Below are 57,671 nucleotides of genomic sequence, written 5' to 3' on the forward strand. Positions count from 1 at the left end.
TAGAGGTGCTTTTGGGCTGATCTTGTCGAATGTTAGCAATGAGTAGTGAGATTGGTGAACATCGCGAATATTCAGAAAATTGGGTTGATTATTTGGCTGTTTCGCCATAACAATGAGGATGAGTCCACAAACTCAAAACTTTTGAGGAAATCGGAGGGTTGCAAATGAAGTCAAGGAGGAAGTCGATTATTTTACTCCTGGTTTCTGCACTCATGTTGACGCTTGTTCTTGGGGGTTGTACAGACAGCAGTCCTGCATCAACAACACCAGCGCCTGCGGCTACTGCTGAAGCAACGAAAGCGCCTGAACCAACCAAAGCGCCTGCCGGCGGAGGCGGAACGCAAGCTTTGCCGACGGAGTTTAAAGATTCACCGGTCTTGGCCTCCAAGGGTCTGCCTCCTGTCAAAGACCGTTTGCCTGGCGATTTCAAACTCACCAACGAAATTCCGGAAAGTCAAATGAAGTACGAAATCGGTACGTACGGCGGTGTTTTGAGAACGGTTACATCCGCGCCTAACTGGGATGCCGACGTGTTCGTCATGAACAACGAACCGCTGCTCAATACGCCGGGTATTCTCGGGGACCAAATTACGGGCAACGTACTGAAAGACTACAAAGTGAGCGACGACCAGAAAACGTTCACGTTCACGATGCGCAAAGGGATGAAATGGTCGGACGGCAAGCCGGTGACGACGGAAGATGTGCGCTTCACGGTAGAGGATATTTTGAACGATCCGGAATTGACACCGATCTTCCCGGTCTGGCTGCGTGGCGGCGGGGAAGCCGATGCGGCTCCGATGAAACTCGAAGTGGTCGACGAATATAACTTCAAGCTGATTTTTGACCGCCCGTACGGAGGTGTCTTGATTCGCTTCGCCATCCAAGGCTGGCGCGGTTATACGGAGCTCATTCGTCCCGCACATTACCTCAAGCAGTTCCACAAGAAATACACACCGCTGGATAAGCTTGAACCGCTGATCAAGGAAGCGGGCTTCCAGCCTGGCGAATGGTTCAACCTTTTCAACGACAAAGATATTACGAACTGGGAGCTGGCGAATAAGAAAGCCGTCGGATTCCCTGTCTTATACCCATGGATGATGACCAAGACGACCGAAACGTTAACGACTTACGAGCGCAACCCATACTACTTCAAAGTGGATTCCGCAGGCAACCAGCTGCCTTACATCGACAGCATCCAAAGCACACTCGTGCAGGATATCGAGATGGTTGGTCTGAAAACGATTTCCGGCGAAGTGGACTTCTCCCGGGAGTCGGCAGCTCTGATCAAAATGCCGCTTTACCGTGAAAACGAGAAAAACGGCTACAAAGCGCTGCTCGCCAACATGCACGTAACGCCGACCGATATTTTCATCAATCAAACGTTCAATGATCCGAACTGGCAAAAAGTCGTGCAGGATGTCCGCTTCCGCAAGGCGCTCAGCCTGGCGCTGAACCGCAAAGAGATCATCGATACCGTTTATTACGGCTTCGCGAAGCCGGGCGCCATCGAGGATCCGACTTTCGATCTCGCTGCAGCGAACAAACTGCTCGATGAGATGGGCCTTACCAAAGGGGCCGACGGCAAACGTCTCGGACCGGACGGCAAGGTGTTCACGATTCCGTTCGAGGTCGGTGCGCAAGCGCCGGATATCGTACCGCTGACACAGCTGATCGTTGAGATGTGGAAACAGCTCGGCCTGAACGTCACGATGAAAACGATCGACCAAACGCTCTGGACGACGCGAAATCAGAACAACGAGCTTCAAGCTACAATGATCTGGACGCATACGCCGCTCTGGTACATGGGCGACTGGGGTACGCAATACTGGGGAGCTCAATGGGATCTGTGGCGCACCTCCGGCGGGAAAAACGGTCAAGAGCCGCCGGCTAACGTGAAAGATCTGTACAAAATGATCAACGACGCCGCAGCTGCAAATCCGGAAGATGCCAAGAAGAAGGTTGCCGAAATCAAGCAAGTGATGAAAGACAATGTGTACTACTTCATTCCGATATCGGAAGTGAAGCAGCCTCTGATTGTCAACGCGAAGCTGCATAACATTCCGAATGACACGAGCTTCGCAATCGGCGCGAACTTCAGCGGCGAGCAGTTCTTCTTCGGGAAGTAAACAGGCGTGAATCAATGCGAGTCCGGAGGGCGGCATGCTGCTCGCTCCGGGCTCCATGGTTCGTTCGGAGACAGGGACCATTTTTGGAAGGAGGAATCACATGCTGAATTATATTTCCTACCGGCTTCTGCAGCTCATTCCGCTGCTAATTGCCATCAGCATTATCGTTTTCGTTATTATTCAGCTCCCCCCAGGGGATTTCCTGACGCAGTACATCGCTACACTGAAGCAATCAGGATCGGCGGTTTCCGAAAGTACGGTCATCAATTTGCAGCAGCTTTATGGGCTGGATAAGTCATTGATCGTTCAGTACATCATTTGGATGAAAAATATTTTGCTTCATGGCGACTTGGGGCGTTCCTTTCAGTGGAATCAACCGGTGACAGAGGTCATCGGTCCAAGATTGGCGTTGACAGTTATCATATCGCTCATTTGCCTGGTTTTCGTATGGCTGATTGCGATTCCGATCGGCATTTATTCGGCCACACACCAGTATTCGGCACTTGACTATGTGTTTACGTTTATAGGCTTCATCGGGCTCGCAATGCCCGGATTCCTGATTGCGCTTATCATTGTGTATTTCATCTTCGCACAGACCGGCGTATCCATTACCGGGTTATTCTCGGCACAGTACGTAGATGCCCCATGGAGTATGGACAAAGTATTGAATATGCTGCCAAGGCTTATTATTCCGGTTGTTGTGATCGGGATGTCCGGAACGGCATCACTCGTCAGAATAACGCGCGGTATGCTGCTGGATGAACTGTCGAAGCAGTATGTCATCACCGCCAGAGCCAAAGGGGTGCCGGAAGGCAAGCTGTTGTTCAAATATCCCGTCCGCCTGGCGATCAACCCATTGATCTCGACGATCGGCTGGACGCTGCCGGCGCTTATCTCAGGAGAAGCGATCGTCTCCATCGTGCTTAACTTGCAAACGACGGGCCCGATGCTGCTCAAGGCTTTGATGTTCCAGGATGTGTACTTGACGGGAAGCTTCCTGTTAATTCTTAGCGTGATGACGGTGATCGGGACGCTGCTGTCGGATATTCTGCTGGCGTTCGTCGACCCTAGAATTCGCTTCGGGGGTGTTGGGGAATGAGTGCCATAACGACGATTGCGAATCGGCTTCGCCGAACGAAAGCGAAGCGGGGAAGCAATATCGGAGCCGACAGCCAGTACGAGGTAGCTTCTCAGTGGCAGCTGATGTGGTGGAAATTCATCAAGCACAAAATGGCTGTTTTCTCAGCGATTGTGCTGATTCTGTTCTATTTGGTGGCGGTTTTCTGCGAGTTTCTGGCGCCGGCTCTTCAGGAGACGAGGTATTCCGATTATAAAAATGCCGCTCCGCAAAAAATTCATTTCGTCGATCCGAACACCGGCTTTCAGTTCAGGCCCTTCGTCTATGGCATGAGCGAGAAAGTCGATCCGAATACGTTTAAGCGGACGTTCTCCGAGGATCCGGCGAAGAAATTTGAGATTTTCTTTTTCAGTAAAGGCGAGCCGTATAAGCTGTGGGGACTTATTCCGATGGACCGTCACTTGTTTGGATTGAAGAATCCGAAGGATGCGCTCATCCTGATGGGAACGGATAAGCTGGGGCACGACCTGCTGTCCAGAATTATATACGGAGCTCGCATCTCGCTGTCGTTCGGACTTCTCGGCATCGTCGTGACGTTACTGCTGGGTCTGGTGCTTGGCGGCCTGTCCGGTTATTTGGGCGGCGTGACGGATACGGTTATCCAACGTACCATTGACCTTCTGATCTGTATTCCAACGATCCCGCTGTGGATGGCGCTGACAGCCGCCTTGCCGAGGGATTGGTCGGCGCTGCAAACGTACTTCGGTTTGATTCTCATCTTCTCCATCATCGGTTGGACGGGACTTGCTCGCGTCGTACGTGGGAAAATCCTCTCCCTGCGCGAGGAGGATTTCACCATGGCGGCGAGGCTCGCCGGAGCGAGCGATTTCCGCATCATTCGCAAGCATCTGCTGCCATCCTTCGCCAGCTACATCATTGTGAATGTGACGCTTTCGATTCCCGGTACGATTCTCGGCGAGACTGCCTTAAGCTTCCTCGGCATCGGCCTTCAGGCGCCAGTCGTCTCCTGGGGCGTGCTGCTGCAGGATGCCCAAAACCTGGAAACGCTGGCTCATCACCCATGGCTGCTATGGCCTGCGGCATTCATTATTGTAACCGTGTTAATGTTCAATTTCCTTGGGGACGGACTGCGCGATGCGGCGGATCCATACAAATAGGAGGCGGCGTGCATGCAGAAGCGGGATAACGTTATTTTGGAAATGAAGGATGTGAAAGTTCACTTCCATCTGGACGAAGGCGTGCTGAAGGCGGTGGACGGCGTCGATCTGCAGATCAAGCGCGGCATGACGCTCGGGATCGTCGGGGAAAGCGGCTGCGGCAAAAGCGTCACCTCGCAGGCGATGCTGCGCATTGTTCCTAAGCCCGGCGAAGTAGCGGGGGAAATCAATCTGCAGCGGAGCGGGGGGCAAGGCACGGTCGACTTGGTGAAGCTGGATCCGAGAGGCAAGGACATCCGGGATATCCGGGGCGACGAGATCGCGATGATTTTCCAGGAGCCGATGAAGGCGTTCTCTCCGATTCATACGATCGGCAATCAGATCATGGAAGCGATACTGCTGCATGTGACCGAAGATAAGCAAGAAGCGCACCGGTTAGCTTTGGACATTCTGCGGAAGGTGGGCATGTCCAATCCCGAGCAGCGCCTGAACGAATATCCGCACCAGCTCTCAGGCGGCATGCGCCAGCGGGCGATGATTGCCATGGCGCTGTCCTGCAACCCCTCGATTCTTATCGCGGACGAACCGACGACGGCGCTGGACGTGACCGTTCAGGCACAGGTGCTGCAGCTTATCAATGATTTGAAGGCGAATCACGATACGTCCGTCATATTCATTACGCATGACCTGGGAGTCATCGCGGAGATGTCGGACGAAGTGGCGGTGATGTACCTCGGCAAGGTCGTCGAGTATACAGACGTAGACTCTTTATTTCATAACCCGAAGCATCCGTATACGAAGGCGCTCCTGAATTCCATCCCTGCGGTCGGCAGGGAAAGCAAGAGGCTGGAATCGATCGAAGGTACCGTCCCGTTCCCGATGAATTTGCCGCAGGGCTGCGGCTTCTATACCCGCTGCAAAATGGCGGTGGACGGCGTATGCAACGTCGCCGACGTCCCGCTCGTCGAAGTGAGGAAGGATCATAAAGTACGTTGTTTATTGGTGGAAACGGAGCTTAAGGAAGCCGAGGTGGTCTCATGAGCATGCAATCTGTGCAGGCCGACGAACTCATACTTGACGTTCGCTATATGCGGAAGTATTTCCCGATTAAGAAAGGCTTTCTGCAAAAAACGGCCGGCTACGTCAAAGCTGTCGACGATGTCCAATTCTATATCCGTCCCGGCGAAACTTTCGGTCTGGTCGGTGAGTCCGGCTGCGGCAAAACGACACTCGGACGCTGCATCCTGCGGGCGATCGAGCCGACTTCCGGTTCGGTGCTTTTCCGGGACCGTCAGGGCCAGATGCAGGAGGTGCTGCAGCTCGGCAGTCAGGAATTAAGAGCGATCCGGCGGGATATGCAGCTTATTTTCCAAGATCCGTACTCCTCGCTCAACCCTCGGATGACGGTGTTGAACATTATTGCCGAGCCGCTCGTGTGCAATGGCATGGCCCACGGCGCGGAGCTGAAAGAGCGCGTAGCGGAGCTGATGGAGATGGTCGGCTTGAACAGCCGGCATCTCGAGCGGTATCCGCATGCATTCAGCGGCGGCCAGCGGCAGCGGATCGGGATTGCCCGGGCGCTCGCAACGAATCCGAAATTCATCGTCTGCGATGAAGCCGTATCGGCGCTCGACGTTTCCGTTCAAGCTCAAATCATCAACCTGCTGCAGGATCTGCAGGAGAAGCTGAACTTGTCCTATCTGTTTATTTCTCACGATTTGGGCGTTATTCAGCATATTTCGAACCGTGTCGGCGTGATGTATGTTGGCAAAATGGTCGAGACGGCCGCGACGCAGGATTTGTTCGCCAGTCCCAAGCATCCGTACACCGAAGCGCTGCTTTCGGCGAAGCCCGTACCGGATCCGCGCAAAAAGTCGAACCGGATTATTTTGCAGGGAGAGGTAGCCAATCCGGCGAACCCGCCCTCCGGCTGCTATTTCCATCCGAGATGCGCCTATGCCCAAGATATTTGCAAAAGCAAGGCGCCGGAGATGAAGCAGGTCGGGGACGGCCACTATGCAGCCTGCCATTTCGCCGGAGAGCTGGCGCTTAGGGGGGCAGCTTCGGTATGACGTATATTTTATTTCTGCTGCTCGTTTTCTTCGCAGCCTTAAGCCTCATTATGCTGGGCTCGCTCTGGTATATGCGCGTGCTGCTGGAGAAAATGGTCGGCGGCAAGCTGCGCGACCTGGAGACCCTGACGACAACGGGGACCGTTCCGGAAACGTGGTCGGCGAAGTATAACGAGCGCATGATTCATTATCAGAAGCTTGGCGATTTGGAGCAGGTGAACCGGATCAGCCGTATGGCGCAGAAGCGTTATTTGAACCGGATCGGCAAGCTGATCTCGTTCGTGAATAAATCGACGCTCGTCGAAAATGAGGAGTCGCGTAAAGCAACCTTGCGCATTCTGCAAAGAGTGGAAAGGGAATGGAGGGACGCTGACCCGTATGGATCCTTTTCTTGAAATAAAGCAGCCGGACGCTACGGCGGGCTACAAATCCGTCGGAATTACCGTCATCACAGCGGCGATTGGCGTTATCAATTGGTTTGAGCTGAGAGGCTTGCTGCTTGTTCTGCTTACTTTTTTCGGAGTGAAGCGCTCCTCCTGGCAGGGCATCGATAATTTCTCGTTTTTGTTCATGGGGGTCGTCTGGCTCGCGTATGTTTTCTACTGTCAGCATTATCTGAAGAAGAAAGCGGAAGCGAAGCAAGTGCTGCAAGCGTCGGCTATGCTGCTGGCCATCCAGCTCGGGCTATTGTTCGTCTGCAATCTGTTCTCCCATGTGCTGTTGAGCGTTCCGTTCGAGTCGTATATGCTGCTGTTTCTCATAGTGGAAGGGATTATGACGCTCCTGCTGGGTTGGTATTCCTTGCATGCGGCACGCCGCAGAGCCGTACGCTAAAAAAGAAGAGGAAGGTAGGTTTCGCGTATGGATATAGGTGTTGTTTCGCGCAGCTTCCCGCAATTAACGAACGAGGAGGTAGCGGCGCTGCTGGCCGAGCGCGGCTTCAAGTGGACGGAGCTGTGCTTCTCCCAGACGGATTCGAATTATTGGCGGTACAATGGAAGAAGCGATATTAGCGAGCTCTCGGATGCAAGAAGCCGGGACATCATAGAGACGTACCGCAAGCACGGTATCGAGGTCGCCTCGATCGGCGTGTTCACCAATTTGCTGGAAACGGATGAACGGGAAATGGAGGAGAATCTGCACTACTTCGAGCGGCATATGCAAATTGCGGCGAATAGCGGCGTGCCGGTTGTCGCGACGGAATGCGGCTTCATACCCGGGAAGCGGGGGATCCAAGCGGACTCGTATGAGCAGGACTTCGACCGTCTGAAGCAGCAGGTCGCCTGGCTTGGCGAGCGCGCCGGACATTATGGCATCAAGCTGGCGCTTGAGCCTTGTGTCCTCGACGTGGTGCCGAGCGCCAAGCGTACGGCCGATTTCCTTGCGCAGGTGGGATCCCCGCATGTGCAAGTGCTTCTCGATCCGGCGAACCTGATCGCCAACAGCTCGGAAGAGGAGATGTTCCGGTATTTGGGGCCGCATATCGCCTACTTCCACGGCAAGGATCGCAAAGTCAACGATACGTACGGTCGCTGTGTCGGCGACGGGGACATTGACTGGGGCAAGCTGCTGAATTTGTACCATGAGCAGACTGAAGGAATTCCATTTATTTTGGAGTATGTGAATATAAACAATTTCTGTGAAATCCGTGATCGGGTGATCGCGTTTGATCAAGCCCGCTAATTGCGTTTCGATTCGCCCGATCGGAATACTGAGGCTCAGGGGGGTGTTTGATGATGCTGGTCGCGGAAAGGGTTCAACACATTCTACGGCTGGTTAACGAGCGGGGAAGCATGCGCGTCACTGAACTCAGCCAAATATGCCGGGTTACCGAAGAGACGATCCGCCGGGATTTGGACCGGCTGGAGAGCGAGGGGAGATTGCTGCGCAGCTATGGCGGAGCGATCCGCCTGACGCCGCAGACGTCCGAAACGTCGTACCAGCTGCGCGAGACGGTGCATGTGACAGAGAAGCAGCGCATCTCGGGAGAGGCGGCCAAATATGTGGAGCCGAACGATCGCATCGTGCTGGACGCCAGTTCCACGACTTGGCATCTGGCGGCACAGCTGCCCGATATTCCACTCACCGTCATCACCAACTCCTTGAAGGTCGCTCTGGTTCTCAGCGAGAAGAAGAATGTGAGCGTCATCAGCACGGGGGGCATCCTTGTGCCTAATTCGCTTTCCTTCGTAGGACCGCTCACGGAGCAGGCTTTGGAGGAATATCACGTGAATAAAGCGTTCGTATCCTGCAAAGGTGTTCATATGGAACGCGGCATCTCCGAGTCGAACGAAATGCAGGCCAGAGTGAAGCGGAAAATGGTCGGCATGGCGGAGCAGGTCTACGTGCTCGCCGATTACAGCAAGTTCGATATGCAGGCTTTCACGATGATCGGCGCTTGGAGTCAAATCCATCATCTGATTACGGATGAGTTGACGCCGGCCGATCATGTCGCGCAGCTGCAGCGCAAGCTCATCAATGTCATCCAGGTTTGAGATGGCGCAATCCCCATGCAAAATGGCTGAAACCGCAATGAAAGCTGAAGCTGCAAGCCTTATGATGAAGGCAGAGGCAGAGAAAGGAATGGACTAATGGTGAACCTGCTGAGACAAAGTCAATTTATGAAGGATACGCAAATCCCATTCACGATTAACCGCTGCTTTCATCATGAGCATAATACGCCGACGGTTCATTCGCATGATTTTATCGAGCTTGTCTATGTCGTAGCCGGTCAAGCCGAGCATGTGTTTGAGGGAGAATGCTACCGGATTCAAGCGGGGGACGTGTTTATCATCAATCCCGGAGAAGTGCATACATACCGTACCGAACCTGGGGAACGCATCGAGATCATCAATTGTCTGTTTACGCCGGAGCTGATTCACGAATCGCTGCTGAAGGAATTGGGCGTTTCGCAATCCATGGATTACTATTACGTGCATCCTTTCTTAAACCCTCGAGAGCGCTTTCATCATCGATTGAACTTGGTTGGCGCATCAGCCGGCCTAGTGCTCTCCATCCTGGAGATGATGATCTCGGAGTGGGACCAACATCGCCCGGGATACCTAACGATCATTAAGCTGCAAATGCTTCAGCTCCTTGTGCAGCTGTCGCGCTGTTATGCGGACTCCGCCGGCAAGGAGAAAAGGAGCTCACGCTCAACCAATCATACGATTCTCGTTCGCCGGATCACCGGATTTCTGGAGCGTCATTTCGATAAAAGGCTGACCATCCCCGACTTGTGCGAGCTGTTTAACGTGAGCAGCCGCCAGTTAAACCGGGTGTTCAAGCAGGAGACGAATCAGACCGTGACGGAGCGCATTCATGAGATCCGGATCGAACGAGCGAAGCAGTATTTGGCCGAAGGTGACGATAAAGTGATTCATGTCGCCCATCGCGTCGGCTATGAGGATCCTGCCTTCTTCAGTCAGCTGTTTCGGCGTAAGGTCGGTTGTTCACCCGGTCAGTACAGGGAAATTCAAGCGGAAGAATTGGAGAACGTACACGAAGTGTAGGAAACGAATGGGAGGGAATAGAGATGACATTAAAGGTTGGCGTCGTTGGCGTCGGTAATATCGGATCGATACATGCAAATGTATACCATGAACATCCCAAAACGGAGCTTGTGGCCGTGTGCGACATTCTTAAGGAGAAAGCGGATGCGGCTGCGGCTAAATACGGGTGCAGAGCCTTCTATAGCGTTCAAGACATGATAGCGAGCGGCATTCACTTGGATGCATGCTCGATGGCGACCAAAGGCGAGGAGAACGGCGGCGAGCATTATCAGCCGACGATGGAGCTGCTCGCAGCGGGCATTCCCGTGCTCGGCGAGAAGCCGATATCCAACCGGATCGACGAGGGCGAACGGATGGTTGCGCTGGCGAAGGAGAAGGGCTTGCCTTTTGCCGTTAACCTCAATCATCGCTTCACGCCGGCGGCGCTGCGCGCCAAAGAATGGGTGGAAGAAGGACGCTTAGGGCAGCTGCACATGATTAATATGAAAATGTGGATTAACAACCCGGTTGAGACATCGCCTTGGTTCCATTTGAGAGCGCTTCACCCGCATTCATTCGATGTCATTCGTTATTTCTGCGGCGATGTGAAGCGAGTGGCGGCCTTCATGATGAAAGGCGAGAACCGGAAAATATGGTCCAATGCCCAAGTAATGCTGGAATTCGAGAACGGCGCGATCGGCAACCTGGTCGGAAGCTACGACGCCGGGGCCAGCTACGGTTTGGAACGCTGTGAAGTCGTCGGCTCCAAAGGGCGGTTCGTGCTCGACGATGCCTGTGAGCATCTGACGTTCTATCCCCGTTACAGCATTGCTACCGAGAGCTATAGCTATTTAGGCGGCATGCGCCATTTCAATGAAACGTTCAAAAGCCGTATCAGCGACTGGATCGAGCAGCTGGATACCAAAGTAACTCATGACCAGATTAACGGTTCGGGTGAGGAAGCGCTGAAAGCACAGACCATTATCGAAGCCGCCATTCGCTCATTTGAAACTTCGACGATCGTTGAACTTTAATTCAGGGAGCTGATAGACATGATCAAATTAGGGATTAATTCCGTCTTGTTTAAAGATTTCGACTTCGCCACGGCGGCTCAGCATATTAAGCTGTGCGGCTATGATGGCGTGGAGCTGTCGGCGATCAAAGGGATGTGCGAGCATCTGGAGCTGGACCGTTGGCGCGATCAGGCTCCTGAGATTAAGCGGATCGCCGAGGAAACCGGCCTGAAGCTGCTGTCCATGGAGGTAGCGGAACTGAACGAGACGCGGCTGCCGCTGGCTTTCGAAGCGGCGAGGGAGCTGGGCATTCCGGTCGTCAATGTAGGTCCTGGCGGCAAATCGGATGTGGAGGAAGATGTGCAGTTCACGATCGAGAAGCTGACGCGGATGTCGAAGCTGGCCGGCGAATATGGCGTGACGCTATGCGTCAAAGCGCATGTAGGCGGTTCGATATATAATACGCCGACTTCGCTCAGAGCGATGGAAGCGATTGCCGATCCGGCCTTCGGCATCGATATGGATCCGAGCCATATCTACCGTGCCGGCGAGAATCCGGAGGATGCGCTGCCGGCCGTCATTTCGCGCGTGAAGCATATTCATATCCGCGATTGCAAAGGACGTCAGGCGGGCCCGGGCACCATCGATAATCAAGCTTGCGGCCGGGGAGATATCGATTTGATCGGCTATTGCAAGGTGTTGGCGGATAGCGGCTACGACGGTCCTGTCTGTCTCGAGGTGATTGGCGCCAGGGATCATTCCCTCGCTCAGGTTAGTATCGTAGCTGCCGAGAGCTACGGTTACTTGAATGCGGTACTGAAATCATTCGGTGCAAGATAAGCCATTCCAATCCCAGAAGGAGTTGATCTCATGACATCGAAACTGCCCAACTTACTGCTACTTGGCATAGACAGCTTGCGCCGCGATCATATGAGCTGCTATGGCTACGACCGGCTGACGACGCCGCATATCGATAAATACAGTCAGGGAGGCGTTCTGTTCGAGCAGCACTTCTCGCCGAGCATCCCGACGACTCCGGGATATGCCTCCATGCTGACGGGAATGGACTGCTTCGGTACGGATGTCGTGGCGCTGCGGCATGGCGGACCTGTCGGCGAGCATGTGAAGATGCTGTCCGAGCTGCTGGAGGAGAACGGCTACAATACGACCTGCATCGGGTTCACCGGCAATCCTTCCGCCCGCGGATTTCAGAAATATATCGATTTCGAAGGTTGGGGACCTGACGATACAGGTCGCAGTCCGAAAGCGGACAATTTGAACCGGGTGGCCATCCCGGAGCTGAAGCGTCTGAAAGAGGAAGGGAAGCCGTTCTTCCTGTTCCTGCGTCATATGGACCCGCATTCCCCGTACTTGCCGCCTAAGCCTTTCGAAAGGATGTTCTATGACGGCGACGAGTGCGATCCCGCCAACCATTCCTTGGATGAGTTGTATGCCTTCAAGCCGTTTGCGGATTATTTCAGTTCCTGGTTCCCGGAAGGTTGTACGGACAGCAAATATATTGACGCACAGTACGATGGGGCTATTGCCTATATGGATGCCGGCATCCAGTCGATATTCACGGCGCTTGAAGCGCTCGGCATCGAAGATGAGACGCTTGTCGTCATTACCTCGGATCACGGCGAAACGTTGAACGAACACGACTGCTACTACGATCATCACGGGTTATATGAGACGAATCTGCGGATTCCGCTGATTTTGCGGTTCCCGGGCAAGCTGCCGGAAGGCAAACGCGTCGCCTCGAATTCGCAGATCAAAGATGTGATGCCGACGATCGTAGAGCTGCTGGGCGTACCTTGCGATATAGAGTTCGACGGCCGCAGCTTGATTCCGCTGGCGAATGGAGAAGAGCGGGTGCCGGAAAGCGAAATGTACATTACGGAGTGCACCTGGATGCGCAAGCACGGCTGGCGGACACCGGAGTGGAAGCTGATCGTGGCGCTGGAGCCGGACCTGCATTTCAAGCCTCCGGTGGAGCTGTACAATCTGGTGCGCGATCCTGAGGAGCTGCACAATCTGGTGGATGAAGAGCCGGAGGTTGTCGCTCATCTAATGAACCGTTTAAACGCGCATATCGCCAAGCGTGAGCAGGAGACCGGGCGCGAGAATCCGATGTATACGAATTTGAACTGGCATGGACTCGGCTGCGGTCCGTTCAAGACATCACAGCAAGCTTTCGATTCCATGCATATCGGCTCTCCGCGTACGGCTAAGTCACTGCAGACGAAGGAGCAAGAGTCTGAAATTGCCGCTGCGGCAGAAGAACAGTCCGAAGAAGTGGAAGCGGATTCGGCATGTTGAGGGTAGCGGTCGTCGGCGTCAATCACATCGGACGCATTCACTGCCGGTGCTATAAGGAGCATAAGGACGCGGAGCTCGTGGCCGTCTGCGATTTGAACGCGCCGCTTGCGGATTCCGTCGCTGCCCAGTTCGGCGTGAAGGCATACTATGATTTGGATACGATGCTGGAAGCGGAGCAGCTGGATATCATCTCTGTCGCCACAGGCGGTGTTGAGAACGGTTCGCATCATATGGAGCCGGTCATGAAGGCGATTGCCGCGGGCAAAGACGTGCTCGTTGAGAAGCCGATCTCCAACTCTTTGGAGGAGGCGCGCGAAATGGTGCGGTTCGCGAAAGAGCGAGGCGTCCGTCTCGCCTGCAATCTCAACCATCGTTTCACACCTGCCGCTAAGAAAGCGAAGCAATGGATGGATCAAGGGGATATCGGTCATCCCCTTTTTATCAACATGAAGCTTACCATCGGGAATCCGAACGAAACGAGCCCATGGCTTCATTTGCGGGCGCTTCATCCTCATTCGCTGGATGTGATGCGCTACTACGCCGGTGATGTTCGGCGGGTTCAGGCGTTCCTGACGAAGGCGCCGGGCCGCAGCGTGTGGTCGACGGCCTCCATGAATCTGGAGTTCGCCTCGGGTGCGGTCGGCCATCTGTTGGGCAGCTACGATATGTTCGGCCCGCATCCGATCGAAGCCTGCGAGGTCGCCGGCGACCGGGGGCGGTTCGTGATCGATAACGTCTACGAATCGTTGACGTACTATCCTCATCGCCAGGAGGACTTGCGCGTGTTCCGCAATTCCATCATGGGCGGCATGCGGGGCTTCGACGATACGTTCCGCTTGCGGCTCGACAGCTTCATCCAGGAAGTGAAGGAGGGCGTGCCTCCGGATCAAATCGCCGCTTCCGGCGAGGATGCGCTGGCCGTTCAAGTGATTATCGAGGCGGCGATTGCATCTCATCATGCGAACGGCGCGGTGATGACGATTTCTGAATGACCCAAGTGAGCGCAGCGGAACGCTCCGTCATTCTTGAGGAACACTCGTTCCAAATCGTTCCGCTGCGCTGTTTGATGCCTCGACCGATATAGACCGATCCGAAGGAGGAAGGTTATGAGTAAACATGGAGAGGTACTTTGGTTCACCGGTCTCTCGGGCTCCGGCAAATCGACGACGGCTCGTGCCTTGGTTGAGCCGCTGCGGGCAAGCGGCAGAAGAGTGGAGCTGCTCGACGGCGATGAGCTGAGGCAAACGATTTCGCAGGGGCTTGGCTTCAGCCGCGAGGACCGGATCGCCAATATCAAGCGGATCGTCTTTCTGTGCAAGCTGTTGTCACGCAACGGTGTGACGGTAATCGTATCGGCGATCACGCCATACGAAGAGATGAGAGAACATGCCCGCGCCGAACTGCCGGGTTATGTGGAAATATTCGTTGACTGCCCATTGGAGGAGTGCGAGCGCAGGGATGTCAAAGGGCTGTACGCCAAAGCGAGGAAAGAGGAAATCGCTCATTTTACGGGCATTGGCGACCCGTATGAAATACCGGAGCAGCCGGACATTGTCATTCGCACGCATATGGATGAGGTTGAGAGCAACGTTGCGTTCATTTTGGATTATTTGATGACGGATGCGGGACGGGGGGAGGCGGTATGAACATCGTATTCGTCTCCATGGATACCATGCGCGCTTCCAGGCTCGGCTGTTACGGCTACGAGAAGCCGACATCGCCTTATATGGACCAGATCGCGGCTCAAGGCGTCTTGTTCGAGAGAGCTTATGCGGCGGACATTCCGACGGAGGTGGCCCACACCGGTATTTTTACCGGGAAAGTGGGTCTCCGTACGGGCGTCGTCTCCCACGGCTCGCCGCTGACACAGCTGCCCAAGAAGGAGGCCTGGCTGCCGTCCTTGCTGCAGCAGCATGGCTTCACGACGGCCGCCGTCGACAATCTGTATCAGTTGAAGGAATGGTTCGCCAGAGGCTACCGGCACTATATTAATTCGGTCCAAAAAACGCGCAGCATCGACGGGAAAAGTGTCAATGAACTTGCTTTCAAATGGATTCGCGATCATAAAGAGGAGGATTTCTTCCTGTTCCTGCATTATTGGGATCCGCACACGCCCTATCAGCCGCCGGCCGATTATGTGTCTGAATTTTATGAAGCGGGGCGCGATCCTTACGATCCTTCGAATCGCAGTATGCAGGCCGCATATAATCATGCGGCTTATCCGTTTTTCAAGCACCATCATTACGACCTGCTTGGTCCTGTGACGGACAGCGACTATGTGAACGCGCTCTACGATGCGGAGGTTCGCTATCTCGACGACCGCCTGCGCGAGCTGGATGAGCTGCTGATCGCTGAAGGTTTATACGAGGACACCTTGCTTATTCTGTTCGGGGACCACGGAGAAAGTTTGACGGAACATGATATCTATTGGGATCATTGCGGGTTATACGAGGCATCCGTACAAGTACCGATGATCATGAGATGGCCGGGGCGCATTCCGGCCGGGCGCAGGGTCGAGGGCTTGGTGCAGCAGGTCGATATGATGCCGACGATGCTGGAAGCGGCGGGAATTGCAGTGCCGGCTTCGCTGGATGGCCGCAGCTTGTGGCCGTGTATTCGCGGGGAAGAGAACGGCACGCATGACGTTGTCTTCCTAAGCGAGTGTGCGTGGCAGGCGAGCCGCGGTGTCGTGACGAAAGATTACAAATTCATTCGCACGCTTGACGCAGGCCCTTTCGTTCGTCCGCCAAGGGAGCTGTACGATCTGCGTACGGATCCGAACGAGACGGTGAACATTGCGGAGAGTTCGCCGGGTATCGCAGGTGAGCTCGCCAGGAAGCTGGATGAGTGGACCGCCGGGATGCTGAACGGGCGCGAGGATCCGATGCTGATCCAAATCGCAGCGGGACTTCCTTTTCGCAACCGCATCCATGAGATCTTGCTGCAGTATGGACTCACGTGGGATGAATGGATGCAGGATCCGCGGCGCGACCGGTTCGATGAGGCGTCCGCTGCCCGGCATGCGGGGAGGTAACGAGGGTGACGGAACCGGTCAAACAACCGAATCTGCTAGTGATTATGGCCGATCAGCTGCGCTATGATTGTCTTGGCTACAGCAGACTTGCGCCTGTGCAGACACCACACCTCGACAGTCTTGCCGCCGGGGGAATGTGGTTTGAGAATGCGTATAATCATATCCCCATCTGCGGCCCGGCGAGGCAGTCATTCGTTTGCGGCAGACGGCCTGAATCGTTCGGAGGCTTGTGGAACTATTCATTAGGTCTGCAGGTCGGCGCGCTGGCGCCCACGAATTTCTCGTGGGCGCGTTCTGTGCAGGAAGCCGGTTATGTCAACGGCTATATCGGGAAATGGGATGTGCACCCGTCATTTGACCCGACACACTACGGTTATACGTATTACGTATCGAGCGACGACCGCTATCGTAAGCTGCTCAAAGAGCGGTATCCGGAGCTTGCCTACAAAGCCGGTTACTTCGGTGAAACGGATCCGCTTCCGCTTGCGGATACGCGTACGCATAAAACCGCGGAAATGGCCTGCGGGCTTATGCGGCAGTTAGCCGCAACGGACGGTCCGTGGCAGCTGCGCGTCAATTTCCAGGAGCCGCATCTGCCATGCCGGCCTGCCGCCGAGTTCGCTGCGATGTATACTCCGGATAGCATCCCTGAATGGGGAAGCTTCGGCGAGACGTTCGCGGATAAGCCGTACATTCAGAAGCAGCAGCTGCGGAACTGGGGCATTGAGCATTATGAATGGCCGGACTGGGCACCGATCGTGGCGCGGTATTATGCGGTTATCTCGCAATTGGACGATGCCGTGGGCAAGCTGCTCGCGGAGCTGGACGCGCTGGGGCAGAGCGGGGATACGGTTGTCGTGTTCACGACCGATCACGGGGATATGTGCGGCGGGCACCGTATGCTGGATAAGCATTATGTGCTCTACGAGGATGTTGTGAAGGTGCCGCTGATCGTCAGATGGCCGGGCGTTGTTGCTCCGGGCAGCCGCTGCGAGCGTTTCGTCTACAACCTGCTCGACCTGCCGCCGACGCTGCTGGCCATCGCCGGCGCCGGCTATCCGGAGGGCGGCGGTGACCGGCTGCACGGGGAGTCCTTGCTGCCGCTGCTGCAAGGCGCCGAGCCGGATCAGTGGCGGGATGAAGTGGTCGCCTCATTCAATGGCGCCCAGTTCGGTTTGTTCACCCAGCGGATGATCCGCACCCGCGAGTGGAAGTATGTGTGGAACTGCACGGATGTCGATGAGCTCTACGATTTGCGCAGCGATCCGCATGAGCTGCATAATGTGATCGGGCATCCGGGGAGCCGGCGGATTACCGCCGAGCTGCGCAAGCGGCTGTATCACATCCTGCTGGCGGACGGCGATGGGATCGTGCGGAATGAGTGGATGCGATGGCAGCTGCTGGAGGGGCGGAAGGCTTAGCGTTCCGGGAACGTGCGCCTTGCCGCTGATTCTATGCGAAGGCGAGGTTCCGGGCGCCGCTAACGGACACAGAGGTTCTTATTCGGTGAATAGGGACCTCTGTGAAAATGTAACGGACACTGGTGCCGTTATTTGCTCATATGGGCCTGATTTCGCCCCGAAATCGGCCAAATAAGGCCTCTGCTGTCCGTTAGAGCCGAAACGTACCGCCTAATGGGCAAATAACGGCCGCTGTGTCCGTTAGCAAATAAAACAGGAGCCGATGGGCTCCTGTTTTTCGTTTCGCTCAGTCCGGCAGCCTCACCAGACTCGCCGGTCGCTCCCGCCGCCGCACCAGTGCCGCTGCACGCCTCTACCGCTGCCTTACGAGCTTCGTCACCCGGCCGTCGGAAATCCATTCCGCCACATACACATTGCCTTGGGAATCCACGCAGACGCCATGCGGTGAGCTGAAGCGGTCCGGGCGGTAGTAGCCTTTGGGCAGGTTAGGCCAACCTTGCTGCTTATACGCTTGTTGATCTTCACCTAAGTGTGTGATCAAGCGGTCATTATGATCCAGAATGGTCACCCTGCTGTGCAAATCGGGCAAATATACTTCATCGCCGAAGAAGTAGAAGGAGCACGGGAGATCCAGGTTATGCTCAACGAAGCGAAGATGCTCGCCTTCCAAAGAGAACACTTGAATCCGGTTGTTACTGCGGTCCGCTATGTACAACTCCGGCGTTTCTCCGCGCAGGTTGACGGAGATGCCGTGTGGCGACGATAGCTTGCCCGGTTCGGACCCTGACCCGCCCCAAGAGCGGATATACGCGCCTTCGGCATTGTAGTGATGCACATAAGACTGGCCATAGCCGTCTGCCACATAAATGTCGCCGTTCGGCGCCACGCATACATCGGTCGGTATATATTTTCTCTCTTCATCGTACAAATCCGGACGGTCCGGCGGCGAAATGCGGAAAAGGACTTCTCCGGTTAATGTTGTTTTTACAACACTTGCCCGTTTGGTGTCGGCGAAATAGAGATGCTGCTGGCCGTCGGAATTGCGATGCAAATAAAAGCCGTGTGCCCCGCCCTCGAACTCGCTGCCCCAGGAAGTAAGGAAGTTGCCTTCTTTGTCAAACACAACAACCGATTCTTTCCCCGTGTGATGCACATAAACGCGATCTTCATCGTCCACACAGATGCCGTGCGTGTACCCGTATTGAATGTTCGCCGGCAATTGGCCCCAGCCTTCTTGCACCGCATAAAGATGTGAAGCGCTTCCAATGATAAGCTGCTCAGACATATGAAACCTCCTTCATGGTTGACAAGCTACTTTATCATCATACACCATGCCTTCCCCAAATAGGTCGGTTAAATGGAAAAGTTTTGATTTTCTGTGATAAGTGCAATTTCAGGTTGGAAATCTCTAACGACGGATGAGCCGGCTGACCGTACAATAAAGATATACCAAGCGAGGAGGAATCAATCATGCTATCACAAGAGCAGATCAAACAATTCGATGAATTGGGGTTTCTTAAGGGCGATGTCGTATTATCCGATGCGGAAGTGGAGACGCTCCGGGAAGAACTGGATAATGTGATGGAAGGGAAATCTGTCAAAAAGCCAATCCTCAACCGAAATATGCTCGACAACTCCCATTATGGGATGACGATAACGAAGAAGGAAACGGTCGTTCAGATTGTGAACATTTGGATGGCTAGCGACGTGTATTTGCAGCATGCAGCGAATCAGAGAATTTGTGAGGAGGTTGCCCAATTGTGCCGCACGGACACGCTGCGGATCTGGCACGATCAGATTCAATATAAACCGCCGGTGACGGGCGGACCGACGCACTGGCACCAAGATCATCCGCTTTGGCCGGTCATTCAGCCGGCAGACCTGATCAGCGCATGGGTTGCGCTTGACGATGCCGTCATTGAGAACGGCTGTATGTGGATGGTGCCGGGCAGCCATAAATGGGGCAACAATCAGAAATATTTGAGCAGCAGCGACGATTTCATGCCGGTACACAGACAACCTGAGCTGCTGCCTGAAGGGGCTAAAGTGGAAGCGATTCCTTTTGAAATTAAAAAAGGGCAGGTCGGCTATCATCACTCGCTAACGTGGCATGGCAGCCCGAACAACCGCTCCGATCGCAAGCGCAGAGCGATTGCGGTTCACTATATGCCGGGTCACACGTATTATTCGCCGACAGGCGGACACCCGATGGAACCTCACATTCATGTCGCTCCGGGCGAACTTATGTCGGGCGAGAGCTTCCCGGTCGTTTATCAGAAATAATATTGGTACCATGCAGGAAAGGGTGGTTCGTGTATCCGAAACGAGAAACCAACGCTCTATCCCGACGTTAATGATCTGCTAGATCAGCTGCTGCAGGGGACACAGCGCATTCTCGCGCAAGATCTGGTCGGTCTCTATGTGCACGGATCGCTGGCATTGGGAGATTACCATCCGGAGACGAGCGATGTCGATTTCCTGGGTGTCACCCGCAGCGAGCTGCAAGCAGCCCAGCGAACGGCTCTGGCTCATATGCATGACGAGCTTCGTTCGCAAGGTTTCCCTGCGGCAGAACATATGGAGGGGTCCTACATCCCGCAAGCTTCGCTTAAGCGGTATGATCCGCAGCATTGCCGGCACCCGGCGCTGCGCTGTGACGGCAGCTTCGGTGTCGATGGGCACGGCAGCGATTGGATCATTCAGCGTGCGATTATTCGCGGATATGGCATCACGCTCTGCGGCCCGGCGCCGGATTCGCTAATCGCCCCGGTTACAGCGGAGGAGCTTCGGTGGGCGGCGCGCAGCATTTTGCAGGAATGGTGGGCCCCCTTGTTGAAAGACGCATCGCGCCTTGGCACAAGCGAGTACCAAGCCTATGCGATATTGACGATGTGCAGATGCTTGTACACGATGGATACGGGACTTGTCGCTTCCAAACCGGCCGCAGGCAAGTGGGCGATGGGCAAATACGGGGAAGCGTGGGAAGCGTTGATCCGGCAAGCTCTGGCATGGCGCAGGGGAATGGAGCTGGATGTAAGCCGCGAGACTTTGTCTTTTGTCCGATTCACGCTGGGTAGGGCGTGCCAATAAGAAATCCCTTTCTACGCAGTTGTAGAAAGGGATTTTTGTTATTCCATCTGATACTCTTTCATCTTATTGTACAAGGTTCCGCGCGAGATGCCGAGCAGCTTGGCCGCTGCGCTTTTGTTCCCGGCGGTCTTGGCCAGCGCTTCTTCAATTAATATCATTTCGTCTTCTTCGGACACTTTGGCTTTCAAAATCATCGCGGCTGTCTCTCCCTCCGAAGCGGCTAGAGAAGGCTGGCCGCTTTGCAAGGCGGGCGGCAGATGCTCCAAGGTGATCAGATCCTCATCGCACAGGATGACGCAGCGCTCAATCACGTTCTTGAGCTCCTGAATATTGCCCGGCCAACTGTAATTGGCGAATGCAAGATTAACCTCCGGTGTCAGCGCCGGTACCGGCTTCTGGTACTGCATGGCAAACTGTTTCAAATACATATGAACCATGGCTGGGATGTCTTCCGTTCGATCGCGCAGAGGGGGAATTCGAATCGAAATGACATTGAGCGCATAGTACAAATCAGCCCGGAACTCTTGTGCAGCCAGCTTGGCGGACAAGTCTTCCGTTGTGGCGATGATGATCCGCGTGCGGACACGAATCGGCTGCGTCCCGCCTGAGCGCGTGATCGTTTGCTGCGTGATGTAGTGGAAAAGCTTGGCTTGTAATTCCCAAGGAAGCTTCTCAACTTCATTAATAAATAACGTTCCGTCTTTCGCCAGTTCCAGCTTGCCGGGCTGTCCCGTCTCGGTTCCGGTGAAGGCTCCGCCTTGATACCCGAATAGCTCCGTCTCCAATATGCCGGCGGGCACGATGCCGCAGTTGATCGTAAGAAAAGGATGCTCGGCCCGCGAGCTGGACCGGTGAATGATGTGCGCCAGCTGCTCTTTGCCGACACCCGTTTCACCTATCAACAGAATCGGTGTCTCCGTTGAGGCGACTTTTTTGGCCCATTGAATGACCTTGCCGATCGCCGGGCCTTTTCCTTTGATCAAGGTGAACAAATCTTCAGTCTGCTCCCGGAACGGGATTCCGAAAGAGTCCGCCGCGGTCAATTGTTCGTTCAATCGCACAAGCTGCGTAATATCCTGCTCCGTTGCAATTCCGCCGATAATGTCCCCCTTGGCATTGCGAATAGGGGAAGCGTTAATGAGGACATGCGTCTCGGGGCGAGGACGGTGGTACGTATTGCGGATCAGGCGGCCTTCATCCAATATTTTGAGAACCATGAGCGTCTCGACGTCGAAGTGCTCGCCAATCCGTTTCCCGATGATGTCGGATGCAGGCAGTTGATACAACTCCGCTGCGACAGGATTCCAGCAAATGACGGCCCCTTCGCGATCCACGACGGTTACGGCATCCGTTACCGTGTCTGCAAGTGCATGGAAGTAGGAGGACCATTTGTGAAGCTCATTGGAGGCCATGTTCAATAAATCGGTTAATGTGGAGTATCCCCGAATATTTCCTGCCTTATCCTTGATCACGAGAGGGCGATGCGATGACCACGGGACCGGCAGCTCAGGGAACACCGTTCGTGCGGTTTCATCCAATTGAATCGTTTCTGCCCGGAAATAGGAGCTCATCTCGAGCAAGTCTTGAATGTTCTTAGCGGATAGGGCAGGCAACAAGACGTCATCTTCCGGTATAAACAAATAAGTCTGCGAATCCTGCCGGGCGATTACCGCCGTCTGTTCTTGTAAATAGGAGGATACTTCTTGGATTGTCGCGTCTATCGGTAATATTACAAATGTAGGGTTCAACGGAAAGTGTTCATTTTTGAACATAATGTACCTCTTATGCCGAATCGTTTTTCACTTAAATTTACCATGAACATGAAAGTGATTCAACACGTCGGGAGGGGCGGGCGAGTATGATAAGGTATAGCCGCAGCAATGTGTACAAAATCATGAAAAATATACACATAAACAAATAGTGTTCAAAATATGAATATTAGTGTACAATGAAATCATAAATTAAACACTACTGTACAAATTCCTTTGGGGGAATACACATGGAACTTATGATGAGAAATATGTTTCAATCTTTAGGCAAAAGCAGAACCGCTAACCGACTGGCCAAAAGATACGGTTTACGCTTCGGGGCCGCACGTTTCGTCGCCGGCGAGACGATCGGGCAGTCGATCGCGGCTGTGCGCAGCCTGAACCAGGATGGCCGGATCGCGACGCTCGACCATCTGGGCGAATTTGTGTTCAGTGAAGCGGAAGCAATTGAATCCGCCGAGATGTGCATCCAAACGCTGGACGCGATTGCGGAGTCTGGCGTGACCTCCAATTTATCTCTGAAAATGACCTCGCTTGGATTAGATATAAGCAAAGAACTATGTGTCAGCAATATGAAACGCATTCTCGACCGTGCCCGCATGCATGGCAATTTTGTCCGGATCGATATGGAAGATTATGCGCATTGCCAGGTTTCCCTCGACATTTACCGCGAGCTGCGCCAAGAGTACGACAACGTGGGCATCGTCATTCAAGCCTACTTGTACCGCACGATGAAGGATATGGACGATCTGCACGAGCTTGGCGCCAATTTGCGTCTGGTGAAAGGGGCGTACAAGGAATCCCCGCAGGTTGCCTTTCCGGAAAAAAGCGATGTCGATGAAAACTATAAGAAAATTATCCAAAAGCATCTGCTGAACGGCCACTACACGGCGGTTGCCAGTCATGATGCGGCCATTATTGAATTTACCAAAGATTTTGCCCGCCAGAACGGCATTTCCGGAGATCAATTCGAGTTCCAGATGCTGTATGGCATTTGTGAGGAGCTTCAGAAGCAATTGGTGAAAGAAGGTTACCGTGTCCGCATTTATGTTCCATATGGCGTAGATTGGTTCGGTTACTTCATGAGAAGGTTAGCGGAACGTCCGGCCAACGTCTGGTTCGTTCTTAAAAATATGTTTAAATAAGCTTCCCATTCGGAGAGGAGAAATGACATGACAACCTTTACACAAGTAGGACCGTACGCGAATGAGCCATTCACAGATTTCAGTCTTGAGGAAAATAAACAGGCGATGCAAGCGGCTATCCGCAAAGTAAAGCAAGAGCTGGGCCGCGAATATCCGCTCTATATCGGCCAAGAGAAAGTGACGACGGAAGCGAAAATTACCTCCATTAATCCTGGCAATGTGGATGAGGTGATCGGCTATGTGAGCAAAGCAGACAAGGCGCTGGCTGAGAAAGCGATGGGCGTCGCCCTGGAAACTTTCGAAACGTGGAAAAAGGTGCCTGCCAGAGAGCGCGCAGAGTACTTATTCAAAGCGGCGGCATTGATGCGCGCGCGCAAACATGAATTCTCGGCGCTCATGCTGCTGGAGTCCGGCAAAAACTACGTCGAAGCCGATGTGGATACGGCGGAAGCGATCGATTTCATCGAGTTCTATGCGCGTGAAATGATTCGTTTGAGTGAAATCAACGAAACGCAGCCGCTGGTCAAAATTCCGGGCGAGAACAATCGGCTTACGTACATTCCGCTTGGCGTCGGCGTCATTATTCCTCCATGGAATTTCCCGTTGGCGATTTGTGTGGGAATGACGATGGCCGCTGTCGTCTCCGGGAACACCGTATTGCTGAAGCCGGCATCGACGACGCCGGTCATTGCGCACAAATTCGTTGCGCTGATGGAAGAAGTGGGGCTGCCTGCAGGCGTAATCAACTTCATCCCGGGCAGCGGCGCGGAAGTCGGCGACTACTTGACGACGCATCCGAAGACGCGTTTCATCTCTTTCACAGGCTCCAAAGAAGTCGGACTGCGGATTAACAAGCTGGCTGCGGACACGGCTCCGGGTCAAATCTGGATTAAGCGCGTGGTCGCGGAGATGGGCGGCAAAGACGGCATCGTGGTGGACGAAACGGCAGATCTGGACGCAGCCGCTGCGGCGATCGTAGCCTCGGCATTTGGCTTCCAGGGCCAGAAGTGCTCCGCGGGTTCCCGCGCGATCATCGTAGAATCCGTGTACGATGAAGTAGCGGAGAAAGTCGTTGCGCTTACGAACCGTCTGCAAAGCGGACTGCCTGAGCTGAACTTCGCGGCAGGCCCGGTCATCGACCAAACTTCGTATGAGCGGATTCTGGACTATATCGAAGTCGGCAAAACCGAAGGTACGCTGCTGGCTGGCGGCGGCAAAGCGGAAGGCAACGGCTACTACATTCAGCCGACGGTGTTCGGCGATGTGAGCGGTAAAGCCCGTATCATGCAGGAGGAAATTTTCGGGCCTGTGCTTGCTTTGGCCAAAGCGAAAGATTGGCGAGAAGCGATCGCGATGTACAACGATACGGAGTTCGGATTGACGGGCTCGTACTTCTCCACGGACGAGGAGCGTATCGCGGAAGCGCTGGATACGGTTCATTGCGGCAATTTGTACATCAACCGCAAATGCACGGGCGCTTTGGTCGGCGTACACCCGTTCGGCGGATTCAACATGTCGGGTACGGATTCCAAAGCCGGCGGGTATGACTACCTGCTGCTGTTCACCCAAGCGAAGCTAACTTCCCGCAAGGTTTAAGGATTGGTTTAAGGATAGGAAAGACGGACGATGCGTCCGTCTTTTTTTTGCATGTCTCCGCCCTAGTTCCAGCGTCGCACACAGCATCAGCGCAAAGGAAATACAGTTCGCTATTTCAGCCATAAGGACCATTTTGCGGAGGTGCGGCTCGCACACATTATCAGCACAAAGGAAATACAGTACACACATCATCAGCGCAAAGGAAATACAGTTCGCTATTTCACTCAAAAGGACCCATTCTACGAATGAAGAGGAAATACGATTCGCTATTGAGCTGATTGCCACTGAATTTGAAGGAATAATGGCGAAATAAGGTATTACATTTCCGCATCCTCCCCCCAAAAACCCTCTCAGGCCGAAATAGCGGATCGTATTTCCGCTAGCTACTGGAGGGTGCAGCATGTCTACCCTCACAAGCTCCAGCATCGCGCACATTATCAGCACAAAGGAAATACAGTTCGCTATTTCACCCAAAAGGACCCGTTCTACGAATGAAGAGGAAATAAGATTCGCTATTGAGCTGATTGCCACTGAACTTGAAGGAATAATGGCGAAATAAGGTCTTACATTTCCGCATCCTCCCCAAAAAATCCCTCTCAGGCCGAAATAGCGGATCGTATTTCCGCTAGCTACTGGGGGAAGTGTAGTATGTCTCCCCCACAAGCTCCAGCGTCGCACGCATCATCAGCCCAAAGGAAATACAGTACGCTATTTCATCCAAAACCACTCATTCTGCGAATGAAGAGGAAATACGATTCGCTATTATGCGGATTGCGACTGAAATTGAAGGAACAACGGCGAAATAAGGTCTTACATTTCCGCATCCTCCCCAAAAAATCCCTCTCAGGCCGAAATAGCGGATCATATTTCCGCTAGCTACTGGGGAGGTGTAGCATCATCAGCGCAAAGGAAATACAGTTCGCTATTTCACCCAAAACCCCCCATTCTGCGAATGAAGAGGAAATACGATTCGCTACTATGCGGATTGCGACTGAATGAAATTGAAGGAACAACGGCAAAATAAGGTCTTACATTTCCGCATCCTCCCCCAAAAACCCCTCTCAGATTGAAATAGCGGATCGTATTTCCGCTAACTACTGGTGAGGTGTGATTAAACTGTACAATCGTGCCCGCTGCTGCCCACTGGATACCATGAGTATTTGCTTGTCACACAAGCTGCGCAAAAGGTTACGAGCATGGCGAGGACTCACGCGAAGATGCTCGGCCAGTTCTGAAGGAGAGAAGGGACGCAGCAATCTGCGTGCGAAGCGAACAGTTTCAAGCTCGACCCAGTTCATGGCATCGGAATTTGAATACGAAACAAATTTTCCAACCAATGCCAGCATCAGCTGTTGGCACTGTTTTGGCGTTTCCGCGATAGCGGGGTAGGCGAGCGGCATGACGAGCCAGCCATCTAAACCCAGATGGCAATGGCGCATGCACAGATCCTTGAACCGCCAATGCTCAATATCGCGTGCATGGGTGGCGTATCCTTGGATCTCAATGGCAGCCTTGGCGCCGCCAGGCATATAAGCAAAGTCCAAGTAGCGGTACCCGTTCGAGAAATCACGCACCTCCCACTCGGGGTACAAATGATCGAAACTGCCGATTGCCGGGTACCACACCTTTCTCAGAAACTCCGTTTCTCCATGTCCCAAACCGCCTTCCAACCTTTCCCGCCGGCGAGCATTCCTCTCCGAAGCAAGCTGTGATGCCATGAAGATGTCGAAGGCACGTTCAAACTTCATGAAACCCCTCCTTTCTCATCGAAAAACAAAACGCCGCTCGCATCTAAGCCAGCAGGGGGGGGCAACCCCTACAGCATTAGATGAAAGCGGCGTATGCTTCACGACCGTTGTTTTATTTTACCTAATTATAACGGAAGCGGGGATTGAAGCGCTACTGTTCTTCTCATCACAGCATCACAACGGCAGATCCCGCCGCCGAAAAAGAACGACACCCGCAGCAAACGCGAGCAAACCGATCGCGGCAAGTATCGACCAAGCGGAGCCGATTGCGGCTTTGCCCGCGATAATGCCGCTCGGGTCATAGAGCGAGAAATAGGTCAGGCTGCGCAGCCATTCGATCCGCTCGCTCAGCTTGCCAATAAAGTCCAGGCTGAAGAAGCCGAACGTGAGCGAAGCCGACACGCCAAGCGCCTTCTTCTCGTCGTTAACGAGTGACGAGACCAGGAAGGCGATCCCGCCGGCGGCGAAGAACAGCAGCAGTGCGGCGATGTTCATCCGCAGGTATGCCGCGCCGTGGAAGGCGCTCAAGTCGCCGATGAACCAGGCGTAACCGGCGAAGCCGCAGAGCGTCGTGACGGCCATGATCGTCACCAGCCCGGTTACCATAACGGCGGCTTGCGTCACAGCGACCTTGCCGCGGGTCGTCGGCGCCGCGAGCAGGTAAGCCATCGCGCCTTGATTCACGAGCTTCGCCATCAGCTGCGTAGAGAGCAGGATGCAGAAGACGGCGGCAATCAGCACCAGCAGAAGGCCGTAGTATTCGCCGGAGATGAAGCCCTCCACTGTGTTAAAGCCGCTGCCCAAGTTGAAGGCGTTCGTGATGCTGGCCGGCAGCGAGCGAATCAAATCGTCGAGGGCCGCGTTGTTGCCCGCCAAGCTGGGGAACAGCCAAAACATGAGCAGAATGTAGAACGCCGACCCGAATGCATAGTTCATCATTCCTTTGATGTGAATCTTCATCATATGTTTATAGAGCGAAACGTTCATTGCAAAGTCCCCCTCCGGTCGTAATAGTTCATGAAGACGTCTTCGAGACTTTGCGTAAACACGTCAACATTGCGAATGGTATACTTGGAAATTTCGGTTAAGAAACTGGCGTAATCGCCTTGAACGGCGACCCGCACCCTGTTGCCCTCGCGTGACTCAATCCCTTCGCCTGCGCCGAAGCCTTGCACGAAAGCTTCGGCATCCGCTGTGCGTTCGAATGTCACCTCGAACAATTTGCGCTGCATCGACTGCAGCTCATGAATATTTTTGACGGTAAGGATGACGCCGTCCTTCATAATGGCCGCGCGGTCGCAAGTCCGTTCAATTTCGGGAAAGCTGTGAGACGACATGAAGAATGTCGTGCCGCGCGCTTTCTCCTCCAGGACGAGATCGATGAATACCTTTTGCATGAGTGGATCGAGTCCTGAGGTAGGTTCATCCAAAATAATGAGCTCCGGCCTGTGCATGAATGCCGCAACGATGCCGACCTTTTGCTTCATGCCCTTGGACATTTTGCGAATCGGCGTCTTCACGTCGAACTGGAACCGGTCGACAAGCTCATCGCGCCGGGACCGATCCTTCAGTCCCTGCATCTCCGCCATGAAATCCAGGAAGCTCTTGCCGGTCATCCCTTCAATAAAGGCGATTTCCCCGGGCAAATAGCCCAAATAGGATTGAACCGTGCCTTGCTCCGTCCAAGTGTCCAATCCCCCGACCTTTACTGTGCCCTTATCCGGCTTCATGAAACCCATGATGTGCCGGATCGTCGTGGATTTCCCGGCTCCGTTCGGCCCCAGAAACCCGAACACCTCGCCTTTTCGGACCGAGAAGGTAACATCGAAAATGCCTTTCCCGTTCGGGAATGTTTTGGTCAACTGATGAACGGCCAACATGCGCGGCCACCTCCGCAAATGAAAGTTTTGAAATTTCAAACAACAATAATTTCAAAACTCATGTTACTCCTGATCATTTCCCTCGTCAATACTTTTGAAATATATTTATGTTATAATTTCATTATTCCAATTGACAGGTGATGCGCATGAACATGAACGGCTTTGAGAAAAGAGCTCAGCAGAAGAAAGAAATCATTATGAACACGACGTTCCGTATGCTGCAATCGACAGATCCGAAAAAGCTGCGAATTGCCGATATTGCCGAAGAGGCAGGCGTGTCGCAAGTGACGATTTATAACTATTACGGCAGTAAAGAAGCGCTGGTACGTGAAGTGTTCATCGATTATATTAGGCAAACGATCACTGAATTTGAGCAATTCATGGCGGGCAGCCATACGTTGAAGGAGAAAATGGAATATATCGTATTTCAGAAGAAGAAGTCGTCGCGGACATTCGGACTCGAGATAATGAAGCATATATGGCGGGAGGATCCGGAGTTGTCCCGTTTCGTACGGGAGGAATATATGGCCAGAGGCATGCCGCTGGTCGTTCAGCTGATCGAGGAAGGCAAGAAGAATGGCGAAATTACAGACAAGCTGTCCACTTCAACCATCATTATGTATATGCAAATGCTGACCAATCAAGCGGACATGATGCTGGAGCATGCCGAGCTTCATGGTGATCTGGATGGGCTGATTGAAGAGATGGTCCACCTGTTTTTTTATGGAATCGGCACCGTACCTGGACCGCAGGACGTCTAACAAACGTCATATTGCTCCAATCATTGGGATTTGAGATAATGCACATAGAAATAAGGATAGATAGGGGATGGATATGTTGACGAAGCTTCATAAGACACTTGCCTTCATAGGCTCATATGCGGATTCCGCCAATCCAGGGGTGTATGCCTGCCAGTATGGGGAAGAAAGCGGCGCACTGGAAGTGCTTCACGAAGTAAACGGCTTGCAGAATCCGACGTTTCTTGCTGTGGATAAGGAGCATTGGAAGCTGTATGCCCTGTCGGAAGGCACTGATGCCAGCGGACAGCGCTGCGGAGCGGCAGCGGCTTACGACATTGATCCCGGATCAGGCCAATTAACACTGCTGAATAAGGAAATTACGCTTCCTGCAACAACTTGCCATATTCAGCTTGACCATACGAATGCCATCCTGATGGTGTCCAGCTATCACGGCGGTATGGTCGGCGTCTCCCCGGTGCTCCCTGACGGCCGTATCGGCGAGAGCACCGACATCCAGCAGCATCAAGGTGCAAGTGTGCTGCCGGTGCAAGACCGTCCGCGGGCGCATTCGGTTTTCGTCGACCGCACGAATACCTACATCGGCGTCTGCGATTTGGGGCTGGACCGGATCAAGCTGTACAAGCTCGACTTGGCAGCACGGAAGCTGCATCCGCATAGTGAAGTCGCTGTCGCACCGGGTTCAGGTCCGCGGCATTTTGCTTTCCATCCATCCTATAGATATGGCTATGTTATCAACGAGCTGGGCTCAACGGTAACGGCCTTTCGCTTCGATGAGGAACAAGGTGTCCTGGAGGAAATTCAGACGATGGCCACCCTGCCGGATGACTACAAGGGGGACAATGCCTGCGCGGATATCCACATATCGCCGGACGGGAAGTACCTCTACGGTTCGAATCGCGGGCATGACAGCCTCGTCGTCTATGCGATCGATGAGGCAACAGGCCGATTAAGCCTGGTGGAGCACGCGCCGACGCTTGGGAAGCATCCGCGGAATTTCGCGATTTCACCGGACGGCGCTCATGTGCTCGTCGCGAACAAAGACTCGGATAATGTCGTTACGTTCTCGAGAGATGCGGCCACAGGCAAGCTCGTTCCTACCGGCAGCGTACTGACATTGTCTCAGCCGGTTTGCATCAAGTTCGCGGATGTATAACGATGACACCGTTCACCGAACGCGTTATAGGCATTATCCGTTCAATTCCCGAAGGCAAAGTCATGACTTACGGGCAAATTGCGAGACTGGCCGGAAGCCCCCGGGGAGCGCGCCAAGTGGTACGGATTTTGCATGCCATGGGCAGCAAGTATAAGCTGCCTTGGCACCGGGTGGTCAACGCCAAAGGGGAAATTGCCATTGCGGACGACGAGGGCGCCGAACTGCAAAGCTTTTTGCTGCAAGCCGAGGGAGTTCGGGTTAGCGCAGACCGCTTGGTCTCGTTGGAGCAGTATCAAGCCGCAATGGAAGAAAATGCATAAGCGTATTATAAGCAGTCTCATTTCTTGGAACACTAAGAGGTGAGGCTGCTTTCTTTCATGCACGGAAGGGAATGCAGAAGAATTGTCGAAATATGTAGAGATAGCGATGCGAATGCGGGGGGTAACATGAGTCAAGAAGGAGCTGCACCGGCAGCGGTGTATAATTTAATTACGATGCAGTCTAATCCCGCCCAGCGGCGTTTCGCCTTCCTGATCGGGGTTCTGGTCGTCCTGATTTCGCTTATTTCGATTCCTCTGGTTCGCATACAGCTTGCTGAGGTACAGGCTTTCCAACCGGCGATATTCTCGACAGTCGTTTGTTTTGAACTTATTACGGCTTATATCATCTATAGTCAATTCAGAATTTCCCGAGCCCCTGCAGTGCTCGTCCTATATGCAGCTTATTTGTTTTCTGCCGGTATGAGCTTGATGTACATTCTAGCCTTTCCGCGCGTTTTGGCCGAAAACGGCGTATTTCATTCCGGGCCTCAATCTTCCGTCTGGCTGTATACGATTTGGCACACCGGCCTTCCGTTAGCTATTCTGCTTTACTTGTGGCTCGATGCCAGATTAGGCAATATCCGGTACAGCGCGCGCAAAGCGAGAGTGTTCGGCTGGTTTACATTCATCGGCGTGGTGCTTCTGATCGCAGCTTCAACGTATGTTTCAACCGCCTATGTGAATGTCCTGCCTACCGTGCTGGTTAACGGCAAGCTGACGCCTTATTTTATGAGCACATTCGGGATTCCCTCCGTCCTGCTGACTTTTATCGCCCTGCTCGTGTTCTACTGGAGAACGAGAGCGAGAACCGTTACTTCGACCTGGCTGTGCATTGCGATTCTGGCCTCCATGCTGGATGTGCTTATCGTCATATGCGGCGGCGGCAGGTTTAGTTTAGGTTGGTATGTGGCCAAATGGAACACGTTCGTCTGCTCGAATGCCGTATTAGGCGGTATGATTTATGAGTTTACGAAAATGTATCTGAACATGGCCGAGCTCCTCCGCAAAGTGCAAGAGAGCGAGAACAATCACAAAGCGCTTCTGTCTGAAAGCCGGCAGGCCGAGAGAACGATCGCCGAGCAGAATACGATCATCGAGCAAATGCTGGAATCCATCCATGAAGCGATTATCATGTGTGACCCGCTGGGGCGTGTCATTTTCGCCAACCGTCGCGTTGAGCTTTTCTTTGAGAAAAAGATTCACCAAGGTGACAACATCTTAGTGTATTGTCATGACATGATGGTTCCCGGTGCCCCATTCGTGGAAATCATCGATGCCTATCTGTGCAGAGACTTGCAGCCTTTTCTGAGAAGGATTCTAAGAAAGACGACCGCCGGAGAAATCAAACATTATGAATGTTATGTCAATCCTATTGTGGATGAAGCGGACGGCACGCTTCGCGGCCATTTGTTCGGATTCCGCGACCGTACGGAGGAAGAGCGGACCGATGAGATGAAAAATGAGTTCGTCTCTATCATCTCCCACGAAATTCGGACGCCTCTGTCTTCGATTATGGGGTTTATAGAAATTTTGGCGACCCGCAGCGTCTCGGAGGATAAGAGAGTCAAATATGTGGAGACGATCCACAAGGAATCCAAGCGGCTGTCGAATTTAATTAACGATTTTCTGGATTTGCAGCGTTTGGATTCAGGGCGTCACGCCTTTCATTTTCAAGCGTTAAATCCCGCTCTACTGCTCGGTGAAATCGTGGAACAATGGCAGGGTAAGGACAATCATGAGATCGAGCTCAATGTTATCGCGGAAAATCCTCTCATCTACGCGGATGAAGAGCGATTGAAGCAGGTGTTTCATAATCTCATTTCCAATGCCATCAAATATTCGCCGGGTATGCCGAAAATTACAGTGACTATAGGGAGGGAAGACGGAGCCGTTGCTATCCAAATTCAGGATTTTGGGTTGGGCATCCCTCGCGACGCCACCGATAAATTGTTTACACGATTTTATCGGGTCGATAACTCGGATCGCAGGAAAATTGGCGGCACCGGCCTCGGGCTTTCCATCGTCAAAGAAATCGTCGAAGCCCATCAAGGCACCGTAAAGGTGGACTCGGAGCTAGGCAAAGGCTCGGTCTTTACGATCCATTTGCCGGAAATCCGGGAATCCATGCCGGATGGCCTAGAGTAGAAACAGGCCTTAAGCGGAAGCCAGACTTGCTGCCGCTTAAGGCTTGTTTGTAATACTACAACTTTGTGATGTGAGAAAATGCTTGTATTTGTATTAGGAATTTAAACCATCCCCGCAAGCCCAAAAAAATCGGAAAAACAAACAAAAAGGTTACAAAGATCACCTGCCCGGAATAGACTATCGTAATACTAGGCCATACGGACAGGAGGCTTCTCGATGAATGACCGCACCTTGTATCTATTCGATGGCATTAACAAAAGCTCTGTGAAAACCATCGTCGAGCAAATTATGAAAATCAATCAGTTCGACGACGACAAAGATAAAAAGGAAAAAGACTTCAAACGGGTCCCGATCGACGTCATCATCAACAGCAACGGTGGCAGCGTCTACGACGGACTAGGACTGATCAATGTCATTGAGAACAGTAAAACGCCGGTTCATACATACGTGTATGGACTTGCGGCCAGCATGAGCCTATTGATCGCAGTAAGCGGCCACAAAAGATACGCTGGCAGGTTAAGCACGCTGATGTACCATGCGGTTTCCACGCATTTGGACGGGAATTTGGAGCATTTGAAGAATCGGGTGGACGAGACGCAAAGACTGCAGAACATCTATGACGAGTTCCTGCTGTCCAGAACGAAGCTGAGTCCAGACGAGCTGTTCAAAATTCAGGAGCATCAGCGGAATTGGTACATGAGTCCGGAAGAAGCCTTGACGCATGGAATTATCGACGAAATCGTATAAGAAGCAGGGAGAGAAGCCGAGGGGATTCTCTTTTTCTTTGTTTTTTCTCTCTATTTGTTGTTTAATGAGAGAAAGAGAGAAGGCGGGCAGCATGAGCTGCCTCCGCAAGCAAAGGAGACCCAGACTGTGTACAAAATTGTATTTTTCGATATCGACGGTACCCTCGTGAACGAGGAGAAGCAAGTTCCTGCCTCTACGGTGACAGCGATTCATCAATTAAAGCAGCAGGGCATCGAGCCGGTCATTGCTACAGGACGAGCTCCTTATTTCATCAAGCCGCTGGCTGAACAACTGGGCATCGATTCGTACGTTTGTTTGAACGGCGGTTATGCCGTTTACCGGGGCGAGCCGCTTTACCGGCGCGTTATCGCCAAAAGCAGCATTGAAAATCTAGTAAAGCTTGCGGCCAAATACCAGCATTCCTTGGTGTTTGAAGGCGAGCACCAGTTCTTCACGGATACCGAGGATCATCCATTCGTAACAAGCTCCGTTTCATCCTTGAAAGTGGATTTGCCCGGCTATGATCCGCACTTCTGGCAAACGAACGATATTTACCAAATTTTCCTCCACTGCGAAGATACGGATGAACACCTGTACGAGGAGCTTCAATCGGAGTTTAAGCTGATTCGCTGGCACAAGCATGCGATGGACGTGCTGCCTGCAGGCGGCTCCAAAGCTCAAGGGATCGCTGCGCTTCTGGAGCTGGTCGGCCTCAAGCCGGAAGAAGCGGTTGCCTTCGGCGACGGGTTGAATGATATGGAGATGCTTGCCTATGTCGGGATGGGGATTGCCATGGGGAATTCGCACCAAGATTTACTGCCTTACGCCGATCATGTTACCACGCATGTAGATGAAGACGGCATACGCAACGGACTGGTTGCAGCAGGACTGCTCTAGTCGCGATAGAACAAGATTAGGGTGAATACACATGAGAATAGCATTTTTTGACTCAGGAATAGGCGGCATATCCGTGCTGCACGAAGCGATGAAGCAGCTGCCGAATGAAGATTTTCTGTATTATGCGGATACCCTCCATGTGCCTTACGGGACGAAAACCAAAGATGAGGTCCTCGGCTTTGTGACCAAAGCGGTGGAATCGATTTGCTCGGAAGGGGTGAGCGCCCTCGTCATCGCTTGCAACACCGCAACCAGCATCGCCATCGCCGAGTTGAGGAAAAGCTACGACATGCCGATTATCGGCATGGAGCCTGCCGTCAAGCCTGCACTCGAGATGAACCGCTCAACAGGCAAACGTGTACTCGTATTGGCCACGCCGCTCACGCTGAAGCAGTCCAAATACCGCGAGCTTGTTTCCCGCATAGATGACATGGGGGCTGTGGATTCGCTGCCGATGCCGGAATTGGTGGAGTTTTGCGAACAATTACAGGTTGACGGACCGCAAATTATCGATTATTTTCATTCCCGCCTGGAAGGCTTTGATTTGAGCACCTATGGTACTCTCGTTCTAGGATGCACGCATTTTCCATTTTTCCGCAAAGTGTTAAAACAAATACTGCCTGAACATATACAAATTGTAGACGGAAGCGCAGGAACGGTGAACCGGCTCGTACAAATTTTGCGTGACCGCAATGAACTGACGGGTACAGGACGGTCAGACCTGAAATGGATGTGCTCCTCGGAGGATCCGGTTTATACGGATAACATGAGAAGGGCGCTGGAGCTGTTCAACGTCACCGGTGCCTAAGAAGAGAAAAAGCATTGTCATGCAGAGCTGCATGGACAATGCTTTTTGATTTTATACGCGGATTTCCAACAATTCATATGTGATGACTCCCATCGGAGCATTCACCAGAATCGTATCGCCTACCGATTTGCCCATCAGTGAGACGCCTAGCGGGCTTTCGTAGGAAATTTTGTTCTCGTTCACATTGGCTTCGGAGGATCCGACGACTTTATACTCAATTTTCTCGGCAAATTCCACATCGTTAAGAACGACGGTGGAACCGACTTGAACCTTGGAGTTATCGAGATTCGTAACGACCCGCGCTTTCTTCAGCATTCTTTCGATAGTCAGAATGCGGGTTTCCATGAAACCTTGCTCTTCCTTGGCGGAATGGTACTCGCTGTTCTCTTTCAAATCTCCGTAGGAAATAGCCGTTTTGATACGGGCAGCCAGCTCCTTGCGCTTTACGGTTTTCAGCTCTTCAAGCTCGTTCTCCAAGTCGCGCAGCCCTTGCGGCGTTAGAATGACCTCGTCATTGGACATTTATTACAGCTCCTCATGTATTCGATATTAGATAATAGTACTAAAGTAGAGGGAGCAAGTAAAGTGAAGGGACGAAGCAACTTTTTGGCGTGTGAGACGTCTTATTGATTGGAAGGTTTTTCCTTAAACTTCATGCGGAAGGGATTGGAGCTAATGATGAAACAGGGCAAAATCGTATTCGCGATGCTCGCAGCTGCGCTAGGTTTAGCCGGCAGCGTACCGCAGGCAGCAAGCGCCGACGTTATTTATGGCAGCTATGCACCGGATGGTCTTCGGCTTCCTGCCGCCATCGAGTTGTTGGCCGATACGCCTTATTACGGGCAATCCGACGTAAGAAGAGAGGATGTGGAACCGGAGGGGTCGTTCGCCCCGCAGACGGTGAAGGTGCTGGAGACCGAGAGCGGCTGGTCGATCGGCGAGGCGATATGGAAGATCGAGACGATGTACGGCCCCAAGTGGATTAAGCCGAAGCCTTGGGAAATCGATATAGCACCGCCGCCGCGAATTGTCCTCCTGGAGGAGACGCCTCTGTACCGCAGCCAAAGCACGAAGGGCGGAGCGGTTACAGCGCTGGCACCGCAAGAGGTAGAGGTCGCAGGGGCGGAAGAACGATGGTTCTATACGAATGATCCTGACAGCAAGGCATGGATCAAGATACATACGACTTGGCTTGGCGATCTATGGGCGCATATTCCGGTCAGTCGTATCGGAACCGTAGAGAACGTGCAGCGCAAAGCATATTATGGGGCCCTTCCGCTGAACAACGAGCTGGCAACAGCCATGGGAGTGGAGGGGAAGCAAACGGATTGGTCGCAGCCAGCTAGAGGCCAATTCCAGATCGTACGGGAGTTCACCACGATTTACGATCGTGCTTTCGAAGTACAAACGGATAAAGGAACAACGTGGACGCGCGATAGAGGCTTGCCAATCTTGAGCGCAGACGACACCTTGAAGATTACGCGGCGAACACCGCTGTTCAAGACGGCATGGGGCGGACTGCAGGAGGAAGAAGCCGTTCTGGAGAATGAAACGGTCACGGCTTTTGAGAAAATAACCGAACCCTTGTGGGGGGGAAGAGGCCCCTACGAATTATGGCACTACAGCACTTGGTATCATGTGCGTACGTCCAAGGGGACAGGATGGATCAACAAGCTGATTGGAGATCCGGAGGGAGCCGTTCCCGTTCGATGGAAATTGGCTATTACAGACGCCAAGGAGCTTCAGCGTTTCCCGGAGGTGCAGTTTAACGATACGTCTTTGCTGCTGCGTAATCAGACCGTACAAGTGACGGAAGCTTGGAATCCGCCGAACGGAGGCTCTATGTGGCTGAAGGTTCAGGTTGATAACCGGACGGGTTGGATTCCGTTCTGGAGCGGGTCGCAGGACCAAATCTGGGATCAAAGCTCACAAACGGTTGTTCAGCTGGCCAAATGGAATACGAACGGGTTCGGCATAGCGCCGGTTGGCCAAGACGGCTTGCAGCTGTACACCGGCGAGCGCATCGGTTACACGGAGAAGGGTGAGTCCTACTTGAATGCCAACCTGCTCGCCGAGAAGTTCCAATACAAACTGAGTTCGGCAGCAGGCAGCGATGGACTATCGCTGGCCAAAAACGACTATGCGATCGATTTGCAGAAAGGCGCAGCCACCGCGGTGGTTCATTGGAAAGGCGACAAGGGGGATTCGGTTCCGCTGTCGGAGCCGGTCCGGCGAATCGGCCAGAACCTTTATTTGAATCTTAAGGATGTCAAGAGCTTACTGGGGTTGACCCAAGTGTTTGCCGGCAACGAATATACGTTATTCGAGAAGGTGTATTCGGTGAAGCTGGATCAGCTGCCGTCCCGGGCGGCAAGCGGAAGGTTGGAGCTGCAGGCGTTCGTCGAAGACTGGACCAGCCGGGAAGATTACGAAGACGGACAGCTGCCGCTTCAGATGACGATTGAAGTGAATGGCGACCGCGGAGGAGCCCAGCATACCGCCGAGAACCAAGGTGTTGTCAATCAGCCCAAATCGGAATCCTCTGTGACGTTGTACAGTTTGAAGGCATCCAGACCGTTTGCTGCGGGAACACATCCTGTCAGCGTCGTGATCCGCATCGGTGAGCGCATCGTTTGGAAAAATAGCATCAACCTGATCGTCGAATAAATAAAAGGCAAGCAGCCCCGATCCCGTATGCGGATTGGGGCTGCTTGCCTTTATTTGGACGCCATTGATTTGCGGATGACGCTGCCGAACAGGGTGACAATAGCTTTCCTGGAGAGAATGCGGCTAAGGAACGCGTTCAGCTTGTTGGCACTTCCGTCGATAACGTAGGTTTTATTGCGCTCGAGCGCTTTCAGCGCGGTCGTGACGACCTGCTGCGGCGTTCTTTTGTTGTTCGTTTCCACATCTTTGGCCGTATCGAAAAAAGGGGTGTCTGTCGGCCCCGGGCAGAGCGCCAGCAGTTTAATGCCTTTATGCCGGTATTCCTCCCATAGCGATTCGGTGAAAGAAAGCACGAAAGCTTTGGTCGCGCTGTAAACGGAGCAATATGGGAAGGGGAAGAAAGAAAGCAAGGAAGCCAGATTAATAATGGTGCCCTCGCCCTTCGCCACCATACGCGGCAAATAGAGATGGGTCAGCTCGACGACCGCTGTAATATTCAGCGCAATCTGCTGATGGTATTGCTCCGCAGAATGGCTTAGAAATTCACCGCTCAGTCCAGACCCTGCATTGTTGATCAGGAGATCGACATGAACGCCAAGCTGTTCCGTTCGTTCATAGATGGTTAGAGCTGCATGCATTTCACTCAAATCCGCGGTAATGACGTCTACCTCGATCCGGTAGGTGCCGGACAGCTCGGCTGCCAGCTTGTCCAATTTGGCTTTGGACCGGGCAACCAGAATGAGTCTGTGTCCTTGGCGGGCAAGCTGCCTGGCGAACACTTCGCCGATGCCGGAGGAAGCTCCGGTGATAAGTGCAGTTTTTGTCATATTTTAAATTCTCCCAATCGGCTTGTTTGCTGCCATTTTTCCCTATCTTACCAAAGGTTCGATTGTCTGTACATTAATAGATAGACAACACTTTCTTATCCTACTATACTACTGAAAGGGAGATATTTTTCGGAATATGTCGAAAAAAAGCAGATTACATATTATTAAGGTTGTAATATCCATTTTACACCATACAGAAAGTGTGAAAACTTCATGAGAATCAACTCCAAAGTCATTTCTATTACTTTTATAATTGTCATTTTACTTTTGGTAACGAATAACTCTTCTTATTATTGGTATACGAAGTCTCTATTAACGCAAGCGCTTTCGGAGCGGATGGAGTCGACGGCGAACCAGATTCGAACGTCCATTGAGCAGTCGGAGGAAGGCTCTTTCTTCGTCGAGGATTTAATTGGCGAGAACCTCCGTTCGGTTGCGTTGTTCGCGGCCAGCAGGCTCGATCCGAATATCGATAATGTGAGCAATGAGCAATTGGTTCAGCTTGCCAAGCAGGCGGGTGTTGACGGCTTTTCATTGATGAAGCGAAACGGCAACGGCAACGATATCATGATAGGCAAGTCATCGGAGCCCAAGGAGCTGCAAATTACAAGCACCATTCCTTTCGGTTATTGGTTTACGGCGTTCGACCAATTAATGACCAATCATCATGTGACCATTCCCGAGGGACAGAAGCTGCCGAATTTCTGGTCGGGCATTTACGAGGTTCCGGCCTCAGGCTCAAGCAACGTCTCCAAATTCGGCTATTTCTATGACGGTACGACGAATTATATCATTTGCGTATTCGTGAACGCCGCCAAAATTCAAAGGTTCAAAGAGATTGTCGGAGCGGATACGATTGTCAAGAAAACGGTCGCTGCGAATCCCGACATTTTGGAAATTTCCGGACTCAACGGGAAAACGTTCGGCACGAAGCCAATCGAGTACAAAGGCAGCGACGGCACGGCCTTCATCTCGGTCTACGACCGGCCGCTGCTTTTCGGCTCCTATAATATCAAGAGCGATCAAGATCTGAAGCATTACAATGAAGCGATTGCCAATAATGCGCCTGTCAGCGTTGTCGATCAATGGAACGGCAAGCCGATCCTGAAGACTTTCGTATATGTTCCCGTCAAACAAAAGCTAACCGAAGTGCAGCGGGAAGTCCCTTATGTGATCACAATCGTCTCCGACTATCAATCGATTCAGCAGACTCTGAATAAACAGCTTGTCCAGCTCTTGCTGCTCGTCATTCTGTTGACTGTGTTCTCCGTTGTCTTCATGTATGTCGTTTTCAGATTCGTAACCAAGAGCCGGGAAACAGCCGTTCAAACAACTCAGGAGATGTATATTCAAAATGTCGATCTGATGTTCGCGACGATTCGCAGCCAGCGGCACGATTTCTTGAACCATGTACAGACGATGTACGCTCTTCTGGCGAATGGCAAGAAGGAAGACCAGATGCGTTATATGAAAGAATTGCTTGCCGAAATTAATGAAGTGAACGACATTATCCGCATCGGTCATCCGGCGATTGCAGCGCTCATTCAAGCCAAGTTTACGCTTGCGATGCGTACCAAAATTGACTTCCATTACGAATTCACCGGTTTGGAAGGATTATCCCTTGGGGTCAAATCGGTAGATATCGTGAAAATTATCGGGAACCTGATTGATAATGCGTTCGATGAGGTCAACAAATTCCCGTTGGATGAGCGGGAAGTGATCGTGAACGGTTGGTCGGAGTCCAATCATGTGATCATCTCCGTGTCGAACCCGGTGCAGCCGGATTTCCAAGTGGAGGATTACAACCAAATGTTCATGATCGGCTACAGCACGAAGGGCGGCGGCGAGCATCAAGGCTTGGGGCTGTCGGTTGTGAAAGAGCGGATCGAGCATTACAAAGGCACGATCGAAGTGTCAGTCGAAGACGGATGGATCTGTTTCAAAATATCCATTCCGATGCAATGAAAAATAGCCCCTTCCCAGGTAACGGAAGGGGCTAACGGACACCAGTAAATCGTTATTTGACCTTCGGGGCTCGTTTCCGCCCCGCAAATGGTCAAATAGCGTCTACGGTGTCCGTTTTATTTGAGCCGCCGCATTTCAACGGAATAGCGGCTCTGGTCGTTTACGTGCGCGTCCCAAGACTCGCAAGCGGCTATGCAGCAGGTCGAATGTAAGGGAACACGTAGACCATAAACGGAATGAGCAGGGAAAGCACAAGCAGCAGCCAACGGAAAATCGTCTCACCCACGGAGCCTGTGTCGATGGCCGCAAACTTGGGAAGCAGGCGAATTTTGGCCGGCAGCGGCCAGAACAGCTGAATGCCGCGCTCATTCAGCAAGTCGATGAGCGGGTGAGACGCATAGGCGAGGATGAATACCCAGAAGTAGAGCGGAGGCAAGGCGACCGTTGCCATCATCAGCAGCAGCATGAATACGATGGAGTGGGTCAGCGTGCGGTGCCGCACCTTCAATACCCGCAGCAGCGCGGAGAGCGGGAACAGCACCTTGGCCATGGTGGAGCCCGGCTTGTCGACGTCCGCCAGCGTTCCCGCCAGACAGCCGAGCAGAAGCGCTCCTGCGGTGTCCCAGGAGAAGAAGCTGACCTCGTGATAAGCCAATACGATTTCTGCCGAGATGCAGCCGGCAATACTGTGTGTTTTTTGCAGCATGGTAACGAACCCCTAAACATCATGAAATTTGAACTTTGAACTGTATAGCATTCGAAGCGCGAACGGCGTTTGAGTCCAAAGTATACCATATTGCCGCGATTGTGGAAGACGCTACTTTTGAATTACACATACATGCGTTTATACGTTATAATAGACAAATAGTTGATATAGAGAAGGAGAGAACTCCGATGCCTGTCTTTAACGCCATGGAGACGATTGTTGTCAATTTATTCGAGGAGTTTCAGAAAAATTACGAATTAAAGTGCGATTGCCATAAATGCAAGGATGATATGCTCGCCTTGGTTTTGAACAAAATTCCGCCGAGGTACACGTCCAGCGAGAAAGGGGCGCTGTTCGTCAAGGGGATGTACATCAATTCACAGCTGCAATCCGATGTCATGCGCGAGTTAATGGAAGCCGCCAACATTGTTGCAGACCATCAGCATCACGAAAAGGAATCTTTATAGAACGTAGAGCTGCCCTCCCGCTGCGGAGTGCGGCTTTTTTTGTATGGATAGAATCCGGATAATATAGTATACTTATCGACAAGATTCTTCAATTCGTGCAAAGAAGTTTGGAGTTTTATGTCGAATTCAAAAAAATCCTTTGACTAAATCCGAGCTATTTAGTAGGATATTAAAAAGAATCATAAAATCTTATACATATAACAGGGGAGAGATCATTAGATGAAAAAAGCATTAATTTCCATGTTCGCCGTCACTGTGCTGTTAACAGGCTGCGCAACGGCCAAAACAGACGCGCCTGCTTCGAGCGCTGAAGCGACGAAAGCAGCTACAGCCAAATCGGACAAGAAAATCATTCTGATTACACCGGAGAAAATCGGCTTGAACCCGTTTTTCGCCCAAGAAGATGAAGGCGTTAAGAAAGCGGGCCAAGAGTTCGGCGTTACCGTGAAAACCGTTGAATCGACCGATGCCAGCGCCATCGAACAAAATCTGCGTGCTGCCGTTGCCGATAACTACGATCTCATCATTACAAGCTCCTTCGAGTCCGAGGATGCGCTGAAGAAGGTTGCCGCCGAGAATCCGAAGAAATCCTTCGCGATTATCGATACGGTCGTTGATCTGCCGAACGTTCGCAGCGTCGTATTCCGCGAGCATGAAGCAGCTTACCTGTTAGGTGCTGCGGCCGGTCTTGCCACGAAGAAGAACGTCGTCGGCATGGTCGCTGCCGTTGATATTCCGCTTATTAAGAAATACACGGTCGGTTTCCAAGAAGGTTTGAAATCCACGAATCCGAATGCCAAGTTCATTGTGAACTATGTCGGCAGCTTCACGGATCCTGCCAAAGCCAAGGAGCTTGCGCTGACGCAATTCTCGCAAGGCGCTGACTTCATTGCAGCGGCATCGGCAGTCGGCGATCTTGGCGTATTTGAAGCGGCGAAGGAGAAAGGGTTCTACACATCCGGTCAAGATATTGACCGTACGGTTACGGATCCGCAGCATATCGTTCTTTCCCAATTGAAAGGTACGGATGCCGTGGCCTACCAAACCGTGAAGGATTTCGTTAACGGCACTTTCAAATTCGGTTCGGTTGACTACGGTTTGAAAGAAGATGGCGTAGGTCTTACATTCGTAACCAAAGAAAGCAAATCCGCACTGAGCCCATTCGTCGGCCAAGAAGTCGTGAATAAAGTGAAAGCGATTCGTGACGATATCGTTGCCGGTAAAGTGAAAGTCGAGAATCCGGTCAAATAGTCATTCGATAATTTCATATGGACCTTGGAAACTGTTTGCGGAGACGCAAGCAGTTTCCTCATGTCTAGGTAGAGGAGCGATAAACCGTTATGCTGCTTCAAATGCGTCAAATTACGAAAGCATATGGCAATTTAACAGCAAATTCCAACGTTGATTTCTCGCTGCGTCAAGGTGAGATTCACGCGTTGGTCGGGGAGAACGGTGCCGGCAAAACAACGCTAATGCGCATCTTATACGGCATGGAGCAGCCTACGGCAGGAAGCATTCTTTTGAACGGCCAGGAGATCCGGTTCTCCAATCCGACGGATGCGATCCGTCACGGAATCGGCATGGTGCATCAGCACTTCATGCTCTTTCCTACCTTCACCGTTGCGGAAAATATCGTGATTGGGAACGAGCCGCGAGCGGGGGTGGCATTTGACCGCAAAACGGCGGTTCAGCAAGTAGAGGCCTTATGCGAGAAATACCGGCTGCCGATCGATCCGCACCGGAAGGTCGCGGATTGCCCGCTTGGCTTGCAGCAGCGGGTCGAGATTTTGAAGGTGCTCTATCAAGGCGCCGACATCATTATTTTGGACGAGCCTACCGGCGTGCTGACGCCTCTTGAAGCGAAAGAGCTGCTGGTCATTATGCGGGCATTGGCCGATCAGGGCAAAAGCTTCATCATCATTACGCATAAGCTGCATGAAGTGATGGAAATTGCGGACCGCGTCACCGTGCTGCGCGACGGCAAGGTAACGGGGGAAGTTTCGACGCAAGCTACCGATGTCGAGCAGTTGTCCAAATTGATGGTCGGCAGGGAGCTCGTCCCGATGTCCAAGAAACAAGCGGTCATCGGCGACGCGGTTGTTCAAGTGAAAGAGATTACGATAGCCGGAGACAAAGGAAAGCCTGTTCTGGATCGTGTCAGTTTGCAGGTCAGCGCAGGTGAGATCGTCGGCATTGCAGGGATTTCGGGTAACGGACAGTCCCAGCTCATTCAAGCGATTTCCGGTCTGCTGCCGATCGATCAAGGGGAGATCCGCTTGTTGGGCGAATCCGTGGCGGGACGTTCGGTTCGCGAGATCAGAGAAATCGGACTTTCGCATGTGCCGGAGGACCGCTACCAATGGGGGGCGGCCAAAGAGGGAACCGTGCTGGAGAATGGCACGATGGGCCACCACAGAAAGCAGGCGCGCACCGGCTTGCTCGCCGGCAAACAGCTGCGGGAGATGGTCGACGGCTTCATCCGGCAATTTCAGATCAAGACCGGCTCGCAAGAGACGAAGGCGAAGTTCTTGTCCGGCGGCAATTTGCAGAAGCTGATCGTCGCTAGGGAAATCGCCCAGAAGCAGCCGTTCCTTATTGCGGCCGAGCCTACGCGCGGTGTTGATATCGGGGCGATGGAGATTATTCATCAGGAGCTGCTGCGCAAAAGAGACGAGGGAGGCGCAATCCTCTTGGTATCGTCCGAATTAACGGAAATTCTGAAGTTGTCGGATCGCATTCTTGTTATGTATGAAGGCCGAATAGCCGGGGAAATTTCTGCGGAGCGCGCGACGGAAGAGCAGATCAGTCTATGGATGGCGGGGGGAGAATCAAATGCTTAAAGGACGTCTGAATATAAGCGCTTGGATCCAGCCGCTGCTTGCCGTTGTGATCGGCTTGCTTGGCGGTGCTATCGCCATAGCGTTGATCGGCGGATCGGTTATTGACACCTATGCGCAGATGTGGAAAGGTGCCTTCGGCAATTTCTACTTCATTACGAATACCTTAACGAGAGCGACGCCGCTCATTCTTGTAGGATTAGGCGTATCGATCGCTTTCCGTGCCGGATTCTTCAATATGGGATCGGAAGGTCAAATGATTCTTGGCGCGCTATCGAGCGCCATGATTGCGCTGTATTTGCCGGGACCGGCTATGTTTAAGCTGCTCGGCGCCATTCTCGGCGGGATTCTTGCCGGAGGCATATGGTCCGCTTTCGCCGGTTGGCTGGATGCCAAGTTCCGGATGAATCTGATCATCACGACACTGCTGCTCAATTACATAGCGGCCTTGTTCGCCGGTTATCTCGTTGCCTATCCGCTTAAGGACAAAACCGGATCGGCTGCACTGGCGCAAAGCATGATGATTGATAAGGGCGTATGGCTGCCCAAATTGTTTCAAGGGATGAGCATTCACGGCGGCTTCATCATTGCGATTGTGCTGGCGGTTGTCCTGTATCTCTTCATTAAATATACGGCCCTCGGATATGAAATCCGCATGCTCGGGTATAATCCGTTGTTTGCTGCCTACGGCGGCGTCAACAGAGGGAAAGTGATGCTGCTCAGCATGTTCGCGAGCGGCGCCTTTGCCGGACTGGCAGGAGCCGTTGAAGTGCTCGGGATGCAGTACAGGTATACCGACGGCATGATTACGAATCCGGGATATGCCTGGTCGGGCATCATGGCGACGCTATTGTCCGGCGCCCACCCGCTCGGGACGGCGATTGCCGCCATCCTGCTTGCAGCCTTGCAAACCGGCGGAATGGGCGTCGAACGGAACACGAACATCCCGCTTGAGATTTCCAGTGTCATTCAATCCCTGCTCATTTTGTTCGTGACCGCAAAGTTCAGTTACACCTTATGGAAAAGACGGAAAGGAGGCAGCGGCGATGGAGCATCTTCTTGATGTGTCATTATTCAATTCCATGCTTCGGATGGTGGCGCCGATTCTGCTTGCCGCACTCGGCGGCGCGATTTGCTCGCGAGTCGGCCTGTTTAACGTAGGTTTGGAAGGCTTCGTGCTCGTTGGCGCCTTCACGGCGATCGTAGGCAACTTCTACACGGGCAATGTGTTCCTTGCCGTCCTGATCGCAGTCGCCGTGACGATGCTGTTCTCGCTCATATTCGCTTACATCAGCATCCATTTGCAGGCCAACGTGATCGTCGTAGGGATTTCGTTTAATTTTCTAGCTTTAGGCTTGACCGCTTTTTGCTTGCGGGCTATCTTTCATGTCAAAGGCGCTTTCTACGATAAAAATATGATCGGCTTGCCGAAATGGGAGATTCCGGTCATTCAGGACATTCCCGTCATCGGGGGCATCGTCTCCGGGCATTCTCCGCTCGTCTACTTGGCTTTCATCCTGGTGTTCGCGCTTCATTACTTTTTATTCAAATCCGTGCTGGGCTTCCGCCTGATCGCGGTAGGCGAGAACCCGGTTGCGAGCAGAAGCATCGGGATTAAAGTGAACCGGATGCAGTATATCGCCGTGCTCATCTGCGGTCTGCTCTGCGGATTGGCAGGCGCGCAGCTCTCCCTCGGACAAGTGACGATGTTCACGGAAGGCATGACGGCCGGAAGAGGCTTCATCGCTCTCGTAGCGACGATGCTCGGACAAGCCAATCCGATAGGCGTCATGGCATCGAGCCTTCTGTTCGGCTTGATGGATGCGTTCAGTATCCGGCTTCAGGGCTTCTCGCTGCCTACCCATTTTACACAAATGCTGCCTTACGTCGTGACGCTGCTGGCTATGCTCTTCTTCCGGAAAAGCAATTATTTGGCCGATGCGCAGAAGGCTAACGGCAGCTCCAGATAGGAGAAGGAACACATGCATAAAGACAGTAAATCCGAGCGCCTCAAGCGCATGCCGATTCCGGCCGTAGCGGTTCCGCAGGAGATTGCCCACCGGGTTCCGCCCGGTCAGGCAGTGACGGAACGGTTCCCGATCCTGCACGAAGGAGAAGTGCCGAATTACGAGATGAGCGAATGGTCGCTGCGCGTTTTCGGTGAAGTGACGCAAGAGAAGACATTCCGGTATGAGGACATTCTCGCACTCCCCCGGACGCAGATTATTTGCGACATTCACTGCGTTACTCGCTGGTCGAAGCTGGACACTCCATGGGAGGGAGTACGCTTTCGCGATTTCCTGCAGCTCATCGAGGTGAAGCCGGAAGCCAAGCATGTCATGCTGCACGCCGACAACGATTATGAAACGAATGTGCCGCTTCAAGACCTGATGGGAGATGATATTCTGCTGGCCTTCCATTATGACGGCAAGCCGTTAACGCCGAAGCATGGATGGCCGCTGCGCCTCGTTGTGCCCCATCTCTATTTCTGGAAGAGCGCCAAATGGTTACGCGGCATTGAATTTATGAAGGAAGACCGCGAAGGCTTCTGGGAGCGCAACGGCTTCCATAACGTCGCCGATCCGTTCAAGGAGGAGCGTTTCTCCGGCGAAGCGATTCCGATTCCGGAGGATGAATGGGTAAGAAAGGAGTTCGATTAAGATGTGGTTATCGATTTTGCAAGTAAACTCGGAGGATCTTACTCCTTACGCGATCGTTTGCGGCGATCCGTTCCGCGCGGAAGCGATCGCCGGGAAGCTGGACGATAAGCGTGAGCTATCTTTCAGCCGGGAATACCGGACGTTCGTCGGGACATCGTCAGGGGTGCCCGTCACCGTCGTCAGCCATGGCGTCGGATCGCCGGGAGCGGCGGTGTGCTTCGAAGAATTGATCAAAGGCGGCGTGACGACATTGATTCGCGTAGGCACGGCAGGTTCCTACTCGGCGGATGTCCCGCCGGGAAGCCTTGTCGTCAGCACGGCTGCGGTGCGCGAAGAAGGGTTGACCCGCCAGCTCGTACCGGCCGGGTACCCGGCGGTTGCCGACTCCGATGTCGTTCAAGCGCTGTATGAAGCGGCTGGAGAGACGGAAGGCCTCGTGAAGAAAGGGATCACGGTGACGTTGGACGCTTTCTTCCAAGGCGTCGAGGAATTCCCGCATCAGAAATATAAGCGAGCCGGAGCACTAGCCGTAGAGATGGAAATCTCCGCGCTGTATGTGATCGCTTCGCTTCGCGGTGTGCGTGCGGGAGCGATCGTTGCGCTGGACGGCTACGCCGATGCCGATCTTCGGGAAGTGTATGATCCGCACACGGATGTGGTGTCACTTGCCGTTGAACGGGAAATTGCAGCTGCGCTTCGAGCGGTTGAGAAGCTGCACGCCAAGTAATAAACAAGAAGAGGTCAGCCAGTATGTTATCTGGTTGACCTCTTCGTCTTTATCGCCGATTGACATCGAAGATGTGCTTGAATTGATTGAACTTGTCGACCGCTTGCGCACGTGATTTGACCCCGAGCTTCTCGTAAATTTTGCGGACATAGTTGTCGACGGTACGTTTGCTCATGTGCACCTCCTCGGCCATCTGCTCATTCGTTAAGCCTTGTACGATCATGGTCATCATGTTCACTTCATCATCGTCAAGCAGATCGGTTTGATGCAGATTGCCGCTGGAAACTCTCATTTTATGAAAGACAGGCACCGGTACGACCGTAAAGTTTTCTTGCAGCAAGGTTACGAGGCTTTTGATCAGCGTTCCGCTGGACTCTTTGGAGATGACGGCACTGACCTCAAGCCCGATCAGATGGTTGTAGAGATGGGATAATTCGACGCCAGAGAAAATGACTAGATGGGTTGCAGGGTATTTGCCTTTGATAATCTTGGCAACCTCGTCGCCGTATTGATCGGGTAGATTGAAATCAAGGAAAACGATGTCGGGAACATGAACGTCCATCAATTCCAGGCATTGTTTGGCGGTAGAGGCAATTCCGACGATCTGCACGCCGTCGATCTGCTTTAACGTGCTCGAAGTCGCTTCAGCCATTAAAGGATGATCGTCTACGATCAAAATTTTCGATTGCTTATTCATGAAATCCTTCCTTCCTGCGCAGGTATGGGGATCCGGATGGTCAGCTCAAGGCCATTTCCTTTCTCTGATTGCAGATCCATATGTCCGTTCAGATGCAGCACGCGGCTTTTCATTTGTTCAAGTCCGAGGCCGGAATTGGCGATCGCATGCAGCCTCTTGTCCCTGGCAAGCGCTTGGGGATCGAGACCAACGCCATTATCCTTGTACGACAAGATGACATATTTCTCGATAACGGCCAATTTAATGATCACTTGTGCGGCTTGGGCATGCTTCTTGGCATTGTGCATCAGTTCTTGGAAAATACGAAACAGATGCTTCTTCATGTCCATGTCCAGTCTTTCAATGATTGAGACTTCGTCATATTGGAAATGGGTCTCGTATTCGTTCAGCCCTATATCGAGATCCAGTGTCGCTTGAATCGTCTGGATAAGCCCGATATTCTGGAGCAAATGCGGATGCAGCTCGAAGCAGCTTTGGCGCAAACTCTCGTTGACCAGATCCAGATGCTTGATGGCATGGAGAACTTGCTGCCGGTCCTCGTTATTGTCGATGAAGGAGACCAATCTTCGGCGAACGAGCAAAATGTCCTGCATCGTCGTATCATGCAGATCCGTAGCAAGCCGGTAACGCTCCTGCTCCTGCAGCTCAAACAGCGACTTGCGCAGCCATACGACGTCTTGACCGGCTTCTTCGTTCGGGATCTGGGACGCTAATTCATGGAGCTTCATCGTCAATTTCCGAATCAGGTAAATATTTTCCAGGCTTACGGCCAGGTAGGATATGATCAGACTCAGCCACTGCCGTTCCTCCAGGCTCAGGGAGGTATTCATTTTCTTGCGTCCCGTGACCAAGTAACATGCGTATTCTTCGTTCTGGTTAATGACAAATATGGCGTAATTGGCATCGTCCAGCCGATCTTCGCGAATGTACTGCTCCACCTCGTGAAGATCCATTTCGCCTTCTCCAATCGTCTCCATACCTTGCGGATAATGAATGACGATTGCACCGCCATGTATATTCAGGGTGTTCACGATATCCACGAGAATAATGTCCTTCAATTCACGGAAGCTCGTGATCGTGCGCAAATTTCTGGCGATTTTCTTGAGCGAGAGCTGGAGGTAAAATTTCTTAGGAAACATAACGGCATCCAGCTTCGTCACGAAGTATTCCAGTAGATACAGCAGAAAGGAAATTACCGTTAGGATAAACAGGAAGCTGAACGCTAACGTGCCGATGGTCGCCGAACGACCGAAAATAAGTGCGAGCATTAGAACAATAAGAAAACTCGGAACCATGGAAATAAGGGTCGTATAGATAATGCGGCGCAGTAATATATGAACGTCAAACCATTGTTTCGAAACAATCATATAGGTAAACGCTAAGGGAAACAAGGCAACGCAATATCCGGTATAAAGCGGCTTGACGAGCGGGACACCCCGGATCAGAATCGGCACAAAAGACAAAAAGACGAGCGGTGCTGTAGAAATGAAGAACGCTCCCCACACGATCTTGATAAGCGCTTGAACGGATACGTTATCCCGGCGGAAACGGATAAATACGTAAATAAGTATTCCGACGTTAAACAGGAAGCCGATCAGGAATGCTATAACGACGCTCGAATAATCAAATTGATAGAAGCCGTATGTATCAATCGGCGTGAAGTAGAGACATCTGCCAATGAAAATCAGCAGCATGCCTGCATACACATACCGGAAATAGCGGACCGGCAGGGTGGTGCCGCATCTTTCGTTGAAGAATAGAGTCAGGAATTGGGCAAAAACAACCGGCAGCAGCATGACGAGATCGCTGACGAGCACCCTCGCGAGACTATCACCTCTGGCTGAGGGTGGAATGCACATGAAAATGACGCCTACGCTAAGGAAGACGAGTGACAATAAACGTGCGGCTCGGGATTGCGGAATTTTCCAGAAAATAATGAAGGAGACGCATAAGCTGAATATTTCCCCGAACAGCGAAATAAAGTCAAAGGCGGGTTGAACGTCTTCGTTCAAGCTGACACGAATCGTTTGGTCGCCCCTGGCCACCGTAACGCTATGAGCTTGCTCCAGCGTCGCCCACTTGCTGACAATTTTGTTCTCGTTAGGATCCCGATCATTGACGCGAACGACCTTGTCCCCGATCTGCAAGCCCAGCTCCGAGCCCACGCGTTCGATCTGAAAAGATTGGATGCTCCATTCCTTCTGGTCGTTCCTCTGCAATTGAATGCCGTAGAACGTATATTGAAACGTTAGAAATAAAAACCAAACTTGAATGCAGAGTAAACAAAAGAATAAGAGCGCTTTATGCATGGTATGATTCAAGCGCTATGACTTCCTCTCATGGCCTGATAAGAACGATCCGAAGGAAAATGGGTTTAGACACTTCCTGCTTTCCTTAATTTTACCAAATCTCTCAAAAAGATTGCAATTAGATTTTTCTGAAATCTACTTGTTATCTTTTTTTATTTTTGCGCAAAAAAAGATGCGCATTCGTGAAAGAGGGAGGTGCAATTGCGCATCGAAATTTTGCGCTGATATTCGGGGCGCTTCACGGTATGATGAGATTAGGGGAATTTCCAATATCATGTAAATAAGGAGGGAAATCATATTGAATAACGAACAGTTTGAATATATGTTTGATTCGGTGTTAACGGATGTCGTCAAGCAAACCTACAACACGCTTTCCTTGCCCTCAAAGGAGCAAATTCAAATCTCCATGAAGAAGATGATGGATAGCCTTGAAGCCAACCATCGATGGCAATCGAGTAATGAAAGTTAATAGACCGTAAGAGGTAATTCATATAGAGCAGATAGAAGGTGGCCGGGAGTAACCCAGGCCATCTTTTTTTCATTGGGACTTTAGGACCAATTTTTTTCGTGGAGGAAGAAGGGGAAATGCAACTTGTGTCGAAAACAATCGAAAGATGAAGTGGAACTAAGGGGGCAGTCATGATGTTGCAAGGCGTTACATGGTTACGGAAACATTTGGTTGTGCGAATTGTTGCTGCAGTGATGCTGGTTATTGTGGTGTTGTCGGCGGGTTATATCACCATGGAGCTCCGAAATGCCAAACATGCCGGTATGAAGGCGATATCCAGCTATGGGATCCGTCTGTCAGAGAGTTACACCAAGGGGATGGATGCAGCCAGACTGGAGCAGTTCCTGAAGAATCCGCAGGAGAACGAACTGTACTGGAGCATCAGGCAGGAGTTGGATACTTATCGCAAGCAAATCGGTGCTTTGTATGTGTATCTCGTTCGCTTCGACGAGCAGCGCAAGGCCCTCATTATGATTGACGGCCAGCCCCGAAACTCCGATGTCGCTTCACCGATCGGTGAGGAGACGGAAATATCCGATACGGAGATCGATACTTTGCTGGGGGGAAGCTCGGCGAGTTCCGATATCGTTGACGATCCGAAATACGGAAAGTACATATCGACTTACTCTCCTGTGACTAATGCTGAGGGCAAAGTGATCGCCATTCTTGGCATCGATACGGAAGCCGGTGTGACGGAACAAATATCCGCAAGTGTCATGAAGAGCAACCTGCCCGTGTATGGGCTCATGCTCGTGCTGACGCTGCTGGGACTCGGTCTTGTCATGCTGTTCGTATCCAGGGCGCTGCGGCCGCTGCAGTGGATCGGGGCCGGTGCCGAAAGCATCGCGAAAGGCGACTTCATCCGCGCCAAGGAGCAGCTTGTCGCGAATCCGGTGCGTTCTGTCGATGAAATCGGTGCGGTATATAAAGCGATGATGCGGATGGCGCATGATATTAACGATATGCTGCGGGAGATCGTCTCGAATGTGGCGCATACTTCGGATCAGTTCGTTGAGACGACGCAGCACTTCAACAAGCAGGCTCACCGCTTGCTGGTGATGAATACGAACGTGAACGACTCGCTCAAGGCGGTTGCCGACGGTGCGAATACCGTGCAATATAGCACGAATGAGAGCGCGCGCTCGATGGAAGAGATGGCGGCGGCCATTCAGCGGATATCGGAAGCTTCCTTAACGGTCTCCGATGCATCGGGCAGCGCTCTGGAGAGCGCTGAAGAGGGTCAAGAGATCGTCCGCAATATGAATGGACAGTTCGTGACGATTACGGCAACGACGGAGGAGGCGCTTCATCGGGCCGCGTCCCTGCGCGGACACTCGAAGGAAATCGGCGTTGCGCTTAACGCAATCTCCGACATTTCGGAGCAGACGAAGCTGCTGGCGCTGAATGCTTCAATCGAAGCGGCGAGGGCCGGCGAGCATGGCGCAGGCTTCGCGGTCGTCGCCGGCGAAGTGCGCAAGCTTGCCGATCATGCGGCGGCATCGGCGAAGCTCATCGCTTCCTTGCTGCATAACATTCACTTGGAAATCGAACGAATGGGCGAGTCGATGGAAGCGGGAATGAGCGAGATCCGAACGGGCGCCGACCTCTCCGCGAAGGCGGAGGCGTTATTCCGCCATATCGTAGAGCAGTTTCGTTTCGTCTCCGATCAGGTCCACGACATTTCCTCCGTGACGGAGCAGATGTCGGCCGGCTCCGAGGAAGTGGCCGCATCGGTTGTGGATATCGCGCACATTGCCAAATCTTCGTCGGACGGAACATCGAATATTCATAAACTGACGCACGAGCAGCTTCGCATAGCGCAGGAAATCGCCGATTCGGCCGATGCGCTGAGCGGTTTAACGGACGTGATGCGGAAGTCCATCGAGCAGATTAAGGTGTGATCGGCGTGCTGCCGGGGATAGCCGGCGGCTGATCTGAATATCTGCCAATAACAAAGGAGCTAAGCGTTAAGCGCTTAGCTCCTTTGATTATTGACTGCCCTTGCTCACCCAGAACGTCACGTTGTCACCCTGCATCCCGTTAGCACCAGGCTGAGGTTCCTGCCTAATGACGGTTCCCTTAGGGAGATCGTTCGCTTCGATGACGTAATTGTAGTGCAATCCTACCTCCAAAGCCTGCTTCTCGGCATCCGTCAACTGCTTACCGACGAGATTAGGGAAGACGATCGGCTCCGCTTCCTTACTCGCATTCCCGGCCGGCTTCGTTGGGGCAGCCGATGGTGTCGGCGTGCTGGTTGTCGGCGCCGGCGTAGCCGTCTGAACCGGCGTCACGGAAGCCGGCACTTCCTTCTCAGCGGAAGGCCAGAGAATCCAGGCGCCGGCAGCGACGGCGAGAACGGCGGCCGCCCCGATGCCGGTCTTGCGGAGCGCGCTTCCGGTCGAGCCGGACGCCTCCGACTCCTCGTCTTCTTCTTCGGCTGCTTCCTCTAGGGGCGCTGTCTCCTGCAGCTTCACCTGCCTGGGAGGGTGCACAGCGTGCATTGGCGCGCTATGTTCTTGGGCCGCCGGCTGCAAGCTGCGCAGTCCGAAGACCAAGGATGACAGCGACGCTTGGCCTTGACAGATGAGCTTCACAAGCTTCACCAAGGCTGCCTTCTGATCCGGTGTGGCAGTTGGAATAACCGCACGCTCCAAGTGCGTGTGCATGACCTCAAAGGCACCCGTCACGGGCTGACTCCCGCTAAATAACTGTATCATTAACCGGCATAGACCGATCGCCCCCTGCGATTGCGCATCCGCTTCATCCCAGTAGTTGATGACGGAAAGCTTGCCATGGTCGTCCAGCCACAGGTTCTCCGGGGCTACGGAGAAGCCTGTGATACGCTCCTCCAGTGCGTCCAGGAGAGATACCCCCAAGTCGGCGATCATTGCGACGACGGCTTGAAAGGTCCATTTTTGACGGTTCACCTGTCCGGAAAATAGCGATCCTTGCTTGGCTTGCAGAATAATCGTGACGGAATCTTCTTCCACCGACGTATCGAGAATATGCTGGAACCCGTCATGAATGAATGCAGCTTTGTGGTGAAGAGTCCGCATATAGTCGGCACCGATTTGCCCAGGCTGAAGCTTTATATGATACAGAAGCACTTTGCGAGTCAGAAATGTATCTTCTCCATTATGAAGAGCGCCTTGAGGCAATGAGATGATCCGGGTTCCCGGTATGTATCGTGTCCCCATCTTGTTATGCATGGAAAATCAACCCTCTCTCATCATTAAGAATTGCCTTTATTATATATGATTCGGTGTGATATAGGAATTTTGGGATATGGGTTTAAAAAAAACACGTAAAAATCCGAATTTTTTGTAGAATTTTGCCAAAAACATTCGGACTTGGTACAAACGGGCTGGACGAACGGTGCAAACGGGTGAACGTGCAGGTGGCTTTAGTTCTATATGGGTAAAGGTTTGAATTCACTCCATGGGTGAAGCGGTGAACGGGAACCAAGCCGAACTTGGACCCTGAGGCGGTAAGCAGTTATTTCAATGCCTATACTGTACACTTTTTTCCTCCGTTTTGGAACAAGTTAGTGCTAATTGAGTCCAAAGGATCAGCCAATGTCGTACGGAATGCATCCTTTAAGCTGCGGCCACACGGAGATCGGACCGGTTCCGCCCTCAGAAGCGAGTTTTGACTGTCTTAGAGGGCGATAATTCGACAAGTCAGCGTGCTGGGATTTCTGATCAGCGGCTTCATTCATTGTCTTATGCGGCAATTCATTCTTGAAAAACGATTTGAGACCTAGTTGATTTGTAATATAAATATTAATTGCGGTTTTTATTCTTTCTATTGAACTAAACTCTATGATTCAAATGACCTAAATGATATGATAGTTTACAGATTATTTTACAATATGCTCCAATTCAAGGGGGAATTATGGTGAAAAAAGTCGCAATTCTAGGTGGCGGTGTCGCAGGCATGAGCGCTGCGCACGAATTAATTACGAGAGGCTATGAAGTCTCGGTTTACGAGTTTAAGAGTATTCCCGGAGGTAAAGCAAGAAGCATGCCCTATGTGGGCAGCGGCGTCGACGGCCGAAGAGATCTGCCCGGCGAACACGGTTTCCGGTTGTTCCCGCGCTTTTACCGGCATGTCATCGATACACTGCAAAATATTCCCTATGAGAATGGCACCGTATATGATAATTTAATGGAAGTAACTAGACTCGATATCGCGACCTACACAGCTCCGCTGCTTCCGTTGTTAGCCAAAATCGAGTTCAGTCTCGATAACTTCCTCGTCGTGATCCGGGATCTGTTCGACAATAACCTGGGCCTGTCGATGGACGATATGGAGCAGTACGGGCGCAAGCTGTGGCAGGTGATGACTTCCTGCGATGAGCGGATCCGCGAGGAATACAATCTGATCGACTGGTGGACCTTTATAGAAGCGGAGCAGCAGTCCCCGGCTTTCCAGAAAATATTCGCCGGCTTCACCAAAACGCTCGTAGCTTGCCAGTCCAAAATCGCCAATACACAGACCGTAGGTCCCGTTGCCGCACAGATGACGCTCGACATTACGATGCCGGGCACCAGCTTCGTTCGCTTGCTGAACGGACCTACCAACGATAAATGGGTGAACCCATGGCTCACGTTCTTGCGCGAGAAGGGCGTTGACTATCACTTGGCAGCCAAAGTCGAAAGCATCGACTGCGCGGACGGCATCATTCGCGGTGCGACCATTACGGAAAACGGGGAGACCTACGACATTGAAGCCGATTATTACATTGCGGCCTTCCCGGTTGAAGTGATGGGCAAATTCATCACGGACGCTATGCTGGAAGCCGATCCTAAACTTGCAGGCGTGCAGCGTCTCGTCGATTCTGTGGCTTGGATGAACGGCATTCAGTTTTATTTGAAAGAAGATGTCACAATAACGCATGGACACGTCATCTATCTGGATGCGCCATGGTCGCTGACGTCCGTTTCGCAGAAGCAATTTTGGCCGAATGTTCACTTGAGTGAGTATGGCGACGGGACCGTCAAAGGCATTCTCTCCGTTGATATATCCGATTGGGATACGCCGGGCATTCTGTACGGCAAACCGGCTACGTTCTGCACGGCCGAAGAGATCAAGGAAGAAGTATGGGCGCAGATGAAGAAAAGCTTGAATGTCGACGGCGCCGTCATTTTGGAGGACGAGGTGCTCCATTCCTGGTTCCTCGATACTGATATCCAGTTCGATAATCCAATCGGCGCCAACACGAACATGGAGCCGCTGCTTATTAACCGCGTAGGCACTTGGGACGACCGTCCCGAAGCTTATACCGGCATCCCGAATCTGTTCCTGGCAGCCGATTACGTTCGCACGAACACGAATCTGGCTACGATGGAAGGGGCGAATGAAGCGGCGCGGCGTGCGGTTAACGCGATTTTGGACCGGGACGGTTCGAAGGCCAAACGCTGTGAAATTTGGGAGATGTATACGTTCGAACTGTGGCATCTCGATGTGCTCAAGCCATACCATATCCACGATAAGAAGCGTTTCGAGAA

At 52.6% G+C, this 57,671-nt stretch carries 52 protein-coding genes (1 of these 52 cut by a window edge); 40 read left to right on the top strand and 12 right to left on the bottom strand.

Annotated features, from left to right (window positions below):
- The first annotated feature begins 164 nt into the window (after window positions 1-164).
- The 17 genes from J2X61_RS18890 to J2X61_RS18970 all read left to right on the top strand — a co-directional run bounded on the left by J2X61_RS18890 (window position 165) and on the right by J2X61_RS18970 (window position 17,732).
- On the top strand, window positions 165-2,126 hold the full coding sequence (locus tag J2X61_RS18890; protein WP_310189775.1) for an ABC transporter substrate-binding protein: 1,962 nt from the start codon (window positions 165-167) through the stop codon (window positions 2,124-2,126).
- 100 nt (window positions 2,127-2,226) lie between these two features.
- A complete protein-coding gene (locus tag J2X61_RS18895; RefSeq protein ID WP_274469604.1) occupies window positions 2,227-3,225 on the top strand; it encodes an ABC transporter permease in 999 nt (332 codons plus the stop codon).
- Window positions 3,222-4,382, top strand: a complete 1,161-nt coding sequence (locus tag J2X61_RS18900) for an ABC transporter permease (protein ID WP_274469603.1) — start codon at window positions 3,222-3,224, stop codon at window positions 4,380-4,382. Before J2X61_RS18895 ends, J2X61_RS18900 begins: the two co-directional genes overlap by 4 nt.
- A 12-nt stretch (window positions 4,383-4,394) precedes the next feature.
- On the top strand, window positions 4,395-5,423 hold the full coding sequence (locus J2X61_RS18905) for an ABC transporter ATP-binding protein (RefSeq protein WP_274469602.1): 1,029 nt from the start codon (window positions 4,395-4,397) through the stop codon (window positions 5,421-5,423).
- Complete coding sequence (locus tag J2X61_RS18910) at window positions 5,420-6,454, top strand: ABC transporter ATP-binding protein (protein ID WP_274469600.1); 1,035 nt, start codon at window positions 5,420-5,422, stop codon at window positions 6,452-6,454. Before J2X61_RS18905 ends, J2X61_RS18910 begins: the two co-directional genes overlap by 4 nt.
- Window positions 6,451-6,849 (top strand): hypothetical protein, encoded by a 399-nt coding sequence (locus tag J2X61_RS18915; protein WP_274469599.1) that lies wholly within the window; start codon window positions 6,451-6,453, stop codon window positions 6,847-6,849. Before J2X61_RS18910 ends, J2X61_RS18915 begins: the two co-directional genes overlap by 4 nt.
- A complete protein-coding gene (locus tag J2X61_RS18920; RefSeq protein WP_310189779.1) occupies window positions 6,833-7,288 on the top strand; it encodes a hypothetical protein in 456 nt (151 codons plus the stop codon). The genes J2X61_RS18915 and J2X61_RS18920 overlap by 17 nt, the downstream gene beginning before the upstream one ends.
- Before the next feature lie 27 nt (window positions 7,289-7,315).
- Window positions 7,316-8,137 carry a sugar phosphate isomerase/epimerase family protein gene (locus J2X61_RS18925; RefSeq protein WP_274469597.1) on the top strand — a complete coding sequence of 274 codons (822 nt, stop codon included), beginning with the start codon at window positions 7,316-7,318 and terminating at the stop codon, window positions 8,135-8,137.
- 53 nt (window positions 8,138-8,190) lie between these two features.
- A complete protein-coding gene (locus J2X61_RS18930; RefSeq protein WP_274470860.1) occupies window positions 8,191-8,949 on the top strand; it encodes a DeoR/GlpR family DNA-binding transcription regulator in 759 nt (252 codons plus the stop codon).
- Window positions 8,950-9,075: 126 nt separating this feature from the next.
- Window positions 9,076-9,966 carry a helix-turn-helix domain-containing protein gene (locus J2X61_RS18935; RefSeq protein ID WP_310189782.1) on the top strand — a complete coding sequence of 297 codons (891 nt, stop codon included), beginning with the start codon at window positions 9,076-9,078 and terminating at the stop codon, window positions 9,964-9,966.
- 23 nt (window positions 9,967-9,989) lie between these two features.
- Window positions 9,990-10,979, top strand: a complete 990-nt coding sequence (locus J2X61_RS18940) for a Gfo/Idh/MocA family protein (protein WP_310189785.1) — start codon at window positions 9,990-9,992, stop codon at window positions 10,977-10,979.
- An 18-nt stretch (window positions 10,980-10,997) separates the two neighbouring features.
- Window positions 10,998-11,798 carry a sugar phosphate isomerase/epimerase family protein gene (locus tag J2X61_RS18945; protein ID WP_310189788.1) on the top strand — a complete coding sequence of 267 codons (801 nt, stop codon included), beginning with the start codon at window positions 10,998-11,000 and terminating at the stop codon, window positions 11,796-11,798.
- Between the two features lie 30 nt (window positions 11,799-11,828).
- On the top strand, window positions 11,829-13,277 hold the full coding sequence (locus tag J2X61_RS18950) for a sulfatase family protein (protein WP_274469593.1): 1,449 nt from the start codon (window positions 11,829-11,831) through the stop codon (window positions 13,275-13,277).
- A complete protein-coding gene (locus J2X61_RS18955) occupies window positions 13,271-14,269 on the top strand; it encodes a Gfo/Idh/MocA family protein (protein ID WP_310189790.1) in 999 nt (332 codons plus the stop codon). The genes J2X61_RS18950 and J2X61_RS18955 overlap by 7 nt, the downstream gene beginning before the upstream one ends.
- Before the next feature lie 114 nt (window positions 14,270-14,383).
- Entirely contained in the window at window positions 14,384-14,923 is a 540-nt protein-coding gene (gene cysC / locus J2X61_RS18960; protein WP_274469591.1) for an adenylyl-sulfate kinase, read from the top strand.
- Window positions 14,920-16,311, top strand: a complete 1,392-nt coding sequence (locus J2X61_RS18965) for a sulfatase family protein (protein WP_310189792.1) — start codon at window positions 14,920-14,922, stop codon at window positions 16,309-16,311. Before cysC ends, J2X61_RS18965 begins: the two co-directional genes overlap by 4 nt.
- 5 nt (window positions 16,312-16,316) lie before the next feature.
- Window positions 16,317-17,732, top strand: coding sequence for a sulfatase family protein (locus J2X61_RS18970; RefSeq protein ID WP_310189795.1), 1,416 nt, complete (start codon window positions 16,317-16,319; stop codon window positions 17,730-17,732).
- 128 nt (window positions 17,733-17,860) lie between these two features.
- On the opposite strand, the gene J2X61_RS18975 is transcribed toward J2X61_RS18970, so the two are convergent.
- Together J2X61_RS18975 and J2X61_RS18980 are read right to left on the bottom strand one after the other, a co-directional pair.
- Window positions 17,861-18,130 carry a hypothetical protein gene (locus tag J2X61_RS18975; protein WP_310189928.1) on the bottom strand — a complete coding sequence of 90 codons (270 nt, stop codon included), beginning with the start codon at window positions 18,128-18,130 and terminating at the stop codon, window positions 17,861-17,863.
- Window positions 18,085-19,017 (bottom strand): NHL repeat-containing protein, encoded by a 933-nt coding sequence (locus J2X61_RS18980; protein ID WP_310189797.1) that lies wholly within the window; start codon window positions 19,015-19,017, stop codon window positions 18,085-18,087. Before J2X61_RS18980 ends, J2X61_RS18975 begins: the two co-directional genes overlap by 46 nt.
- A gap of 185 nt (window positions 19,018-19,202) precedes the next feature.
- On the opposite strand from J2X61_RS18980, the gene J2X61_RS18985 reads away from it, so the two are divergent.
- On the top strand, window positions 19,203-20,015 hold the full coding sequence (locus J2X61_RS18985; RefSeq protein ID WP_310189800.1) for a phytanoyl-CoA dioxygenase family protein: 813 nt from the start codon (window positions 19,203-19,205) through the stop codon (window positions 20,013-20,015).
- Between the two features lie 123 nt (window positions 20,016-20,138).
- The gene (locus tag J2X61_RS18990; protein WP_274470859.1) at window positions 20,139-20,822 is read left to right on the top strand and encodes a nucleotidyltransferase domain-containing protein; all 684 of its coding nucleotides are present in this window, start codon (window positions 20,139-20,141) and stop codon (window positions 20,820-20,822) included.
- 38 nt (window positions 20,823-20,860) lie between these two features.
- Here J2X61_RS18990 and J2X61_RS18995 read toward each other — a convergent pair whose 3' ends face one another.
- A complete protein-coding gene (locus tag J2X61_RS18995) occupies window positions 20,861-22,594 on the bottom strand; it encodes a sigma-54 interaction domain-containing protein (protein WP_310189802.1) in 1,734 nt (577 codons plus the stop codon).
- A 227-nt stretch (window positions 22,595-22,821) separates the two neighbouring features.
- Here J2X61_RS18995 and J2X61_RS19000 point away from each other — a divergent pair, with 227 nt between their 5' ends.
- Together J2X61_RS19000 and pruA are read left to right on the top strand one after the other, a co-directional pair.
- Window positions 22,822-23,736, top strand: coding sequence for a proline dehydrogenase family protein (locus J2X61_RS19000; protein ID WP_310189804.1), 915 nt, complete (start codon window positions 22,822-22,824; stop codon window positions 23,734-23,736).
- A gap of 27 nt (window positions 23,737-23,763) precedes the next feature.
- Window positions 23,764-25,332 (top strand): L-glutamate gamma-semialdehyde dehydrogenase, encoded by a 1,569-nt coding sequence (gene pruA / locus J2X61_RS19005; protein WP_310189806.1) that lies wholly within the window; start codon window positions 23,764-23,766, stop codon window positions 25,330-25,332.
- A 1,094-nt stretch (window positions 25,333-26,426) separates the two neighbouring features.
- On the opposite strand, the gene J2X61_RS19010 is transcribed toward pruA, so the two are convergent.
- From J2X61_RS19010 to J2X61_RS19020, 3 genes are all read right to left on the bottom strand, one after another.
- Entirely contained in the window at window positions 26,427-27,080 is a 654-nt protein-coding gene (locus J2X61_RS19010; RefSeq protein ID WP_310189809.1) for a transcriptional regulator, read from the bottom strand.
- Window positions 27,081-27,254: 174 nt separating this feature from the next.
- Window positions 27,255-28,067 (bottom strand): ABC transporter permease subunit, encoded by an 813-nt coding sequence (locus J2X61_RS19015; protein ID WP_310189810.1) that lies wholly within the window; start codon window positions 28,065-28,067, stop codon window positions 27,255-27,257.
- Window positions 28,064-28,960: an ABC transporter ATP-binding protein gene (locus tag J2X61_RS19020; RefSeq protein WP_310189812.1), complete on the bottom strand. Its 897-nt coding sequence runs from the start codon at window positions 28,958-28,960 to the stop codon at window positions 28,064-28,066. Before J2X61_RS19020 ends, J2X61_RS19015 begins: the two co-directional genes overlap by 4 nt.
- Before the next feature lie 146 nt (window positions 28,961-29,106).
- Here J2X61_RS19020 and J2X61_RS19025 point away from each other — a divergent pair, with 146 nt between their 5' ends.
- The 7 genes from J2X61_RS19025 (at window position 29,107) to murI (ending at window position 35,791) form a co-directional block, all read left to right on the top strand.
- Window positions 29,107-29,721 (top strand): TetR/AcrR family transcriptional regulator, encoded by a 615-nt coding sequence (locus J2X61_RS19025; RefSeq protein ID WP_274469575.1) that lies wholly within the window; start codon window positions 29,107-29,109, stop codon window positions 29,719-29,721.
- 67 nt (window positions 29,722-29,788) lie between these two features.
- Window positions 29,789-30,874: a lactonase family protein gene (locus tag J2X61_RS19030; RefSeq protein WP_274469574.1), complete on the top strand. Its 1,086-nt coding sequence runs from the start codon at window positions 29,789-29,791 to the stop codon at window positions 30,872-30,874.
- A gap of 2 nt (window positions 30,875-30,876) precedes the next feature.
- Window positions 30,877-31,194, top strand: a complete 318-nt coding sequence (locus J2X61_RS19035; protein ID WP_274469573.1) for an MGMT family protein — start codon at window positions 30,877-30,879, stop codon at window positions 31,192-31,194.
- Window positions 31,195-31,320: 126 nt separating this feature from the next.
- On the top strand, window positions 31,321-33,339 hold the full coding sequence (locus tag J2X61_RS19040; protein ID WP_310189815.1) for an MASE4 domain-containing protein: 2,019 nt from the start codon (window positions 31,321-31,323) through the stop codon (window positions 33,337-33,339).
- 216 nt (window positions 33,340-33,555) lie between these two features.
- Window positions 33,556-34,086, top strand: coding sequence for an ATP-dependent Clp protease proteolytic subunit (locus J2X61_RS19045; RefSeq protein WP_274469569.1), 531 nt, complete (start codon window positions 33,556-33,558; stop codon window positions 34,084-34,086).
- Between the two features lie 126 nt (window positions 34,087-34,212).
- Window positions 34,213-34,983, top strand: coding sequence for a Cof-type HAD-IIB family hydrolase (locus J2X61_RS19050; protein ID WP_274469568.1), 771 nt, complete (start codon window positions 34,213-34,215; stop codon window positions 34,981-34,983).
- A 31-nt stretch (window positions 34,984-35,014) separates the two neighbouring features.
- Window positions 35,015-35,791 carry a glutamate racemase gene (gene murI / locus J2X61_RS19055; RefSeq protein ID WP_274469566.1) on the top strand — a complete coding sequence of 259 codons (777 nt, stop codon included), beginning with the start codon at window positions 35,015-35,017 and terminating at the stop codon, window positions 35,789-35,791.
- Window positions 35,792-35,842: 51 nt separating this feature from the next.
- Here murI and greA read toward each other — a convergent pair whose 3' ends face one another.
- Window positions 35,843-36,313, bottom strand: a complete 471-nt coding sequence (gene greA / locus J2X61_RS19060; protein ID WP_274469565.1) for a transcription elongation factor GreA — start codon at window positions 36,311-36,313, stop codon at window positions 35,843-35,845.
- Between the two features lie 153 nt (window positions 36,314-36,466).
- Between greA and J2X61_RS19065 the strand changes: the two genes are divergently transcribed.
- A complete protein-coding gene (locus tag J2X61_RS19065) occupies window positions 36,467-38,458 on the top strand; it encodes a hypothetical protein (RefSeq protein ID WP_310189817.1) in 1,992 nt (663 codons plus the stop codon).
- 50 nt (window positions 38,459-38,508) lie between these two features.
- Here J2X61_RS19065 and J2X61_RS19070 read toward each other — a convergent pair whose 3' ends face one another.
- Window positions 38,509-39,285 carry an SDR family NAD(P)-dependent oxidoreductase gene (locus J2X61_RS19070; RefSeq protein WP_310189818.1) on the bottom strand — a complete coding sequence of 259 codons (777 nt, stop codon included), beginning with the start codon at window positions 39,283-39,285 and terminating at the stop codon, window positions 38,509-38,511.
- A 213-nt stretch (window positions 39,286-39,498) separates the two neighbouring features.
- Here J2X61_RS19070 and J2X61_RS19075 point away from each other — a divergent pair, with 213 nt between their 5' ends.
- Window positions 39,499-41,250 carry a sensor histidine kinase gene (locus J2X61_RS19075; protein ID WP_274469562.1) on the top strand — a complete coding sequence of 584 codons (1,752 nt, stop codon included), beginning with the start codon at window positions 39,499-39,501 and terminating at the stop codon, window positions 41,248-41,250.
- Window positions 41,251-41,440: 190 nt separating this feature from the next.
- Here the strand turns inward: J2X61_RS19075 and J2X61_RS19080 are convergent, their stop codons facing one another.
- Entirely contained in the window at window positions 41,441-41,956 is a 516-nt protein-coding gene (locus J2X61_RS19080) for a metal-dependent hydrolase (protein ID WP_310189820.1), read from the bottom strand.
- 188 nt (window positions 41,957-42,144) lie between these two features.
- On the opposite strand from J2X61_RS19080, the gene J2X61_RS19085 reads away from it, so the two are divergent.
- From J2X61_RS19085 to J2X61_RS19115, 7 genes are all read left to right on the top strand, one after another.
- Entirely contained in the window at window positions 42,145-42,423 is a 279-nt protein-coding gene (locus J2X61_RS19085; protein ID WP_274469559.1) for a late competence development ComFB family protein, read from the top strand.
- 219 nt (window positions 42,424-42,642) lie between these two features.
- Entirely contained in the window at window positions 42,643-43,674 is a 1,032-nt protein-coding gene (locus J2X61_RS19090) for a BMP family lipoprotein (RefSeq protein WP_274469558.1), read from the top strand.
- A gap of 89 nt (window positions 43,675-43,763) precedes the next feature.
- Entirely contained in the window at window positions 43,764-45,263 is a 1,500-nt protein-coding gene (locus tag J2X61_RS19095; protein WP_274469557.1) for an ABC transporter ATP-binding protein, read from the top strand.
- Entirely contained in the window at window positions 45,256-46,323 is a 1,068-nt protein-coding gene (locus J2X61_RS19100; RefSeq protein ID WP_274469556.1) for an ABC transporter permease, read from the top strand. The genes J2X61_RS19095 and J2X61_RS19100 overlap by 8 nt, the downstream gene beginning before the upstream one ends.
- Window positions 46,307-47,230 carry an ABC transporter permease gene (locus J2X61_RS19105; protein WP_274469555.1) on the top strand — a complete coding sequence of 308 codons (924 nt, stop codon included), beginning with the start codon at window positions 46,307-46,309 and terminating at the stop codon, window positions 47,228-47,230. Before J2X61_RS19100 ends, J2X61_RS19105 begins: the two co-directional genes overlap by 17 nt.
- 12 nt (window positions 47,231-47,242) lie before the next feature.
- A complete protein-coding gene (locus J2X61_RS19110; protein ID WP_310189824.1) occupies window positions 47,243-47,920 on the top strand; it encodes a sulfite oxidase-like oxidoreductase in 678 nt (225 codons plus the stop codon).
- Between the two features lies 1 nt (window position 47,921).
- On the top strand, window positions 47,922-48,647 hold the full coding sequence (locus J2X61_RS19115; RefSeq protein WP_274469553.1) for a nucleoside phosphorylase: 726 nt from the start codon (window positions 47,922-47,924) through the stop codon (window positions 48,645-48,647).
- A 49-nt stretch (window positions 48,648-48,696) separates the two neighbouring features.
- Here the strand turns inward: J2X61_RS19115 and J2X61_RS19120 are convergent, their stop codons facing one another.
- Together J2X61_RS19120 and J2X61_RS19125 are read right to left on the bottom strand one after the other, a co-directional pair.
- The gene (locus J2X61_RS19120) at window positions 48,697-49,344 is read right to left on the bottom strand and encodes a response regulator transcription factor (protein ID WP_274469552.1); all 648 of its coding nucleotides are present in this window, start codon (window positions 49,342-49,344) and stop codon (window positions 48,697-48,699) included.
- Complete coding sequence (locus J2X61_RS19125; protein ID WP_310189827.1) at window positions 49,341-51,665, bottom strand: sensor histidine kinase; 2,325 nt, start codon at window positions 51,663-51,665, stop codon at window positions 49,341-49,343. Before J2X61_RS19125 ends, J2X61_RS19120 begins: the two co-directional genes overlap by 4 nt.
- Before the next feature lie 286 nt (window positions 51,666-51,951).
- Between J2X61_RS19125 and J2X61_RS19130 the strand changes: the two genes are divergently transcribed.
- Window positions 51,952-52,122, top strand: coding sequence for a hypothetical protein (locus J2X61_RS19130; protein WP_274469550.1), 171 nt, complete (start codon window positions 51,952-51,954; stop codon window positions 52,120-52,122).
- Between the two features lie 1,298 nt (window positions 52,123-53,420).
- Window positions 53,421-54,062 carry a methyl-accepting chemotaxis protein gene (locus tag J2X61_RS36400; RefSeq protein ID WP_396135468.1) on the top strand — a complete coding sequence of 214 codons (642 nt, stop codon included), beginning with the start codon at window positions 53,421-53,423 and terminating at the stop codon, window positions 54,060-54,062.
- An 87-nt stretch (window positions 54,063-54,149) separates the two neighbouring features.
- On the opposite strand, the gene J2X61_RS19140 is transcribed toward J2X61_RS36400, so the two are convergent.
- Window positions 54,150-55,358, bottom strand: a complete 1,209-nt coding sequence (locus J2X61_RS19140; RefSeq protein ID WP_310189831.1) for a PASTA domain-containing protein — start codon at window positions 55,356-55,358, stop codon at window positions 54,150-54,152.
- A gap of 697 nt (window positions 55,359-56,055) precedes the next feature.
- On the opposite strand from J2X61_RS19140, the gene J2X61_RS19145 reads away from it, so the two are divergent.
- On the top strand, window positions 56,056-57,671 hold the 5' portion of the coding sequence (locus J2X61_RS19145; RefSeq protein ID WP_274469547.1) for a hydroxysqualene dehydroxylase. Its footprint extends 31 nt past the window's final position; 1,616 of the gene's 1,647 nt are visible here — the first part of the coding sequence; the start codon lies at window positions 56,056-56,058; its stop codon lies beyond the right edge, outside the window.

The sequence above is a fragment of the Bacillus sp. 3255 genome (genome assembly GCF_031456485.1).
Lineage (GTDB): Bacteria > Bacillota > Bacilli > Paenibacillales > NBRC-103111 > Paenibacillus_E.

Bases quoted from the DNA above. Each gene is read 5' to 3' on its own strand.
- J2X61_RS19035 (WP_274469573.1), top strand. From the start codon at position 30,877: ATGACACCGTTCACCGAACGCGTTATAGGCATTATCCGTTCAATTCCC.
- J2X61_RS18905 (WP_274469602.1), top strand. From the start codon at position 4,395: ATGCAGAAGCGGGATAACGTTATTTTGGAAATGAAGGATGTGAAAGTT.
- J2X61_RS18910 (WP_274469600.1), top strand. From the start codon at position 5,420: ATGAGCATGCAATCTGTGCAGGCCGACGAACTCATACTTGACGTTCGC.
- J2X61_RS19100 (WP_274469556.1), top strand. From the start codon at position 45,256: ATGCTTAAAGGACGTCTGAATATAAGCGCTTGGATCCAGCCGCTGCTT.
- J2X61_RS19095 (WP_274469557.1), top strand. From the start codon at position 43,764: ATGCTGCTTCAAATGCGTCAAATTACGAAAGCATATGGCAATTTAACA.
- J2X61_RS19000 (WP_310189804.1), top strand. From the start codon at position 22,822: ATGGAACTTATGATGAGAAATATGTTTCAATCTTTAGGCAAAAGCAGA.
- J2X61_RS19025 (WP_274469575.1), top strand. From the start codon at position 29,107: ATGAACATGAACGGCTTTGAGAAAAGAGCTCAGCAGAAGAAAGAAATC.
- murI (WP_274469566.1), top strand. From the start codon at position 35,015: ATGAGAATAGCATTTTTTGACTCAGGAATAGGCGGCATATCCGTGCTG.
- J2X61_RS19070 (WP_310189818.1), bottom strand. From the start codon at position 39,285: ATGACAAAAACTGCACTTATCACCGGAGCTTCCTCCGGCATCGGCGAA.
- J2X61_RS19075 (WP_274469562.1), top strand. From the start codon at position 39,499: ATGAGAATCAACTCCAAAGTCATTTCTATTACTTTTATAATTGTCATT.
- J2X61_RS19110 (WP_310189824.1), top strand. From the start codon at position 47,243: ATGCATAAAGACAGTAAATCCGAGCGCCTCAAGCGCATGCCGATTCCG.
- J2X61_RS19010 (WP_310189809.1), bottom strand. From the start codon at position 27,080: ATGAAGTTTGAACGTGCCTTCGACATCTTCATGGCATCACAGCTTGCT.
- J2X61_RS19140 (WP_310189831.1), bottom strand. From the start codon at position 55,358: ATGGGGACACGATACATACCGGGAACCCGGATCATCTCATTGCCTCAA.
- J2X61_RS18950 (WP_274469593.1), top strand. From the start codon at position 11,829: ATGACATCGAAACTGCCCAACTTACTGCTACTTGGCATAGACAGCTTG.
- J2X61_RS18945 (WP_310189788.1), top strand. From the start codon at position 10,998: ATGATCAAATTAGGGATTAATTCCGTCTTGTTTAAAGATTTCGACTTC.
- J2X61_RS18930 (WP_274470860.1), top strand. From the start codon at position 8,191: ATGCTGGTCGCGGAAAGGGTTCAACACATTCTACGGCTGGTTAACGAG.
- J2X61_RS18965 (WP_310189792.1), top strand. From the start codon at position 14,920: ATGAACATCGTATTCGTCTCCATGGATACCATGCGCGCTTCCAGGCTC.
- J2X61_RS19085 (WP_274469559.1), top strand. From the start codon at position 42,145: ATGCCTGTCTTTAACGCCATGGAGACGATTGTTGTCAATTTATTCGAG.
- J2X61_RS19115 (WP_274469553.1), top strand. From the start codon at position 47,922: ATGTGGTTATCGATTTTGCAAGTAAACTCGGAGGATCTTACTCCTTAC.
- greA (WP_274469565.1), bottom strand. From the start codon at position 36,313: ATGTCCAATGACGAGGTCATTCTAACGCCGCAAGGGCTGCGCGACTTG.
- J2X61_RS19105 (WP_274469555.1), top strand. From the start codon at position 46,307: ATGGAGCATCTTCTTGATGTGTCATTATTCAATTCCATGCTTCGGATG.
- J2X61_RS18995 (WP_310189802.1), bottom strand. From the start codon at position 22,594: ATGTTCAAAAATGAACACTTTCCGTTGAACCCTACATTTGTAATATTA.
- cysC (WP_274469591.1), top strand. From the start codon at position 14,384: ATGAGTAAACATGGAGAGGTACTTTGGTTCACCGGTCTCTCGGGCTCC.
- J2X61_RS19015 (WP_310189810.1), bottom strand. From the start codon at position 28,067: ATGAACGTTTCGCTCTATAAACATATGATGAAGATTCACATCAAAGGA.
- J2X61_RS18900 (WP_274469603.1), top strand. From the start codon at position 3,222: ATGAGTGCCATAACGACGATTGCGAATCGGCTTCGCCGAACGAAAGCG.
- J2X61_RS18915 (WP_274469599.1), top strand. From the start codon at position 6,451: ATGACGTATATTTTATTTCTGCTGCTCGTTTTCTTCGCAGCCTTAAGC.
- J2X61_RS18890 (WP_310189775.1), top strand. From the start codon at position 165: ATGAAGTCAAGGAGGAAGTCGATTATTTTACTCCTGGTTTCTGCACTC.
- J2X61_RS18985 (WP_310189800.1), top strand. From the start codon at position 19,203: ATGCTATCACAAGAGCAGATCAAACAATTCGATGAATTGGGGTTTCTT.
- J2X61_RS18940 (WP_310189785.1), top strand. From the start codon at position 9,990: ATGACATTAAAGGTTGGCGTCGTTGGCGTCGGTAATATCGGATCGATA.
- pruA (WP_310189806.1), top strand. From the start codon at position 23,764: ATGACAACCTTTACACAAGTAGGACCGTACGCGAATGAGCCATTCACA.
- J2X61_RS36400 (WP_396135468.1), top strand. From the start codon at position 53,421: ATGAATGGACAGTTCGTGACGATTACGGCAACGACGGAGGAGGCGCTT.
- J2X61_RS19120 (WP_274469552.1), bottom strand. From the start codon at position 49,344: ATGAATAAGCAATCGAAAATTTTGATCGTAGACGATCATCCTTTAATG.
- J2X61_RS19030 (WP_274469574.1), top strand. From the start codon at position 29,789: ATGGATATGTTGACGAAGCTTCATAAGACACTTGCCTTCATAGGCTCA.
- J2X61_RS19090 (WP_274469558.1), top strand. From the start codon at position 42,643: ATGAAAAAAGCATTAATTTCCATGTTCGCCGTCACTGTGCTGTTAACA.
- J2X61_RS19040 (WP_310189815.1), top strand. From the start codon at position 31,321: ATGAGTCAAGAAGGAGCTGCACCGGCAGCGGTGTATAATTTAATTACG.
- J2X61_RS18925 (WP_274469597.1), top strand. From the start codon at position 7,316: ATGGATATAGGTGTTGTTTCGCGCAGCTTCCCGCAATTAACGAACGAG.
- J2X61_RS18975 (WP_310189928.1), bottom strand. From the start codon at position 18,130: ATGGATTTCCGACGGCCGGGTGACGAAGCTCGTAAGGCAGCGGTAGAG.
- J2X61_RS19045 (WP_274469569.1), top strand. From the start codon at position 33,556: ATGAATGACCGCACCTTGTATCTATTCGATGGCATTAACAAAAGCTCT.
- J2X61_RS19020 (WP_310189812.1), bottom strand. From the start codon at position 28,960: ATGTTGGCCGTTCATCAGTTGACCAAAACATTCCCGAACGGGAAAGGC.
- J2X61_RS18955 (WP_310189790.1), top strand. From the start codon at position 13,271: ATGTTGAGGGTAGCGGTCGTCGGCGTCAATCACATCGGACGCATTCAC.
- J2X61_RS19080 (WP_310189820.1), bottom strand. From the start codon at position 41,956: ATGCTGCAAAAAACACACAGTATTGCCGGCTGCATCTCGGCAGAAATC.
- J2X61_RS18935 (WP_310189782.1), top strand. From the start codon at position 9,076: ATGAAGGATACGCAAATCCCATTCACGATTAACCGCTGCTTTCATCAT.
- J2X61_RS18920 (WP_310189779.1), top strand. From the start codon at position 6,833: ATGGATCCTTTTCTTGAAATAAAGCAGCCGGACGCTACGGCGGGCTAC.
- J2X61_RS19065 (WP_310189817.1), top strand. From the start codon at position 36,467: ATGATGAAACAGGGCAAAATCGTATTCGCGATGCTCGCAGCTGCGCTA.
- J2X61_RS18895 (WP_274469604.1), top strand. From the start codon at position 2,227: ATGCTGAATTATATTTCCTACCGGCTTCTGCAGCTCATTCCGCTGCTA.
- J2X61_RS18980 (WP_310189797.1), bottom strand. From the start codon at position 19,017: ATGTCTGAGCAGCTTATCATTGGAAGCGCTTCACATCTTTATGCGGTG.